We start from the raw sequence: 48,552 nt of genomic DNA on the forward strand, positions 1-48,552 counted from the left end.
AAATTTAGTATAGCATGAAATATTTTAAGTTTTCATTGAAAAATGTTGACTAACTATTAGCTGGTTTAGTTCCATAATAAAAAGCTGCCATAAAGACAGCTCCGATCTTCAGCTAACGCACCCGTTAGTTCAACTAATTTACTTATCCTTATTATGCAGTTCAAATGACTCTTCAAAGCCATCCCATTTTACATTTACCTTTATAACTTCATCTTTACCTACCATTGCTCCATTTACTGAACTTCCACTAGTTTTAAATACTTTTTCACTAGGTGGATCAGGGTAGGCCTCTCTTTTATTTCCGCTACTAATGGTTGTTTCATAAGAATATTCTAGGTTTTTCATCGAAGATAACTCTTCCAAAGATCCTTTGTATTTTAATGTAAGTACATAGTTATCTTTGCTAGAATGAGTTGTTTGTTTGCCAATTCTCCCCCATATTTCGGTTGCTTTATAAGAATATACAGCCTCCCAATGTTCGCTTTCTCCTGTAAATTGATAATTATGTTCAGTCTTTTCCTCCGAATTAGTATCTTTTTTAGTGGTTTCCAAGTTAGTATTATCCGAATTAAAATCTTTGTTAGTGCTGTTGGAACCACAAGCTGTTAAAACCATCATTAAAAATAATACAGTAAAAATTTCCTTCAACTTAACTCCTCCTCAATGATAAAATTGCATTTCTTTTCAATTTTACCATTTAAAGGTTTTTGATTGAGTTTCGATTGAAAATCTTTTATTCCACTAACCTGCCCCGTTAGTGCCATAAGAAAAAGGCTGCCTCAGCAACCTGCCTTATTGAAGTAAAGCACCCGTTAGTTCAACAACGAAAGTTATAAATAGCTTTCAGGATAGTACAATTTTTTTGACTTGTTCTTTCGTGGATAAATTAGAGTCATTTGTACCAACTAAAAAAGAATGTCCGTGTATAATCACTTCTGTTAGAGTATCGCCTGGACCTAATTCGAATAGAGGGCACTGTGCCGGAATTTTACCCTTTAATGTTTCTCTATCAATATTTTTAAATCTTATTTCCTTTGACGAATTAGTAATAAAAAAGTCTTCCAAGGTTAATTTCCACCCAACATCGTCTAGTATATGTTTTAGTTCATCTATCGAATGAACCTCTTCAATTTGGTATCTATACACTTTATCATCGTTATCTAAATCATCCATTTCCCTTACAAAGTTATGGATAACCTTAAGTGGAAAACGATTGTAGTTTTTCCAGAATTCAATTAAAGTTGTTTCATATTCACCGTCAACACTATACATATACTCCGGTTCTGTTATACAATCACAAACCCAAAAATCTATGCGGTTATTTTCAAACACCGTTCGGTCATCTATATCAACCATATTACTTTCTCCCCTCTAGTGATGTTACTCAACTTCTTATTTTATTTTCATTATTCCTTTTTCTTATTCAACTAACCTGCCCCGTTTGTTCATTAAAAACGTTCATTACAGGAATACTGGTCCTAGTTCAATAAAAAGGCTACCGGTTTGGGCAGCCAGTTCTTAAGTGTAATCAAGCAAACGTTTCTTTTATTCCAATCTAAAAGTTCGGTTTGAAGGTAATTTCTACAATCATTAAAAACCTTTCTCTATCATCATCTAAAAATAACCGTATAGAAGATTCATCCTCTTTATCAGTAAGTATTTCGATTTTACTTACCGTTTGAAAGTTATATCTTCCAATAACCATACTTCCCTCTTGTACTAATAACTCAAATTGATTATAAAACGGGCAAACGATAACCTCATATTTATACTTTTTAACCTTGAACCTAAAGGTTGATTCATTATATTCGAACAGTTCATCATCATCTTTCTTTACTGGAAGACATTCAAATAGAGAAATGAAATCAATTTCAGAAGGATAAAACTTCATAATACAACCTTCTTTCATAAGGAAATGCACATACATTACTTACCTTCTGCAAAGGAAAATGAAAATCCTTCTTCAACTAACCTGCCCCTTTAGTTCCATAAGAAAAAGCTGCCTTAATGACAGCTCTGATCTTCAGCTAACGCATCCGTTAGTAGAATAAGGAGTTACCTTTTATTCCTCGTTTAATTGCTTTAACCACTCTATAAACCAATCTTGAGGTAACTTTACTTTTGAGAGGTCTAAATTCTGCAATTCTTTTAAAGAGTAAGTATTTACCAAAAATAATTCCCATTGACATTCAATATCTCGTGCAATCCCAAAAGCTTTTTCATAAAATTCATTAGATACTTCAGCTTCAGCTTCCTCTTCCTCAAAAGCCATTGTGAGGTTATCACACCACTTAATAAACTCAAATTGTGAAAATCTGTTTTCTTTTCTACAGACGGTATTTAACAAGTTCTTTAAGTTTTCGGACGAGAATGAAAAATTTATAGTGGTTTCATTCCAGTTCCAATTCATATAAACATCCCCTATTATCAACTGTAATTACTTACTATCCTCATCACCTTCTACTCTCTAATTTAACATTTTCTTATAGAACTAACCTGCCCCGATAGTTAATTAAGGGGTCTTTTTACAATCAAAAGGCCACCATTTGGCGGCCTTCTAAAAGAACTAAAAACAGTTAAAAGGCTTTAAAAAGAATGGAGTTTGCCCAGTATGCCACTAGAATGATAATAATTGTAGTAACAATAATAAGCATTTTTTTACTGTGATTTCCAACTTCTTTCTTTTCCCTTATTTCCTCTCTGTATTTCATTTGTACCTTTTTCTTTTTATCATCTAATTTCATAGCAGGTAGACCCCTTAATGAAAATAATTTAAGTCCATTTTACCATAAAAAACCATATTATTTCTTCAACTATCCTGCCCATTTAGTTCCATAAAGGAAAAACTGCTGCCTTAAAGGCAGCTCCGACCTCATAATTCACCCAATCATAATTACAATTAAGACAGTGTAGAACTATATGCTTTTTTTTGTACTCTTTTGATTCTTTTATATATAACTCATAATCTTGAGGGAACATATCTGCTAATGTACGAAATACAAAATTACTATCGCACTTACGTCCGTTCCAATATTCTTTACCACCTTTATATTCAATCATATTTTACACTTCCTCCTACTATTAGTTCCATAAAGAAAAGGCTTCCTTATAGACAGGTCCGATCTTAAGCTAACGCACCTGATTGTTGAATAGTAAAATCTATTCAAATAATGGAACTTTTGGGTCTATCCCATAACAATGAACAAGCATAGAGTGTAATTGCCCTCTGTGATGATAAACGTGAGCTACAATCTCTAACAACCATTCATAACGTGAGTATGTAACACCCCAATAAGAAGTAATTTCCTCTTGAAGTTCGACTTCTGTAAAATTCATAAATTTATCTTCTAAAAATTGATGGTTTTTTATCAAGGCTTCTTTCATCTCATATTGGCTTTTATATGAAACACTTGAATAAAACTTATTCATCTTGTCTTGGGATTCCCCGTCCGATATAAGCGAATCAGCTTCACAAATAATAGCAATGTGTTCTAATAGCTCTCCTATGGAATGCTTATTGGGTGTAGGTCTTTTTTGTAAGTCATTTTCTTCTAACTTTTCTATCATCTCAACAATTGTCTTTATAGCCACTTTAATTTGATTCAATGCACTCTTACAATACGTATTCATCTTATCCTCCTTTACTCTAAAATAATAATATAGTTTCGTATTTTATTTTAACTTTTTCCTCTATTCAACTATCCTGTCCCGTAGTTCTATAAGAAAAAACCAAAATCAGTAATGATTTCGGTTTTTCATGTTTATAAACGGTTTAACTTTTCTGATTGGATGTTGTCAGGCAAGGATTTTCTACTATTGCTGTACTGATTTTTAAAAGGTTTTCTATATTTATAGCTGTACTCCATAGTAACAAAGGGATAATTTTTTAAAAAAGAAAACCTTCTTATAAGTACTATCGTCTATATATCTAGGGAAGGAAGTGTGAACTGTTTTGGAGGAGTTTGTGTTTAAATGGTCTCAATTGAAAGATGACGAATCCTTACTGGATGAAATCATGTCCCTTTATGGCCAGGATATTCTGCAATTGGTCTATTCCTATGTAAAAGATGCAGTTGTGGCAGAGGACCTGACACAGGAGATTTTCATCAAATGCTATAAGGCGCTGCCCACGTATAACCAACAATCAAATATAAGGACGTGGCTTTGGAGAATTGCTATTAACCATTGTAAGGATTATAGAAAAAGCTGGTACTTCCGAAAGGTTTCGACTGTGGAAGAGGAGCAGGAATGGACTTCTACCGATAATGTGGAAGAAGAGATCATTCAGCAGGATGAAGACAGGCAGCTTGCTGATGCAGTCATGGAACTGCCAATCCAGTATCGAGAGCTCATTTATCTCCATTATTTTCAGGAAATGAAGCTCCAGGAGATTTCTGAAATTACCGGGGTCAAACTTGGAACGGTGAAGACCCGGATGCGCCAGGCGAAAAGAAGGTTAAAAACCTATTGGGAGGAATCCACCGATGGAAGATAAATTAACACGCTTGAAATCGGCTATGAAAAAGCATACATTTCTTGATTTGAAATTCACGGAAAACCATAGAAACTCCATCCATACTGCTATCGAAAAGCAGGATGTAAGTAGGGAAGACATCTTGATTGGTATTTTCAGATCATTGGATAAGGAGAAAAGTGGTTATCAAATTAATGAATCTCTTTACCAGAGAGGCATCCGGAAATTTGAAAATAACGAAGGCTCCTTGTATGCTGCCTTGCATGAGCTTGAAAAGGAAGGCTGGCTCCAGTCTTTTTGGGAAACGGAAGAAAGGAAGCTCTATTCCTTGGATGAACGTGCGAAAAAGTGGCTAAAGAAAAAGGAATCTAAAAGTGGTTCCGCCTCTGCTAGTTGGCGGACAGCGTTTGAAGGAGGAAGAACCGATTGAGAAGCAATCATTTTTTAGATGAGGTTTCATCATATATCCGATCAAAAGAAGCAAAAAAATATATAGAAGCTGAATTAAAAGCCCATCTGCATCAAGCTAAAACTGAACTGGTCAAAAAAGGATATAAAGAGGATGAAGCAGAGGAACTGGCTGTCCGGAATATGGGAAGTCCCTCTGACATTGGGCGGAAGATGGACAAGCTGCACAGGCCGAAGATTGATTGGAAGCTAATGAGCATGTTTCTGTTCATGTCAGCTACGGGCCTGTTTTTGTTTTGGTTCTTATTTAAGGATGGTAATTCATTTTCAGTGATGAAGCAGGTATATTCTGTCACAGGAAGTGTAATTTTGGCCTGTGTCATTCTTTTTTTCGATTATCGGAAATTTCAGAGATGGGGCTGGGTTTTCTTTACGATGGGATGTCTGATTCTTTTTCAGTTCCAATTTTCCAATGTATTAGTGAACGGCAGTCCTCGAATTAATATTATGGGTTTAATGTCGGTCGATTCTATTGTGGTTCTGCCACTTTTTCTGCTTGCCTGGGCCGGAATGCTGCAATCAAAAAAGATGAATGTTTATTTGGCTGCCATTTTATACATTTGTTCTGCCTTTTTGTTTATGGTTACAGCCAACTTGCAGGCGGTGGCGCTTTACTCATTGATGGTTGCTGTAATGGTCTGGAAGAGCAGCCTAAATAAAAGGAAAATCCTTATCATTGCAGCGGTCCTGCTTACTACATGTGTTTCACTTCTGCTTATATCCTTGAAAAATATAAGGGCCTATCAATTTGAAAGACTTTTTGCGTTCGTTACGCCTGAAGAATTCAGTGAGACATCGGGGTATATGTATTTGAAACTGGAAAGGCTAATTGAGGATGCCGGATGGTTTGGCCATTTTGGTTCCCTCGGGAAGATTGATTTTTCAAATGAAATGATGACGGATTTTATCTTTGTAACGATTACCTATACGCTTGGCTGGGCCGGGGCCTTGCTCATTGGTCTGCTGTTTTTATGGATGATCTGGCGAATTTCCCGTATATTCCAAACTGTGAAAGACCCATTTGGGAAAATGCTTGTTTCCGGCAGTTTTGCCATATTCACTGCACAGGTAACTGTCAGCATCGGAATGTCTCTCGGCTTATTACCAATAATAAGCGTATCCCTGCCATTTATGAGTTATGGTGCTTTATCAGCGATGATTAACGCCTGCTTGTTTGGCCTGGTTTTAAGTGTGTATCACAAAAAAAATATTATACTGATGAAGAAAATATGAGAGTATGTTACTGTAGCTCATACTCTCTTTTCTGAAGAAACTAGGAATGGGTAAAGGCATGAAACTTTGAAAGATGCAATAAATCATGAGGATAATTATCAGTTGGAAAATCCCCTAAAAGTTGAATATATAGGAACTGTTAAATGATCAGTAAGTCGATTTATCAAAATATAGAAATATAGAACTAATTAAGATCTATTTGTATTTTTGGAATCAAGATTGATCAAAATTTTCTCCTGAACCCCCATATTAGCGTAAATAAAAAGAATCCATTTTGAAAAAAGATTGATCGAGATGGATTCTTTTCTTGTGATTCAGTATACAGTTATTATAAAATCGTTGATTTTTTTTGTAATCCTTAATGAACCAACGCTCCCGTTACTTTAAGTACAATGTTTCACAAACCTTCTCAATAACCACTTCATTTATTACATGAATGCTGCTCGTCTATATGAGAGCAAGAGATGACTCTTCCACAAATTCTGTTTATTCTCTTGCTCCAGCTTATATAGATCTTGATGATTTCTCTCAAAAGAATGCAAGACTTCGCTTCTCTTTCTCTCCTCAACCACCAACAAAGAATGATACGGAGTCTTACTCGGAATATTTGAATGCCCTTCATGAATTTGATCGAAGAAACAAGTATATCGAAAGACTTCATGTAACAATAATAATACAATAAAAAACAATATGAATTTATTGTAAAACGATAAATCATATGATAAAATCATGTTGTCATTTAATAAGTGAGGTGTTTTAAATGAATGTTAAACGAGGTTCAACCACTTTCTTAAAGGTAATTATTTTTCTGGTTGGAATTGCAGTTCTTGCATTGTGCATATTTTTGGTGCCTAAGATCGGGAATTTTGCTGGGGAATTGTATCCAGATATTGCTTATATGAAATCTCTCGTTTTAATCGATATGTACGTGGCAGCGATTCCTTTTTATTTCGCTCTTTATCAAGCTTTTAAACTTTTAAGTTATATTGATAAGAACCAAGCGTTCTCGGAATTATCGGTAAAGGCTTTAAAAAATATTAAACATTGTGCCATCACGATCAGTACCTTGTACCTGTTAGGTATGCCACTCTACTATCTCATGGCGAAAAGAGTTGACCCTCCAAGTTTCATTCCAATCGGATTGGTCATTATTTTCGCCTCAATGGTGATCGCCATTTTTGCTGCTGTTCTCCAAAGACTTTTACAAGAAGCTATTAATATAAAATCAGAAAATGATTTAACGATCTGAGGTGAATATCATGGCGATTATCATCAATATTGATGTGATGTTGGCAAAAAGGAAAATGAGCGTAACAGTACTTTCGGAGAGGGTTGGAATTACTATGGCGAATCTTTCCATTCTGAAAAATGGAAAAGCAAAAGCGGTTCGTTTTTCAACATTAGAAGCGATCTGTAAGACTTTGGATTGTCAGCCAGGTGATATTTTGGAGTACAAGGGCGACGAAGACACTCAATAAAAACAGACAACAACTTTCTTCAACCAACGGGTTTAGATGGTGAAATTAAGATGAAGGGATAGCCATTAAGCTATCCCTTCTCTGCGTTTATTATTGATATTTAATTAGAGAATTGCATTGATATTAGTGACAAAAAATGTGATGTGATTTGCATTGTTTGCACCCCAAAAGGGTACCCTTTAGCCGCAGCCATCCCTTCTTTAATATAAGGACCCGTTAATTTAGATAAGATGAAAAACAAAAAGGCTTATATTCCAAAGTGTATCATGTTTTTATTTTCCTCTTTAGCCTGAAATATTTTAGAAGCTAACTCATTAAGTTCAGCAGATTTTTTATACATCGTTGAAGATGTAATCACATCATAAAACATTGATAAAGAATCAGGTTGAATAATTGTAATTCCCCAGTAAGCTAACCCAAACTCTGGTTCAAACGAATGAAAGTAGGTTCTCATAATAGATAAATGCTCATTTATATGATTAATAATTTCATCATCAACAGAAATACATTTATATTTTTGTGGTTCATAACCAATATTTCTTTTCAGATTTTCGATATTATCAATTATTCCAAAATCATGAACAGGCATTATTATCGTCCTCCTGATACATAGTATAATGCTTATTGCACTAAACTGCCCCGATAGTTCCATACAAAAAGGCTGCCGCAGCAACCTCCTAAAAAAGAATAGAAATGTAATAAATTACGTTTCTACATACAACACATGTTGAACAAGTTGGTAGAATAGAGAAGAAATAGACTGATTTTATATGATGGATATTTTATAATGGCAAATCAAAATTCATGGAATTTTTGATTTGCTATTTCATTTTCAACAAGTAGCCCAGCCAATATAACTCGTAAACCATATAAAAATTGTTGCTCAAAATCCAGACTCATTTCATATTGTTCTCCAAAAATTAATCCAAACTGTTTAGCTTCTTCTGAAGAAATATGTTTTGCGCGAATTTCATCGGCAACAAATGATAAAACATAATTATTTATAATATTTGCAGCACTTAGGCAGTTTTTATCAGAAACTCCGTACTTGGTTAATGTAGATAAAATAAATTTTATAGCTTTTATTCTGCTTGGCGTACTCGGAAAAGATAATGCAAATATGTCTACCGCATCTCTGGTTTTTAATAAAACTCTACGAATTTCCAAAGCAAAGGTTGTTAATGCTTCTTTTGCATCATCTAATGTTTCAGGTAATGCTATTTCTTGGTTAATGTGTTCTGCTATCATTTCATATAAATCCTGTTTATCTTTAATGTGCCAATATAAGGATGCTGCCTTAATATTTAATTCCTTAGCTAAAGCACGCATTGATAAATTGCTTATTCCATCACGATTAAGTATATCAAGTGATGCTTTTATAATTGCTTCTTTTGTTATAGCCATAAAATCACTCCAAAAAAATATTTCAAAAAAAGCATTGACACTAACACTGTTAGATTATACACTAACGTTGTTAGATAGCTAACATCGTTAGGCATTTGTAATTATAGGTAATTATATTAAGAAAATCAATATATAGGAGAATTTTTATTTATGATGAAAAATATGAGAAAAAATAAAGATGTTGGTATATATGGCTTAACAGCAAAGTGGTATGATAAAAATTCTCGCAAAAGCAGAATGGCTGAAATGCAAAGTTATGCTCATGAAGTTGCATCTCATGTTAGCAAAAATGCAAATATATTGGAAGTCGCACCCGGTCCGGGTTATTTGTCTATTGAACTTGCTAAGAAAGGTTTTAATTTAACAGGAGTGGAGATAAGCCCTGATTTTATTGAAATCGAAAAAAATAATGCAAAAGAAGCAAATGTTTCTGTTAATTTTAAAGAAGGTAATGCTTCAAACCTCCCTTGTGAAGATAACTTTTTCGATTTTATTGTATGCAGTGCTGCATTTAAGAATTTCAAAGATCCTGTAAAGGCACTATGTGAAATGTATAGAGTGCTAAAACAAGGCGGAACATCTCTAATAATCGATATGAATTACGAGGCAACATCTGATGATATTGACAATGAAGTAAGAAAATTAGGAATGAAGGGGTTTGACAAGTATTTTGTAAAATTTGCTTTCAAAACATTTTTGAAAAAAGGCGCTTACACAAAAGAAGATTTTGAGACATTTTTAAAAGAAATACCTTTTAAAAACTACAAAATTAAAAAAGATGGCATCAGTTTATATGTTTATCTTTATAAATAAAGTAGTTTTCTTTTCCAAAGGCATTGAGGTAGATCTTCATCCGGGTTTCGATATCGATCAGCGCCCACAATCCAAATTTCTTTACAACGATTTCGAGTACGAAGCGATTGGATCACTGCAATTTCATAATTGATTCGATTCACTCTCATTTTCTTGTTCAACTAAACTGTCCCTTTAGTTCCATTACAAAAAGGTTGCCGCAGCAACCCTTTGTTAAACTAACGCACCCGTTAGTGGAATACCAAAAACTACCTAACATATTGAAGAATTAACTGATATAATGCTATGCAAAGTCCTAAAATACACGCTTTCATTTTAGATGGATGGTTTCTTTTACTGCGAAACAAGTAAGAGAAAACTAATATAAAACCCAACGGAATCCATAGCTGAAAGACACCTTCTTTTGTACTGCGAGAAAAAATTGGAGCAATGTAAGTGCTTATCAGAAAGTAAAAGAAAATCGTAAATCGTCGTGTTTCTAATTGCTTGCTCCACCTTACTAAAAAGAAAATAATAATTATTGCGATAATCGTAATGTGTAAAGGGGGTAGCACAATAGCACCGTTCCCAAATTTGAATTCCAATCTGAATTACCCTCCTTTTTTTATAGTGTATCACCATTTATAGGGAAATTTGGAACGTTTTTATTTGAAGTCATATCTTCCTCCGTAAATATCATTTAACCATATTCCTTATTCCACTATCCTGCCCCGATTCGTTGCATAAAGAAAAAGCTACTACCAGCAACAATTCATATCAAATTAAATTATTTTTTAATCAGTGATTTTAACAATAATCCTCCCTAAGTGATCTTTAAAAATGACATTCGATTGTTTATAGCAGAAATTATTTCATTATTCAGGTTCCCTTTAATATGGATAATGGCAATCGCTTATACAACTATTGTAGTGAAGTTAAAAGGAGAAGTTCGATTACAGCGAGACAAAGTAATTGACGAACCATATACTAATCCAGAAGAAATTTCAAATCCAATTTATATAAGGAATTGAGAACATATCGATATTCGTTTTATGAAATCCACACAAAAAAAGTAGTAGATATACATCTGCTACTTTTTTTGTGTTTCTTATTTTACAATGAAGCTTTTAAGATAGATAAGATATCTGCTTTATTTAACTTTTTAAAGTTGCCAAATCCTCCATGCTCCATTTCACGAGCAGCTATTTCTGCAATTTCGTCTAGTCTCTCTTCTCCGATATCATAATCAGATAAGCGAGACGGTGCACCTAGGCTTGACCAGAAAGTACGTAACTTATCGATTCCTTCTAAAGCAATTTCTTTGTCGCTTTTGCCTGCTGTTTCAATATCAAACATGCTCAGCATTAGACGCTTCATACGAATTACGTCCTGATCGAGAACGTGTCTCATCCAATTTGGGAATAAAATTGCTAAGCCGCCCGCATGAGGAATATCATATACTGCTGATACAGCATGTTCAATTGTATGGGAAGCCCAATCGCCAAAGTAACCCATTTGAAGTGTTCCGTTTAATGCGATTGTTCCTGAATATAAGATGGTTTCACGATGTTCGTAACTTTGCAAATCCTCTAGTAATTTCGGCGCTGTTTCAATCACCGTTTGTAATACTGAATAACACATACGGTCTTGTAGAGGTGTGTTTTTCACGCTATGGAAGTATTGTTCAAATACGTGACTCATCATGTCTACCATGCCGTAAATTGTTTGATCTCTAGGAACAGACATCGTATTTACAGGGTCTAAAATAGAAAATGAAGGGTGTGTTACAGAGCTCCCCCAAACATATTTTTCATTTGTTTCCCAATTAGTAATAACAGAATCAGGATTCATTTCAGAACCCGTTGCTGCTAATGTTAATACTGTTCCGAACGGCAGTGCTTTTGTAGCTGTTACTTTTTTGTTGATGATATCCCAAACATCTCCCTCATACTGAGCTCCAGCAGCAATAGCTTTTGTACAATCAATAACACTTCCTCCGCCAACAGCTAACAAGAAATCAATTTTTTCATTTCGACAGATATCAATACCTTTTCTTACCGTAGATAATCTAGGATTCGGTTCTACTCCAGCTAACTCTTGCACGTTTACTTTTAAATCTTTTAATAACGTAAGAACTTGATTATATAACCCGTTTCGTTTAATGCTTCCTCCACCGTAAACGAGCAAAATATTCTTTCCGTATTTAGGGATTTCTTCTGATAACGCTTGAAGCTGATCTTTTCCGAAGATTAATTTTGTGGGGTTATGATACGTGAAGTTCTCCATAATATCTGTATGCCTCCTAGTTGAATTTCATTAAGTTGTCGCAATACGCAAACAAGAGTGTAAGTATAATAGTAAAATAAAATAAAAACAAGAGAAAAGTACTCAAAACGCGTACTTCACTTTATTGATTTATTATAAAAATAGAGAAAAGAAATAAAGAACGTTCGTAAAGTATTTTTAAACGTTAACGAACGAGAGAGAGCAATTTAGTCTATCTCCTCTACGTTAAGGAATCGACTTATTTTCCTTCTTTTTAATGAACTAACGCACCTGTTAGCCATCCATGCAGCACCTTTTTATCGTAATAGTATCAGTATGTTCATGATTAAGAGATTAATTGTAATTATAATGGATTTTTGCATCAGAACCTTATAAACGGGTTTCTAGTATATAGACATAGAAAAACCCCGAATAAGGGACCTTTTTCGAAGTCTCCATTATTTGGGGTATAGTTCATGAAAGGGTGGTTTTTTATTTAGATACAGGTATGACTGCACCTTTATATTTTTCAGTAATGAAATCTTGTATTTCTTTAGAGTGAAGTACTTCAACTAACGCCTTTACTGTCTCTTTATTTTCATCACCCTTACGTACAGTGATAATGTTTCCATATGGATTATCTTCACCCGATTCAACAGCGATTGGGTCTTTAAGCGGGTCTAGCCCTGCATCTAACGCATAGTTAGCATTAATAACAACCGCATCACCTTCGTTGTTATTATAAATTTGAGGTAATAGGCCACCTTCTATATCTGCATTAAAAGTTAAGTTTTTAGGATTTTCTACAATATCATTAATAGTAGCTTCTGTTTTATTGAGGCCTTCTTTTAGCTTAATAACGCCTTCTTTTTCAAAAATAGATAGAATACGACCTTGTTCAGCTACAGCATTACGCATAATAACTGTACCGTTTTTTGGAAGATCTTTTAAGCTATCATACTTTTTAGAGTAAATACCGATTGGCTCAATATGAATAGCACCCGCATTTACAAAGTCATAGTCTGGATTTTCTTTTAGCACTGATTTAAGATATGGAACGTGTTGGAAATAATTTGCATCAATCTCTTCATCAGCTAACGCTGTGTTCGGTATAATATAATCTTGGAATGTTTTAATTTCTAAATCAATTCCCTTTTCCTTTAATAATGGCTTTGCCTCTTCTAAAATTTCAGCATGAGGAATGTTTGATGCACCCACAAGGATTTTCTTTTCTTTGTCTGAAGAATCTGATCCGCCATTAGATGTACCGCAAGCTGCTAGACCTAATAATAAAGCTGAGGAAACTGCTAAAGTTGATATCCATTTTTTCATAATTCATTTCTCCCTTATTGTCTATCTATTTTTGATGTAAAAAATATATCACCTATAAATTGTATGATAAAAACAATGAATAAAATTAATACAGTTGCTACCAATGTAACATCATTATTATTGCGCTGAAAAACTTTCAAGATATAACAAATTACCTAACCATCTGCACCAATTTCCCAAGCAATAGCTGTATAACCAACTAGAGCAATTGTTGTAACTGTAAGACCTGAAATTAATGGTGGCAGCAGAGCACTTATTATGTTAGTTTGTCCGAAGTTATTATACCGGGTAAAGGAAAGTTTTTTTTTCTCAAAAAAACCTTTCTACACATGAGTAGAAAGGTTGGCTAAACAATCCTTTCTCTCATCTTCCAAAGCACATTGCTTTGCAGGAATTGGCACCATTTCAGTTAATTAACTGACGGTTGCCGGGCTTCACAGGGCACAGTCCCTCCACCTCTCTTGATAAGAGTCAAACATTATATTCAATTAAAAGTAAGATTTTTAAATTCAGGTGAATATGGTATGGGAGTGATCTTATCATGACCAAATGGTAGTGTCAATAAAAAATTGTTTAATTAATTTGAATTGATGGATGATTGCATTAAATGCTTTACTCCGTACCCTTTGCGATTGCTTGCTCCTGCTCCTCAATTAAATCATCGATATGCTCGAATCCAACGTTTAAGCGTATAAGAAAGATTAACTCTAGGGATTGTTCAAAAGGTCCTCCTGAACCCCCATATTAGCGTAAATAAAAAGAATCTATTTTGAAAAAAGATGTTCAAAATGGATTCTTTTCTAGTGATTTAGTATACAGTTATTATAAAATTGATTATTTTTAGTGATCCTTAATCAACTAACGCACCCGTTAGCCATCCATGAATCGCAAAAATCGGCGATTCACCACAAAGAATGAAAATGGTTAGGAAGTATCAATACTGATACTGACCTTAATCCAGTCACCCCTAATCTATAAGCTAATTTATTAACGCTCTCCTCTTTTTTTATACGATTGAGCAGGGTCTTCTTAAGTATTGTCATTTTTCATTTTTAAAGAAACTTATTTTCATGGTAGTTCATTAAGAAAAGCGATTCTTGATTAAACAAGAAGCTCATATTAGCCGGTATTGTGGAGGCAATTAACTTATTCTTGCTGGTAATGTTAAATATCGTAGAAGAGTGAGAATACTTTGGATCAACAATTGTTTGATTAAAGTTATTCGTTAGCTCAAAGAAAGATCTGTGTAAACATCTCTCGATCCTCAACTAACGTCACCTTTTTGAAGAAAAAATGGATTACTCTTCTCTTGCCTATTTATAATGAATAATATTTCAAGAATACCAATAAAAAGCATAATCAGTCATAACTGAAGAATCACCCAACTGATGTAACATAGCTGAAATATTCCCTCTATGATAGGTTCCATGATTCACAACGTGTAAGACCATTTCAGATATACTTGTTTCTCTTAATCCTGCCCATGGATTATCCAACATTATTCTCTTTTCCATATCTTCCTGTCTGTTCAAAAAGGTTTTAAACCGTGATGTTAAAGTGTGAAATTCCGTTTCTAAGTCTTCAATGGGCAGTTTCTCAATCTTTTCTTGAATTTGAAATGAAGATTGCATTGCTTCATTCATACTCTGACCCTCGAGGGTATTAAGCCATCCATATTCCACCAAATAGAGATGAGATAAAACCTTTGAAACAGAAGAAAAGACACTTTTCATTTCCTTTTGATATTTCTCAGGAGAAAGTGTCTTAAGATGATCAATAATCCGTTGATTTGCCCATACATGATAGTTATATAGATTTTCTACATGGTTTGCTATACAATCGCCTCCTTATCATCACGTTTTTTAATATTCTATATGAGAATGAATTATTCCTTTAAATATTATTACTTATCTGATGAGATCTTCAACTAAATGGCCCAATTGTTGAACAAAGGTCAAAGCAATCTTCAACTACCCTGCCCCTTTAGTTCCATAAAGAAAAAGCTATCTTAAAGACGGCTCTGGTCTACAGCTAACGTTAGAACCATCAAATCCTCATCAAAATAGTGCCCATTATACTTTAAGGCATTTCGTTCTGTACCATAGACCTCAAATCCCAAAGACTTATATAGTTTCTTTGCGGAGTCATTATCAGATACAACAGTTAAATTTATTTGTTCCAATCCCTCAGAATTCTTCGCCCTACTTATAAGTTCATTCATTAATGCTTTTCCTAAACCCTGACCTCGATTGCCTGGAGCTATGTACATTCCAAAAACATTCCCTTTATGTCTGGTTTTGAGGTTATTTTCACGTATAAAAGTAACAATTCCAACTAAAGATTTTCTATTATCAAAAGCACCTACAATGTACTTGTCCCTTATTGGTTTTATTCGCTCCTTTACCGTTTCTAATGAAAATCCCACCTCTCTCTCATATGTTGAACCAAATGCTTCTGGGTTAATTTTCAATGCATTCAATCGCACTTCCTGGTATAAATGGGCATCGGCCTCTTTTAAAATACGAATATTCATTAGCTACTCCCTCCGTTTATTTTGCATGAAATTTTGTATAGAAGAGTTTTTCTTAAGTTTGTATAAAGCATTCTATTTATCTCTACTAATATCCTTCTTGAGCCAACCTGTCCCTTTAGTTCCATAAGAAAGAGCTGCCTTAAAGACAACTCTGATTTTCAGCTAACGCACCCTATAGTTTAAGTAGAAACCCTCTCATTCTCTTATGTGTATCATAAAAAAGGATGGAACCAATGCGATCCCATCCTAAAAATCTTTATTGTTTGTGTTGCTTTTCCTCTTGCTGTTTATGCTTCTCTTCCTCTTGTTTATGTTTCTTTTCCTCTTGTTGTTTATGCTTCTCTTCCCCTTGTTTGTGTTGCTTTTCCTCTCGTTGTTTAGGCTTCTCTTTCTCTTGTTTATGTTTTTCATCCTCTTTTTTTTCACCAATATCCAATGGTTTTACTTTATTATTTTTTGTAACTGGTGGAGCTTCTTCAGGATTTGCACCTTTAATGAACAGTTCATTATTCACCCGGTATACATCACTAGGCTGCTTGAAGCTACTTTGGTCTGTTCCAAACGCTTCCAGCATGACCTTAAACATTTGGTGCGAGATTTTAGTTGTATTTCCATCCATATAATTACCTGGACCATTTTTAGTATATCCAGTCCAAACCGCCATAGTGTATTGCGGTGTATAACCAGCGAACCAACTATCATTTACCGAACCGGCTGGATATCCATATTGTGCTCTGGTTTTACTGTCAAAATTGGTTGTGCCAGTTTTTCCAGCCACATCTAGTCCAAGGACATTTGCTGTTTTTCCTGTACCAGATTTTACGACTGTCCGTAACATATCCGTCACCAAATAAGCTGTGTAATCATGCATAACACGTTTTGGCTTTGGAGCTAAATTAACAACTCTGCCATCAGGATAGACAACTTTACGAACAAAATGTGGTGTATTGTATTCACCGTTATTTCCAAAAGCACTATATGCCCCTGCCAACTCTAATGGATTAACCGTATTACTTCCAATCGCATATGATTCGTACACCTTATTATTATTAAAAGTAATACCAAGATTTTCTGCAAAGTTTTGTGCTCTATCCATCCCTACTTCTTGAAGGGTAAGGAGTGCTGGAATATTGTATGACCATTGAAGTGCTGTTCTAATCGACAACATTCCGTGGTATTGATGATCCCAGTTAGAAATAGATTGACCATTTGAGTAGGTTATCTCATGATCATTAATTTGGTGTGCTGTAGACCATTTTGAATTTTCAATAGCCGGACCATAATCAAAGACTGGCTTGAAAGTAGATCCTGGTTGACGTTTAATATCAACCGCAAAGTTGTTGCCTCGAAAGGAAGCTTTATATTGGTTTCGACCGCTTCCAATAGCTCGAACTTCTCCTGTTTTTGTATCTGAAAATACGAAGGCTCCTTGAAAATTGTCATTTGGATAAGAAATAATCGTATCGGTGTTCATTATTTTGTCCGCAAAGGTCTGAGCTTTTGGATCTAGCGTCGTATAAATAGATAATCCATCCGAACTGATATCTACATTTTTCAGCTTTCTTTCAACTTCTTTTACAACAGCGTCCAAAAACGCCTCGTACGGCATTCCTTTCTGTTTCGTTTTTGGAACAAGTCCTGCTGTAACTGGAACCTTCTTTGCATCCTCCAATTGCTGTTTCGTAATATACCCTTGTTTATACATAGCTTCTAAAACAATATTACGACGATTTGTTGCAGCTTTCACATGTTCGGGTTCAGTGGGATCGTAATAACTTGGACTCTGTGGGAGTCCCGCCAGCATTGCGGCCTCCGGAAGCGTTAATTTATTTAGATGATCAGCATCGATTCCGTAGTAATTTTTGGCGGCAGCTGCTACACCATATGCCCCGTCTCCAAGGTAGATCTTATTTAAATACATCATTAAGATTTGATGTTTGGAATACTTTTGCTCAAGCTGATAGGCCAAGGTCCATTCCTGTACCTTTCGCTTTATTGTTTTCTGAGGTGACAAAAAGGAGTTTTTAATGACCTGCTGTGTAATCGTACTTCCGCCTTGAGATCCGAAATCCCCTTTTAGGTTCTTGAAGATTGCTCTCGCAGTTCCTTTTATATCAATGCCATTGTGTTCATAAAAATGTGCATCCTCCGTGGCAATGAAAGCATGTTCCAACATTTTTGGAACTTGAGAATACTCAATTTTTGTCCGCTTTTCTTTACCATATTCGTAAATGAAATTCCCGTTTTTATCGTATAATTTGGTAGAAAGCGGATCGACTAGTTTTGAAGCATCTATTTTAGGTGCATCCTTAATCATTGCTGCAACCGTAACTGCCCCTATTCCACTTGAAACCACAACTAACAGTAAGCACCAAAGTAAAACTTTTTTCAAGAAAGACCTTCTTTTAGGGGAGTTTTCACCCTTTTTTTGATCTTGTTTAGTTCTTTCTACTTGTTTTCGTTCCTGACGAGAACGATACGTTTCTGACATTCATCTTCTCTCCCATATTCAAGTTACTCAACAAAATTCAAGAAAACTATGCAAAGAAATAACCTTTTATTTACTCACTAATCTTGATGATCAGTATGGTATTTAAAACAATGCATTTCATGCAAAACCTGTATATAACGAATTAAGGAAGAATTTATCCTATACTCTCCTTGGTCGGTTTTCGCAATAAAGTAATCACTTCGTACTATCTTATCTAATGCATCTTGTAGAACGTCTTCCTTCTTTACATCTGGCCCTCTTAATATTTTTTCTCGTTTAATATCATCATCCAAGGTATAACAAACAATAAATTTCTTCAAATTAAATCCCCCTTTCAACAACAACTTCTGATTGTCTTAAGTAGGGAAACACGTCTACTTATTTGAAGCGAATAGTCTTAAAATTTATATACTGAATAAGAATGCAATTATCGACCAGCTTTGTCTTTCAAAGAAGTTATATATGAAGCAAATACCCATGTTGATAAAATGATGGATAGCATTCCCACTATTTTTGAAAATGCCTTTGTGTACCATCTATAAATATTTCATAAATACCATAGATACAGCCTAAAAAGATAGATATCAAAGCGTGTATAGAAAATTTCATTTTTTTCAGCCCATTACACAGTCCATTTATATTAATTCGAAAGGAACCTTAGTATTAAGGGGGCAAAAATATTAAATCCTCAATTCCCCCCTCTATATAAAGACCAAATCTGCACTTTAGTCAATAAAAAAACCACCAATTATGGCAGCTGGATCTTCGACTTTTGTTCCCGTTTAAGCACATTCTCTTTTTCTATATATTATGTTCGTTTTACGTAATAACCTGGATAACTTACCTATCTATAAGCCATAAAAAGAATTATCAAGGAGACACACTAAGGATCTTGGTGTTTGTCTGAATCCATTCCTTGAAGCTTTTCAGGGATGGATTTTTTTTTACTTTTCTTAGCTGAATAATATATCTTAAGAGCGACTTAAAAGAGAGCTGGATTTTCACCCCGTCTTATTGCACTAACCTGCCCCAATAGTGCCATAAGAAAAAGGCAGTCTCAGCAACCTGCCTTTTTGTAGAGTTGACACAAACTGTGAAGTAAAGGTGATGGAGAAAGGGTGAAATAAAAATGAAAAAGAAAGAGTATTATATCACTCTTCCTTTATTTTATACTTATCTAACTTTAATGAAATGTCTCTAAGTAAATTGTTTCTTTCCTTTTGAGTTTTGATAAAGCTGCACCATTTAAAACCATTTGGGTGTGGTGGGTTGACTGTTTCATTCATATCAGTTGTATAAAGGGGTATCGCCAACATTTCGGAAATTTTGTACGCTAAGCAAATTCAAACATAAAAAAGTCGAATTCCCTGTACGTTAAGGAACCGACTTTTTTATTTGACTTCTTCAAGTAAAGCACCCGATAGTTTAAGAAGAAATCTTTAAAGTTGGAGGTCTAAATCATTTAAAGTCCCATTCAATATTTATCTGATTTTCTCCGCCAACTCTAAAATAATTCCCTCTGGACCACGAACGTAGCATAACTTATAACTTTCTTCATATTGCTGTATCTCACTAAAGATTTCCGTGCCTTTCTTTTTCAATTTTGCAACAATAGCTTCAATATCTTCAACAGCAAAGCAAATATGTCGGATACCCAGCGTATTTGCCAAAGGTTGCTGAATATCTTTTTCATCTGACGGCGTATAAAATTTGACTAGCTCTATCCATGCCTGACCATCTGGCATCCCCAATCCTACACATGCCGTTTTAACATCATTAAGCCCAACTATTCTGTCCAACTGTTCTCCATCCAATTCCCATTCCGCTTGTACTTCAAGTCCTAAATCAAGAAAAAACGCTTTAGCCTCTGAAAGATCATTTACGTTTATACTCACATGATCTATTCTATTGATCTTCATATCTCATACCTCCTATATTCCTGTTATTTTCAATACCGGTATTCGTGTAAAGTTTGTTTGAAATTCTAATTCGCTTAAAACAGAAAATATCCTTCTTCAACAAACCTCCCTCAATAAAGAAAGAGCTGCCTTTAAAACAGCTCCGATCTTCAGCTAACGCACCCGTTAGTTGATTAAAGAATTTGTTAAAATGACTCCCCAATTGATAGAAAACTCTAACTTTCTTTTTTTGGATACAAGGTATAACTAAAACTTATGATAAAATCAATAACCAAGATCAATGTCCATAATTTTAAAGTATTAAGCAATGCTTGAGTCTGAGAAGGATTATTAATCGAAAAAATCATCACTGCTAAAAGAGCTCCTCCTATTAACCAAGAAACAACATGCCGGAACCAACCTATACGCTCCTGTCTAGCATGCTCCCTTCCGAATTTTTTCTTTTTTATAGGTTTTTCACCATTTCCATATTTATAAGCGAAATGCGCATCCGCCCATTTGATTATTTGATGCCCAAACGCTACACTTACCCCTATATAAATGGCAGAAAGTCCATGTACGGTTGTTGCCATAGCCCCATTTTTTAAATCTAAAACAGTAGCAATGAGTAAAATGATATCGACGATTGGCGTACAAATAAGCAACAATGTACCAAGCTTCTTTTTCTTTAAAATATATCTAGCTAATAATCCTGCTAAAACAAACACCCAAAATCCAATCTCACAGAAAATAATTAACCAACCAATCAATTCAACACCCCTTTATTTAATACAACTGTATTATTATAACAATTATTTCCAAAATAGGTGTGAATTCTTAATGAACTAAACTGCCCCTTTAGTTCCATAAGAAAAAGGCTGCCGTAGGCAACCCATGTTATTTAACTAAAGCACCGATTTATGCTAGTTTAATTTATCTTTTTTTTATCCTTACTGTATACATTAATTTTGTATGAATCATTTTTAACCAATTGTTGCATTTCTTTAGAATTCAATATTCTTTATGACCCTTCTCTATCTGTTCCCCATGTTCAATTGAACTAGTATCCGAACTTGTTAAAGAAGTCCATATATCAATCCTCACCTTAAAAAATAAGGTTCTTGTGAATCTCTACAACATTAGTTAGTTCATAAAAACTAATCCATAGAACGTAGGGAATGATTCTACATTGAAATCATTGTGCTTTTCCAAGTTCATTGCCTTCACCACTTTTGTGCTTATTTCTCTTCTTTATTTTTACGTGATAATAAATATAACAGGCTACCATGAAAGGTATACTACAGTATAGCCCTAGTCTTTGATTTGGAATAAAAATAAGGCTAATTAACACAATTCCGTATGACACGAATCCCAAGATCGGAACGAGTGGATAAAGAGGTGTTCTAAATTTTAAATCATTTACATTTCCACCTTCTGCTATAAACCGTTTTCTAAAAAAGAACTGTGATGCACAAATAGACATCCAAACGACAATGGTAATCACACCAGAAATAGAAATTAGCCATACATAGACCGTTTCTGCAGCCACGACACTAGTAAGAAGTGAGAGGGCCGATATAGATATCGTGATAATCAGTGCATTCAACGGAATACCCCTTGAAGATAATTTACCTACCAAAGATGGGGCCATGTCAGTTTTAGAAAGTGACCAGAGCATTCTTGATGCTGCATACAGTCCTGAATTGGCTACAGAAAGAACAGCTGTAAGGATAACAAAATTCATTATATCTGAAGCATATGGAATTCCAATCATGTCAAATACGGTAACAAACGGACTTTCAACTAATCCGGCCGTTTTCCACGGTATTAGTGCAACAAGGACAAACATCGCCAATACAAAGAAAAACATGGTACGCCAAATGATATTTCTAATGGATCGAGGGAGTGTCTTATCTGGATTTTCACTTTCTCCTGCAGCGATTCCAATGAGCTCAGTTCCCTGGAAAGAATAGTTCACAGTAACCATTGTTAAAAATATGGCGAGAATACCATTTGGGAAGAGACCACCGTCACCAGTAAAATTCGAGAAAAATGGAGCAGATTCATCACCTTTTAGGTTAAGGAAGCCAAACATGGCTGCACCACCAAGGATAATAAAGAGAACAATAGCTGTCACTTTAATGCTAGAAAACCAAAATTCTGTTTCTGCAAAACTACGAGTAGACAACGCATTCAGTGAGAATACGAGAATACCGAATACCAAACACCAAATCCAAACAGGCACTTCCGGAAACCAACGCTGCATAAGAATACCTGCAGATGTAAATTCTAATCCAATCGTATTCGCCCAACTTAACCAGTAAAGCCAGCCAATCGTAAATCCGGTTGAAGGACTAATATATTTCGTAGCATATGCTTGAAAAGATCCTGAATTTGGCATAGCTACTGTTAATTCACCGAGACAAAGCATAACTAAATACATAAGAATCCCACCTAGTACATAAGCAAGAACGGCTCCTCCGGGTCCTGCCTGACTAATTGTAAATCCTGATCCGAGAAATAATCCAGTTCCTATTACACCACCAAGTGCAATCATGAACAAATGTCTACTTTTCATCGTGCGCTTTAATTCATCGTTCCCCTTATGCATCCCCATTTTTTACCACTCCTTCTTGATGATTAATACATCGAAATCATTGCAAATATTAGGATAACTCAAACTTTTTCATGAGCTGGACCGTTTTTTATCTAATTAGTAATCGAGTAATAGTAACTGAAAGCATGTCTCTTAAAATATTAAATGCATTGTCGATATCTAGTCGTTCTGTCCATTTATGGGCATCCCTACCTATAGGCCCGAGGTTTAGCACAGGGATGTTTAGTTCCTCTAGTACATTTAAAGGAATGCTATATCCTTTACCCCAAAGAGGCATATTGGAAGTCAGGCATCCTAAGCTTGAGGTGGGTGTCTGTAAACCTGTGTAGCTTAAGTCAGATACACCTGCAAAGTAATTTTGTTTTTTAAGCTCTATATTATACTTATCTTTAGCATAACCCATCATTTCTTGGACTACCCACTGAATACGCGGGTGTTTTCGAGAGCTTACCGATGGATAATAAGGAGGCGCAAAAAACATAACAATCATTGGTGAAAGTTCTTTACATAAAATAGTGAACTCATCCACCAAATGAATAGACACATCGCGATCATCCTTGTTACCTCGATTGTTTATCACGTTTGCCTGAATACGCTCTACTTCTTCTTTACCATAGGTTTTTAAAGCGTACTGTAGTAATTCATCAAAGTTTAACACTTTTACATTTATTTCTTTTGCGATAGAATCTTCGAGTGTAGAAAAGCGAATGGCCTTTTTTCGATAGCCTTGTTCAATGCTTCTTGCCACTTTTTCTGCGCTTAGTCTCAGCTGGTTCACTATTGTATCCATCGACTGTTCCATCATAAACATATTAAACAGGGTCACAGCTCGATGGGGGATTTGTACATTGTATTCCTTTTTTAGATCCTTCTGCATGAGATTAGTAGGAGGGGGCGTGACTTCCCTTTCAACTGCTTCACAGAATTCTGTATTTAACTCTAACTCACATGTCAATTGAGAAGCCATATAATTGGCGTTTAAGCCCGAAAAAGGCTCACCAACGTGGGTTTCCTTCCCATAACAGAGGAATCCAGGTAAAACCTTTCCTATAGAACCTGAATAGATATACTTATTCTCATCCCCAGGATATCTTGAAAACATAGGCTCTGAATTTAAACACGCTATATATTCAAGATCATGCTGCTTTGACAGCTCTGATAAGATAGGTGCAGCATTCCGCATGCCAACGGAATTCACTTCTTCATCACAAACACTTAAAAGAAGTAGATTTCCATCAAATGCATCCGTACATGCTTCTTCGATAAGGGACATATGAAGCGCTAGTCCACACTTCATATCCATCGTTCCCCTACCAAATAGCCAATTTCCTTGTTCTAAATCTTTTTGAACATTTTCAGGCATGCTGTGCTTGTTTTTATAAAATAATGAAGTTAGTTTTTTCGGGTTAAAGGCAAATTCCTTCCAATTACCATAATCCTCTACTCCAACGACATCAAAATGACTTACGAGGATAATTGTCTTTTTTTCGTTCGCTCCCTTTTTTACGAGAGCCGTAACAAATTTCCGATTGTCTTCTGTCTGATGCAGAGTTAAGTACTCTGCATTTTGTTGAAAATAAGGAAGCTCACGTAGCTTTTTTTCAACATACTCGGCGACGGTAATCTCAGCATTGCTATGGGTTACACTAGGAATTTGGACGAGTTCACACAGTAGGTCCAATAATTGATTTTTCATTTGCCATCTACCTTCTAGTGTTGTGGTTTTCTGTTGAAGTATTTTCATTTGATATCTCCATTCAGTTTTTTATTAGAAAATAAAGATTGTTTTTGTACTTGTATACAATCAATCTCGCGATTGTGCCTAATATGTAAAATTAGAAGGCTCAATCAAAGGATAAGGGTGATTAAGTAAAGAATGTATTCTTGCTTTACAAATACTAGATAGCTACTATATGTTGTACGTATTTCTAATCTTCAGAAAAACATCTTTATTTTTTTGGAGTAGTACCAAATCTCCTAGATACATTTTTTATATGATTCGTCATGCATTCAGCAGCTTCTTCCGGGTCTCTTCTTTCAAATGCCTCTATAATTTGCAGATGTTCTTTTAATGCTTCTGATGAGCTCGATTGTATTGTATTCGTTAGAATGACATACCTTTGTAGCTGGGTGCAAAGAGAGCTTACGAATTCTTTCAATTTGTTGTTATTTGTGAACTCAGAAAGATAGCAATGAAATTGGGTGTCTAAACTAATGAAATGGCTAAAATCTTTTTCCTCTATGCTTTGGCGCTGCTGCTCACAAAGATCTTTTAAAAATAATAATTGCTCACTATCCATGCTTACACAGGCAAGCTGAGCAGCAAGAGGTTCAAGTGATTCTCTTAGAACTTGGTATTCTTGTACTTCCCCGACGGAAATCGTACGAACCCGTGTATGCTTTGAAGTTTCCATTTCAACTAGCCCTTCAAATTCTAGCTTTTTTAGCGCTGTACGGATAGGAGTTCGACTTATCCCCAATTGTTCGGCAATTTGCTCTTCTACTAAGTATTCCAAAGGCTTTATTTCATTATTTATAATTGCAGTTTTAAGCATATTATACGCTTGATCAGATAACGAACCTGCAGACTTTAATTTTCGCATAATAAACTCCCTTTAAAAGTAATCGCTGTAGAATCTATACATTGTATACAATACAATGTATCTAAATTATAAGCAATGAAATTAAGGTTGTAAATATGTTAAAACTGATGAAAAGTACTAATGATTACGTTTGAGTCAAGAAGAATACATGGAAACCGGATCTCTTCTCCAAGCATAGACTGCACTAATTGATCTTTTGTCCCTCACTTATCATTAACAATTATCATAAGTAGTACTCCTTTTTTCTTCTTTTCATTCAAGAAATTTTTTCCTCATTCATCATATTTATCGAACTCCGTGTCACAATACTAACTAGTGTCATGGAGATAATATTTATTAAGAATGCTATTACTCCAACATTTAGATCTTGTATGACTGGTGACATAGTAGGGAAAAGTGTAGCCATTGTTGTATGTGTTAAAGTTGTATAAATACTGATTCCCACCCCAAAACAAATTCCTACAATGGCACCTTGTTTCGTTATAAAATTATTTTTAAATAAACTAGCCAAGAAAGATGGGAATAACTGTGTAACGAGACTATAACCTGCAAGGAAAAATACATTTAGGGAACTGTTGTCTCCAAGGGCATAGACTAAGCAAATTAATGAAATAACAGGGACCAAATATTTAGCCATTTTGTTCTTACGTTCTTCCCTTGCATTTCTCACAATTAAGGGATAGATATTTTTTGCCAATGTAGTTGAGATATTCATTAACAAAAGGGAACCTAACACAAGAGTCGATAATAATCCCACTCCTCCAATAATACCTATGAACCAAGGATCAAAAGTTTTAGTAGATAGACGAAGGAGGGCTAGATCGCCATCTGCACCTTGTAATCCAGGAACCTGAAGAATAGCAGTAAATCCAACCAAATAAACGAAAACAAACATCAAGGTATACAAAGGCATTATGATTGAATTTTTCCGAAGGGCTTTTGGACCTTTTGCCGAAAATGACGCAGTGAAAATATAAGGCCACATGTAAAAACCTAAACCAGTTAACAAGGTAGTTGAAATAAACCAACTTATGCTCAGTCCGTGCTCAGGTAGTATGACAAAATTAGGTCTTTGTGTATTAAGGGCTTCAAACATCGGTTGAATCCCACCATAATAGTGAAAGGGCAAGTAAACGCCTAGAAAGAGTAACACTACAAAAATTAGTATATCTTTTACAGCTGCTGTCCATGCCGATCCGTGAATACCTGATACTAAAACGTATACAGTTAGGGCTATGACAGAAACGCATATGGCCAATGTAGGTGATATAAGTCCAAATGAAGTTTCTGATACGATGATGCCTAACCCTTTAAATTGAATAATCAGCATCGCAAACATAGCTAGGGATCCAACGAGAGACACAAGCGCTCCCAGTATAGGGCTCTGATATTTATAAGCAAAAAACTCAGATTGTGAAACTAATTTATGCTTATTGGCATACCGCCAAAGAGGAGGAAGAAGCCAATAGGAAATAACATAAGCAAGAGCTGTATAAGCCAAGAAATAATAGATTGGTCCACCTTTTGAATACGCCCATCCACTAGCACCAAGCAGGGTAAAAGTTGAATAGGCTTCACCAGCCATTAATAAGAAAACAAACACTGTCCCAAACTCTCTTCCACCAACAGCCCATTGCTCCATATTCATGTCTTTACCTTTTTTCGCTCTTATACTAAGTAGCATTGCGCCGATAAAGAAAAATAAAATGATGAACATAGGAATATACATTACGCATCTTCCTCCTTATTAATAGGATCTAGCTTGTATATTACAGCCATCACTGCAGAACTCAACACTATCCAAAGTACAATCCAAAAAAGTAAGAATGGCATTCCCAGTATATAAGGTGTTACTCGATTAAAGAAAATAGCACCACCGAGCATCCCAATGAAAGGAATAAGAACCAAATAATAGATTGGTTTCAATTTGAGCCCTCCGTTGTCTGAATTTTATTATATATCTCACCGATATTTAACATTCAAAATAACTAACAGTTATTCTAAACGCAGGTTACAGTTTGACTTTTCACAAATTCCTCAATACGATTTAACCCTTTTTCCAAAACCTCCATAGAGTAGGCATAGGAAATTCTAATATAACCTTCTCCAAATATTGAAAAGGAATCACCAGGGACAACAGCCACCCCTTGAGTTTCCAATAACCTTATAGCAAACTCATAAGATTTCATTCCCGTTTTTTTTATAGAAGGAAATAGGTAGAATGCCCCTTCGGGTTTTACTATTTCCATCCCCATTGAAACCAGACGATTAAATGCATAATCTCTCCGTTTTCCATATTCTTCCATCATCTCTAATGGATCATCAATGCCGGTAGTTAAAGCCGTAATGGCTGCTTTCTGACTAATTGAACTGGCACAAACACTGTTATATGCATGCACTTTTAACATTTCATTGGACAAATAGGAAGGTGCAAAGGTAAATCCTATTCTCCAGCCAGTCATAGAGTGTGATTTAGCCAGACCATTTATAATTATCGTTTTCTCTTTCATTCCGGGAAGCGCAGCAATGGAAATATGGTGACTGTCGAAAGTGAGTTCACTGTAGATTTCATCAGAAATGATAAAAATTTGTTTGTCTCTAAGTAAATTAGCAATTTCTATCAGTTCATCTTTCTTTAATATGGTTCCCATTGGGTTAGATGGGTACGAAAGTACAATACACCGAGTCTTTTCTGTTATTCTGCAGCGAATCATATTAGCATTGATTTTAAAATTATTTGAGCTAGTATCCACAAATACTGGAATGGCACCACAAAGTTTTATTAATGGTTCATAACCAGGATAAATGGGTCCAGGTAGAATCACTTCACTGCCCTCATCTAAGATGGTACGAAAAGCAATATCAATTCCTTCACTTGCTCCATTGGTAACAATAATTTCATCTAAAGGATTATAAGAGAGTTGATATTTTTTATTTATGTAGCTACTTGCCGCCTTCCTGAGCTCTAGGAACCCTGAATTATGGGAATAAGATGTATAATTTTCATCAATGGCAAATTTTCCAGAATCTTTAATATGTTTAGGAGTAAAAAAATCTGGCTGTCCTACAGTTAAATCTACGACGTCTTTATATTCTTGTACCTTATAGGAAAATGTACGTATCCCAGTCATTTCAATTTCCTTTACACGCTTGTTTATAAATTCTATCATCCAATTTACCCCTTTATACTTGTACTCTAAAAATCCTAAAACTGCAATCAAGTTTGACGATATTTTACCTAAGATGTTTAATGGAGACTCACTTAATAGAAAATATTTTAGATATATCACCTCCCTTAGGGATATTGAAAATTTAAAAGACTTTAACAAAATAAAACAGTAAAGTGTACGATTTATGCTTTCCTTTACATTTTAATTTTTATCCTTGATTGTATTTGTATACAATTAAAGATAAAAATTAAATGTGATACTAAGTATATTAAATCATGTTTATATTGTATTTGTATTTGTATACAATCAATAATAAAATTAAATATGATACTTAGTATATTTAACTGAGTTTGTCTTCTATGATGTAAGAATTCTTAACAAGGTTTATTGTTAACGCTTACTTCACGTTTTATTTTAGCATTCTTTTGATAAAAAGTGAATAATCTATCTGAAAAATCAAAATGGTTCTAGCCGATACGAACTTGTTCAACTATGCGATAGCATTCCTGTAGGGCGCTAATTTTAACTTTGAAAAAATTAGAGCCCCTCGGTAAGATTAAAGTATAGTCACCACTCTAAAAACTCATCTTTAGGAGGAAGCTCTTCTAAAATTTTTAAAAAAGCTGCCTTAAAGACAGCTCTGATTTTCAGCTAACGCACCCGTTAGTTCATTAAGGAATGATTCAATATTCAACTATATTTAGCCATTGACCATCAGGACCAATGGTTATGTGAGGGATTTTATTTGATTCAAATATGTTGTAAATATCAATGTTTTTCTTGTTTAAGATATTTAAATTTTGAGATACATCAACCTCTGAAAACACTAACAAATCCATTGTTGTAGACCGTAAGTAAAATTCGTATATATATTGTTTCTTACTATCCTTTACATATCCTAAAAACCCTATTGTTTTTGGAAAAATGCGTGTTAGAGGGAACGGAAGTTTATTAATTATAATAAAATCATTTGAAAGTTCGTTAAATAGTTCTTCTTCCCATTCAGGAATAACGGCATAGATATAACAGTCTTGCTTATAAATGCCATTGATTATATCAACAAACTCCTGTTCATCTATTTCTTCGTCAAGCAATATTTCCCTTACCTTCGGAACACTTTTCAACCAAAACACCCCTTTGTCTAGATTATACAATTTGACTTGGGTGTTTTCCTTCTTCAACTAAACTGCCCCGTTAGTGCCATAAGAAAAAAGCTGCCTTAGAGACAGCTCCGATCTTCAGCTAACGCACCCGTTAGTTTAAGTACAAAATTCCACATACATTTTCAGTTAAATTAACCCCATACTTTTTCTATGCAAAAGCTATACCGTATTCACTGTTTTTTTAGTAAAGATCAGCAAAAAAAAGAATTATTCATCTCCATTACCCATTGCTATACCAAGGCCTACTAAGCTTCCTGGACTTCTTTTTTTAAAAGCTTTTGTACGCTGCTTAAGCCTGGTGCATTAGAAGTTTATTAAAAAGTAAAATCAACTTTAGTACTTTATAAATAAGCGTGAAATAAAATAGTTACAATAATAAGTAATTCTAGACCAATAAAAGAGAGAGCTATTTTGAAATACTAGCTCTCTGCAATTTATTATGTTTATATAATTAAATGGATAGTACTCCGAACAATACACCAACAATTATCATAACTAATGCTGTACCTACCGCATACTTGGCTGTAAAGCGAATATGATCACCTATTTCTATACCAAGAAGCCCCATTAATATATAGATAGAACCTTGGAGTGGACTTAACAAGTGCAAGGGTTGTCCTAATAAAGAAGCTTGTCCAACTTCCATCGGATGGATACCGAAGTTGGCAGCTGTTTCTGCCATAATCGGAATAATCCCGAAATAAAAGGGAGCATTCGCCATGAAAAATGTAAATGGCATGCTTATAAGTGCAACAATAACTGTTAATTTTGGTCCGAGAGAGTCTGGAATAACTGCTATTAGGGTATCTGCCATCGCGCTAACCATGCCAGTACCATCTATAATCCCAGTAAATACACCTGCTGCAAATATCATGGAGACAACAGTTAATATATTACCTGCATGTGCGTGTAAGCGATCCTTCTGGTCCTGCAAGTTTGGATAATTTACAATCATAACGATGGCAAAGCCGAGCATGAATAACGCAGGCAACGGTAGGAAGCCCGTAAGTAAAGCTGCCAATACTAAAATCGTAAGGCCTAGGTTAAACCAAAATAATTTAGGTCGTTTTATTGATGAGTCCATTCCTACCTCAACTGCAGCAGCAATTTCTTCTTCGTTAAAAGCTTCAATATTGATAACTCCTAATCTCTTACGCTCACGTCGACCCAAGAAGTAAGCCACTCCTAAAATCCATAACACACCCGCAATCATAGAAGGAATGATTGGCAAAAGCAAGTCTATTATATCCACTTTTACCGCCGCCGTAGCTTGGGCAGCTGGTCCCCCCCACGGTAACAAGTTCATAACCCCCATCGCCAATGCAGGAATGCAGGCCAAAATGAGTTTATTCATACCCAGTTTATTATATAAAGGAAGAAAAGCTGTTACTACAATAAGGTAGGTAATAGTACCATCACCATCTAAAGCAACTACCAATGATAAAATTGCAGTGCCCAGTACAATTTTTAATGGGTCACCGCCTACCATTTTTAAAATTCTTGATACTAGTGGATCAAATAATCCTGTATCAATTAATACACCAAAATAAAGAATGGCAAAAATAATCATAATAGCAGTAGGAGCTATAGTCTCGAGACCTTTTAACATCATCGGTCCTAAATCCGTAAACCCTGCAATTAGCGCAAAAACGATTGGAACAACCGTCAGTGCACTGAACGCTGATAAGCGCTTACTCATGATTAAATACATAAATACCACAATCATGGCAAATCCCAGAAATGTTAACATAGTATGCCCCCTCTTTATCTTCCCTGAATTTTTAGAATACATGTTGAATACGTTATTTCGAATCATATATGAAAATTTTCTATAGTATAAGTTAGCACTGCTTAATGACTATTAACATCATTTCATTGTAAGGGTTTACAAAATTGACATTATTGAATTCCCCTATAATTGTTGCTATGAACCATATCTTGAAGTACTAGTAATTATACATCCAATTGATCATTAGATCCGTTAAGATAATATTACCAATACGCTGGTATCTTGCTCTTTTAATAGTCTCATCTGATTTTTACAGTTTTAAATTATTCACTTAATTACACCTCTTTTTCATTTTAAATTTTTTTATGAATCACCACTTTAATTAAAGAGTGCTCATTACATGTAAGAAATTTTTCTAATAGTTAAAGTAACATAAAGATCATTTATTACCTTTAAACAAAAAAACTCAAAAAGATAACGTTTTCAAAAACCTTTAATTTTAAAAATAAAGCAATATTCGGTGATTCTTAGATTCCAATAGTCATTCAGCATATTATAATAATTACTTTTACTGAAATATTCAGACATGTACTGGTGAATATTTTTAACAAAACCAGAAATTGGAGAAAACTAACTATATCCCTAAGAATTATTGTCCTTTTTGTAGTAATATTTTTTACCTTTATAGTTTATGTTGTAATATTTTTAACTATTAAAAGCATACTATCATGGATGCTTATTAAAAGTAAACCTTTTTTTATCAAGCAGGAAGTAGATGATGGTGAGTAGGATATCTGGTTAAGAAGAAATAAAAAGGTGATAGGAACAAGGATTTAATTGAATCCTTGCTCCTATCACCTTTTAAATTTAATCACTATAGTGATAATTCATTTTGGTAAGAATTGAATTAATTTCATCAAGACGATTTTTGGTTTTTTCAGGATAATTGATGGCTATGGCGCTTACAAGATAATCTGCTACAAGCATAGATGCTATTGGTGAATTATGAAAAGCGATACTACTAGAATTACATGGCAAGACTAAATCTGAATACTTAACTAGAGGAGAAGAATAACTATCAGTAATAGAAATAATTTGTGCGTTATTGTCTTTAGCTGCCATCGCGAATTCAACAATTCTTCTAGCGTATCTTGGAAAAGAGGTTGCGATGACTAAATCCTTCGAAGTAAAATTAATTCCTTTATCAACCCAATCGCTTAAATCAGCAACAATCAATTCACAGTTTCCAAGTAGACGATTAAGTCCAAAAGTTAAATGTTGTGCCACTGGTAATCCACTTCTCACACTGGTACAAAATATTCGATCTGCAGACACAATCATTTCCACCGTTTTATTTAAACTCTCCGTGGAAATCATCTCTACTGTAGATTGAATATTATTGAGTTGACTTTCTGCAGAGCGAATCCACAAATCACTTTCATTTAAATCTTTTAAATTTGCCTCTAATCTAATTTGAGGAGCTGCTCTATTACGTAAAAGTTCCTGAAGTCCTTTTTGAAATTCAGTATATCCCGAATAATTCAGACTAAAAGTCAATCTCATAATGGTGGTAGTACTAGTTCCTACAATTCCAGCCAACTGATCTACGGTTAAAAAAGCGACATCCACAGGATTTTTAATAATATAGTCCGCAACTCTTTGTTGTGTTTCTGTTAATTCTGATATCTTGTTTTTTAATTTTAATATTGGGTTTTCCATAAGATTCGCTCCAATTGAACATATTATAGTGTAAATTTTATATTTTTTTATTCTAATAAAGTATTTATTACGATATTTAATTGAATTTTATCATTTTTATTTATTAATGTAAAAAAGAGTCCCTTAATAAGAGTATTAATAATTTCCTTACCTGAAACTTCTAGAACGTATGCATGATTATTTCATAAGTAGTAAATAAAATTAATTTCTATTAGCACTTCGGAATAAATGAGCTAATAAAGGTGATTGAACCTTTCAAGTTAACAATCTAATTCGCTTTCTTTGTTCTTTAGCCCTTTTTCTTCTTAAAATTCAGTTTCTTTTCAATGTCATAAAAAAAAGGGTTTACTTTAATAAATAACGCTGTTAGTATACATTTAAGTTATTAGTAATAAATATTACCCCCAAACTAGTTTTAGTAATATTTATTACTTTAAAACTGAAGTTAAGAAAAATAGTGGATTTTCCAATGACCTACAAATCTTTTTTTGTCAATAAACTTAGAAAAATAACGTGACAAAGTGTTGAAGAGACAGGAAATACACTAAAAATTATGTAATTTTTGAAAGCGTTATCTTAGTTGATTGTACAGCAAAGATAACAAGTTACATTTAGTAGCTAATTGTTTAGTTAATGGAAACATAAAAAAGTAAAAAGGAGTGTATGTCATTGAGTAACTTAGCACCGTTATTGTCGGAAGAAATTATCGAAAGAGCAAAACGTCTTAACACTACACTTATATCAGATGCGATGGGATGTACAGGTTCTATGGATTATAAAATAAAGCCTGTAGCACCAGGTATGAAAGTAGTTGGTACTGCTTTAACTGTAAGCTTAAGACCTGGAGATAATTTGTTCCTTCATCAAGCTATCTATGATGGGAAAGAAGGTTATGTATTAGTTGCGGATGGAAAAGGACATACTTCAAACGCCTACCTTGGAGAATTGATGGCAGGAGCTGCGAAAGCCATTGGACTTGAAGGAGTCATCATTGATGGATTAGTACGTGATAAAGAAACACTTAGCGAATTAAAATTTCCTATTTTTGCAAAAGGGTTTATTCCAAACGGTCCTCTTAAAGATGGTCCTGGTGAGCTTCATAAACCTATTTCTTGTGGAGGGGTATCCGTAATTCCAGGGGATTTGATCATTGGTGATGATGATGGTGTTATTGTGGTTCCAAGAGACAAGATTGAAGTGGCTCTTTCTAAGGCAGAGAAAAAACTAGATTATGAGAAAACGCGCATAGAGACCATTACAGCTTATGAAACAACCCGCAAGCAAGGCAAACCAGAAGGAAGCATTGAACCTCCTTGGTTGAGAGAACAAATAAAAGCGTATGGACTATAAAAAGAAGGGAGAACTTTAGAATGAAATTAGGTTTTATTGGATTTGGAGAAGCAGCCTTTGAATTATCCGTCGGATTAAAACAAGAAGGTTTAGAAAAGATCCTGGCTCATGATGTCATGTTAGACCATCCTACTTTCGGTCCGCAAATAAAAGAACGGGCTATACAAGCGCAAGTGGAGCTTCGTTCTAATCCCGAGGGCGTATTAAATGAAGTTGATGTAGTCATGGTAGCAGTACCAGCAGATAAAGCTTATGGGGTTAGCGAAGTGTTAAAACTTCATCTGAAGAAAGATTGTATTTACGTTGATGTATCGGCTTCGACTCCTGTAGTAAAACAAAATATTAACAAAAACATTCAAGAAAAGAATGCATTTTTTGTCGACGCAGCAATGTTAGGGCCCTTACCAGTTTATAAACATAAAGTTCCTATTTCAGCAAGTGGCAACGGAGTGGATCGGCTTATCGCATTAATGACTCCATACGGCATGGATATAACTAAGGTGAGTGAGAATCCTGGCGACGCTTCTGCTATAAAACTAGTCCGTAGTATTTATATGAAAGGAGTAGCCGCCCTTTATCTAGAGTTGTTAGAGGCCGCCCATGAATTTAATATAGAAGAATTGGTTTTAGATTCGATAAGTGAAACGATGGATAGCAAGAGCTTTAAAGAAACCATGAATCGATTAGTAACGGGAACGTCTATTCATGCATTAAGAAGATCAATTGAACTAGATGGTTCTATCCAAATGTTAGAAGCTTCTAATCTTAATTCAGTCATGTCTAAGGCAGCAAAAAACAAATTAGAAAGATTAGCTACATTCAATTTGAAAGAGAAGTTTAAAGGTCAAAAACCGGATTATTGGTTAGAAGTCATTAAAGCATGCAAAGAAGAGAATACAATTTTAAGTAGTTAAATGAAATAAGCTATATTACTATTATGGGGTACCACCATTGTTACATGGTCCTTTGTGCTTCGAATCAAAAACACCGCCCCTTGGATTTTACATTATCTACCTAAGAGAATATTGATTTTTAGTGTGACAATTTTTTGTGATGGTAAATTTGTTTATTTCTCCAATGCTATTGCACAAAACAGAGCAACCCTTCGAGGATGGAGATTTTATAACTGAACTTCAATTTTCAAGACCCAAATTATAAAAACCTTAATAAATAAAGGAGAGCACATATTAACCATTTATAATATGTACTCTCCTTTTTTCTTTTAGTGAGCTAACTCACCCGTTTGTTTAAGTACATTCCTTCACAAAACTTGTCATTTGCCATTTCTATTATCACAGGAATGCTGCCTCTATTAGCTCAACCAACAGGACTTCAATCCCTCTTGAAACAGTCCCCCTTTAGCTTAGAAGGATAAAATAATGTTGACGTTGAATATACATTAAATAATCAATTACTGTTTTAAATCAACAAAATTAGAGGAGTTATTCTAATGAATAATATTTTTGAGGTCTTGTTTACAGAAGAAATTTTAAAACGTATCGACAACTTAAGCGCAAATTCAAAACCATCATGGGAAAAAATGGATGTAGCACAAATGTTAGCTCATTGCTCATCCTTCCAAGACATTGCTATGGGCTATTCTATGCCTCCAAGAGGTTGGTTAGGGCTATTAATAGGTCGGTTTGCAAAAACCATGTTTTATAATGACAAGCCCCTACCGCATAATATGTCTACTATTCCAACCATTTTAATAACCGATAAAAAAGATTTTGAAATAGAAAGAGAAAGATTGAAAGAAAAAATTACAACCTTCCAAAAGAATGGACCAGAGGCTTGTACAAGTCACCCACATCCTTTTTTCGGAAGACTTTCTTCCGAGCAATGGGGACATGGAATTTATAAGCATCTTGACCATCATTTAAAACAGTTTGGGGTTTAGTAACGGTAATTTAATTATGGACGAAAATCAACAATCCGGTAAAATTGGATTGGATAGTAAGGTTTGAGCTTTAACCATTACTGGTTTCCTTAATGAACTAACCTGCCCCTTTAGTTCCATAAGAAAAAGCTGTCTTTAAGACAGCTCTGATCTTCAGCTAAAGCACCCGTTAGTTCATTAAGAAAAGCGATTGTTATTAAAGAATCGCGCCCGTTTGTTGAACAACATATTCAATTTCTACTAAAGAATTAACCTAATTATGATAGGCTTCTCTGTTACTGGTCTAAATGCGGTTTTATTCTTATGAATCATAACAATATTAAATAAATCATCTAAAATGAATGTACGATCTTGTCTTACTTATTTATTTTCCAATTTAATGTGAGGAGCTCCTACTTACTATAAATTGCGAAGCATTTCCTTTATTTCATCACGTTTTTGAATAGTTGTATCGTTTTCACTTGGAAAAATTGCTGTGGCACCACCGTCATTTTCAACATCAACTAGTAAATCGTCTAAAAAATTCGAAAGTGGCATGTTGAACGCTTCGTATGACTCATCTAAATTGGCAGCCTTCATTTCAGCAAAGCTTCGGCTTGGCCAAACAGGTAGTAAAAATGGATAGTCTCCATCATCCTCTAATAGCAATAAGTCGCCATTTTTTTCGCGTAGTAACCACACCTGTTCATCCGTTGCAACCATACCATAAAAATATGCAAGTCGCTTTTCAGCAGGACGGTTTAAAATAAATCGTTTAATTAATTTCATATAGGCCATTCCTTTACGATAATTATTAAAAAATATACCAAATAAAATAGAGAGTTACTACATTTCCAAGCATCGTTAATTGCATGATACATTCTGACTTATACAAGGAAAGCCATAATTCACCTCTACACTCTACTTTTCTCTAAATTATACCAGTTCTTATGCAACTAACCTGCCCCGTTAGTGCCATAAGAAAAAGCTGCCTTAAAGACAGCTCCGATTTTCAGCTAACGCACCCGTTTGTTTAAGTACAATCCTTCACAAACTCTTATCGGCAAATGAAGAATCTCCCCTATTGTATTTCAGTAACTTCTGAACAAACTTCATTTTCGAAAGTCCGAACCCTATCAAAGCACCCAACATATTAAGGATGAAATCATCAATATCAAAACTTCCTCTTCTTATAACTATTTGTATGACTTCAATAACGAATAACAATATAATCATAGCAATTGAAAATATACTTACTTTTTTTATTCTTTTTATAAAGTAAGGCAGATAGATACCCATTGGCAAAAACATAATCAAGTTACCAACTAGGTTTTTTATAGGTATATCCATATTCATGCTTCCGCTAAAAATTGCATTTGTGTATGTACTTATCGTTTTAAATGGAACGAAATTTGATGAACTCTTTATATATTCCAACAAAGTCAAATCTCCCCATACATTACCTCTTGTACCCAAGAATAATAGAACTAACAATGCAAATAAATAAAAAATAAAACTGATGCTTAAAACAATCTTTATAAATCTTTTCATATTCCTCTCCCGTTTTTAATTTTTGTATTTTCTATAAGTCTTTGAATATTATACCATTTTTAACTAAACTGCCCCGTTAGTTCCATAAGAAAAAGCTGCCTTAGAGACAGCTCTGATCTTCAGCTAACGCATCGTTCATTAGGGATAAAACCTCATCCTCCTGTTAAAATCTCTATAAAAATAATGGTAAAAACAAAAGCTATCAAAGAAAGTAAAACTCTATTAAATAAATGAATAGGCATTAGACGTTCCTTTAGCTTAAAGTATCCATTTAACACGACGATTAGTATAGCAAAATGAATAATCATTGCTATTAAATCAGTGTAAGTAAAGGGCTTGCTTATGTAACTATCTGAGTAAAACCCTGTTAGGATTATTACAGTAAAAAGAATAAATTGGATTCCAAAATATTTAATAAGATTCAATCTGCATAAGCTCCTTCTCAATTTCACATTGTGTTTCACCATTATTGTAGCTGTAAGAAATAACTTTGGGAAACAGTACATATCGAGAAAACTTCTTTAACTAACCTGCCCCGTTAGTTCCATAAGGAAAGAGCTGCCTTTAAAGACAGCTCCAATCTTCAGCTAACGCACCCGTTAGTTGATTAACAACATAGTATAAGCATTATTAGTTGGCTAAATTTTGAGTGGGGCTTTAACAGACCCTCACACCTTCAACTGCTAACATATACATCGTTAAAGATTCAGCATCACGCATCATCCATTCACGATAATCGTTTTCAGCACTCACATAATCCTGCTCACAAATAAAACCGTCTCTCGCCATTTGAACTCCTCTGCTTGATGCAGTATCAGCCCATATCCCAATGCGAGTTTGAAAATCAGGGCCCCTTCTATTTGTTACCTCATGAAGGGGGGTTATAGTAATATCTTCTATACCAACTTTTCGAAAAAGTCCAGGAAGGTTATCGGCAATTGTATTATCCATACCTGCTTCCGCACGCCATTTCAAATAGGCAGCGTAAAAGTTGAGCATACTTGAAGGTGGCAGGGGATTCCATGAAATCTTTTCATGGTTATAATCCGCAATTAAAATGCGACCTCCAATTTTTGCAGCAGATGTCATCATTTTCAATCCTTTTAATGGGTCGGATAACCATATTAAAACCCGTGAACAGGTAACAATGTCAAATTGTTGTTCATAAGGAAGATTATAAATGTCACCTGTTTCAAATGATAATCCTGGTATTTCGCCATATGATTGACGTGCTTTTTGAATTAAGGTTGGATTACTGTCAATTCCTACTACACGTCCATTTGGACCCACAGCTTCTGCTATGCCTCTAGTAATTGCCCCTGTACCACATCCAATATCAAGAATTGCCATGCCTTCCGTAATAATTTCTGCAAGCCTTTTGTGTGAGTTTGTTAACGTTCTGGAATCTAATACATTTGTTAACTTTCCAGATAATTCAGCACGATTTCGAGCCATTTTTGTATCCAAACGTGATTCCCCTCCCCTGTGTTTATTGCAATTTTCAATAAATTCATTTTACCATTTAAGGTTTTATTGTTCTTTATTCCAAAAAATAATTAATAAGGTTCCTCATTAAAATCTAAGTAAATTCAATAACGGTTCCCTTCAAGGAAACTTCCCTTTGTTGTTGAACTAAACTGCCCCGTTAGTGCCATAAGAAAAAGGCTGCTTCAGCAACCTTCCTTATTGAAGTAAAGCACCCGATAGTTTAAGTATAATCATTCACAATCTCTATTAACTTCTCTAAAATTTTTAAGTTATGTACAAAAACTATACTTTGACATCGCATAAAGTATGGAGATTATTTCAAGTAAAATAAAACTGCCAAGTTGATTTTTAAACTCACTTATTTATTGAGTTCATTAGTTGGAAGAAGTATTCAGGTTTGTGAGTCTTATTTAGGTTATACCACGAATGTAATGTATCTGGTGCAAATACATCTAATTTTTTCAGTACTTCCTTCGCAAATTCCAAAGGAGCTACTCCTGATGCAGTAACCAAATTTTCACCAGTTACTACAGGCTCCATCTCATAAAAATTTTCCCCTTTATAATTAGGACAGACCATTTTAATATACTCTAAGCTATTGCTTGTATGCTTTCTAGAATCTAGATACCCCATATTCGCTAGTCCCTCAGTTGCACCACAAATAGCAGCAACAATAGTGCCAAGCTTTAAAGCCTCGCCAATTTTTTTCAAGATAGGTTGATGAATTGCTTCTCCCCAAGTATTCCCTCCAGGTAGAATTACAAGATCTTTACTATCAAAGTTACATTCATCAAGGGAAATATCTGGTTTTATATTCAGTCCCCCCATCGTAGTAATAATTTCTTTGTTCGCTCCTACTGTAATTACTTTTAAAGGTGCAAAATCTTTTTTGAAATATCTTCCTGAATTTAGTTCAGCAATTAAATATCCATATTCCCAGTCTGACATTGTATTAAATACATATAGATAAACTTTTTTTATTTTCATCCACTAACACTCCAATCATAATTTTCTAGTTTTATTTTTCCACATCAAAAGCTACTCCACCAAAAAAGAACGTACGTTCCTTTTAATGTGATTATATACCACAATTAACCAATAGTCTATTTCTTATGGAACTATACTGCCCCGTTAGTGCCATAAGAAAAGGAGCTGATGATCAGCTCCTGGTAATGAAGTAAAGGACTGTTAGCTTAATATGAATTATTTACTTAGTTGTTCATTATAAATACTAATTGAATGTACCTTCTCTTTTAATAAGTTATCTATTATTTGCTTTAGTACCCTGGGTTCACGTAGTTCTTCATTATCAAATTTCACAAGGTCATTCACCTTAATCCATCTACTGTCTAAAATTTCATCTTCTTCAAGATTTAATGAACCACCATTAACCTCACCAGTAAAATGAAATAGAATAACTTGATTGTTTGTACTACTGATAAAATTATATACACCCGTTGTACCATTAAGTTTTACATCAAAGCCTGTTTCCTCTTTTACCTCCCTACGAGCTGAATAGAGAATGTCTTCACCATATTCAATGCGTCCACTTGGAAAGTTCCACTTATCAATAGCAGTTGGTTCATTTTCTCTAATTATTAAGACTTCATCATCTCTGAATATTGATACACTAACTACTAAAACTATCCCATTATGAGCCATCCTTTTCTCCTCAAGTATTTAATTTTATATTTATTACTACCTTTTTCTCTAATTAACACCTGATTACCTTCTACTACCACTAACCTGCCCCTTTAGTTCCATAAGAAACTTCTATGGCGGCGCTCCTCGCCGCCACCATCTACTACGAAAATCCAAACTCAAAAATAGAGTCTAACCCATAAACCCCTTGACGATAATGGATGATAACAATACAACCAGGCTGAACTTTTTTTGGTGGATCTTAAGGAAGATACCCTGTATAAGAAACTGGTTGTGACAGTATGGAAGAACCATTTAGTGTACTGCTAGTACGTATACAAAAATTTTTGCAACAAATCTACTGTCATATGTATTGTTAATCTTTTATTGAGGTGATTCTCCTATGGAAGCAATGATTGAACGGTGTGCTGGCCTAGATGTACACCAAGAAACAGTGGTAGCCTGTGTATTATTTGGTCCATTAGATAAAAAGCCAAAAACCTCTATTGAAACGTTTTCAACTACAACTACGGGACTCTTGGCTTTAAGTGATTGGCTAGCTACCCTTCAGGTATCCGATGTTGTGATGGAAAGTACCGGAGTCTACTGGAAACCAATATGGAATATACTCGAAGGATCTTTTCACCTTGTTCTTGCCAATGCCAGGCATGTCAAAAATGTTCCAGGGCGTAAAACTGATGTGAAAGATGCCGAATGGCTTGCCAAGCTTCTAAGATGCGGACTTATTGAAAGCAATTTTGTCCCACCAGAGGATATTCGTGATTTACGAGATCTTACTCGTTATCGAAAAAAATTGATTCATCATCGCACCTCAGAGCAGAATCGCATTCACAAAATTCTTCAAGATGCTAATATCAAGCTAACATCCGTGCTATCAGACATTTTTGGTGTATCGGGACGCCGTATCCTTGAAGCGATTCTAAACGGTGAAAAAATAGAGACCGATGGTCTTCGAAAAATGGTGGATTGGCGAACAAAAGCAAGTATTACTGACATTGCCAATGCAATTAATGGTCGTATTCGCCGTCATCACCGTGATATGTTGCGTTACCATTGGGATCATATGAGTTATTTAGAAAAAGCCATAAAAGAATTGGAAAAACAAATCGATCAACTCCTGTCCCCATATCGTAAGGAAGTAGAATTATTGGATGGTATACCTGGTGTGAACAAAGCTGCCGCAGCTACTTTTATTGCAGAGATGGGCGTTGATATGTCCGTATTTAAGTCGGCTAAACATCTTGCCTCTTGGGCTGGTGTGAGTCCCGGAAATTACGAAAGTGCTGGTAAAAAAAAACGAGTAAAACCACACAAGGAAATAAAGCATTAAAAACGATGGCCGTAGAGTGTGTATTAGCGACATCAAGGCAAAATAATCGAATTGCTTCACATCGAAAAAGGATTACCAAACGGCAGGGAAAAATGAAGGGACGAATCGCTTCTGCCCATTTACTATTAACGATTGCTTACAACATCTTAAAAACAGGAGAACCCTATCATGAACTAGGTTCAAATTACCTTGAAGAAAAACAAATGAACAAAGAATTAAAAATGATCGAATACCTAAAAAAGAAAGGCTATACAATCGCTCCATCTGAACAACAAACTGCATAACCAGTTAAAATAACGACATGATACATTTACGTCCTTCAAAAAATTAGAATATGGTGGGCTTATTTTGTATGGCCTTTCACGTATATATTTTCATACAAAAAGCTGCCTTAAAGACAGCTCCGATCTTCAGCTAACGCACCCGTTAGTTTAAGTACATTGTTTCACATTCTACAGGATGTAAAGCCTCCTAGTCCTTTTATTTAAAAAAACGACCTCCATCACTTAGGAAAGGTCGTTTTTTGATTAAACTTAATATCCTGTTTTAGAGCTAACAATTTCGCTCAAAGCCTCGTTTATGAACTGCACCCCAATTGTTAGATCATCAGCAGTAGCAGGTCTTCAATGTGATATTCAATTTGAAAACCTTCTTTCAATAATCATTGTCGATATGCGGAATCACTATTTATCGTTTCAACAACCGTCATTAGTTTTTTCATGCCTGTTTGCAGCTGAATTTCGTTTGCATACGAAAAGCTCAGTCTAATCCACGATCTAAGGGCTTGATCTGGATCACATATAGATCCCGGCACGAAGGAAATGGACTGTTCCAAACAGGCATCAAGGAGCTTTTCAACTGAAATTTGTTCTGGAAGTTCCACCCACAAGTTTAATCCTCCTGATGGATCTGTCCATTTCCATGAAGTTGCAGCCAGTTCATTTCTCATTACTTCTTTCCTTAAAAATAGAGCTGTTCGCAATTTCTCCAAGTGAATCTGCATTCGTTCTGAGAAAAAATAGTGCAGGAACATTTTTTGATTAATAAGGGCCGTCCCGTTGTCAGCGAGTGACTTCGAAGTAATCAAGTGGCTCATTAGCGGATGACGGCAAGCTACAGCTGCAACACGCAATCCAGGCGAAACGTATTTACTAAAGCTGCGGATATAGATAACATAGCCATCGGTATCATACGAATAAATCGGGAATGGAGGAGCCTTATCAAAATAAATATCCCTGAAAGGATCATCTTCAACGATGACACATTGATACTTTTCTGCAAGTTCCACCAGCTGTTTTCTTTGCAGAGCAGAAATGGTGCAGCCTGTTGGATTATTGAAGGTTGGATTTGTATAGAAAAACCGCGGTTTATCTTTTTTTAAGATATGTTCTAGCTGATTCAGATCGTAACCGCCCTGCCCAATCTCAATCCCAATAATACGCGCACCATATTGCCTGAAAATATCAATAGCTGAGCTGTATGTAGGCCTCTCAACTAATACTGTATCATTCGCCCTGAGCAGAACCTTTGCCACGAGATCAATGGCCTGTTGAGCACCTGAAGTAATTAACAGCTCATCAATCGGTGCAAAAAAATGGTGCGTCTTGTAAAAGTAGTCTGAAAGGGCTGTCCTCAATTCCTCATCCCCTTGAACAGTCGAATAGGTGCCAAGCACTTTGGGATAGAGGGTAAAAACCTTTTTGACATATTCAGATAAATAAGAATTCGGCAGGAGATTCGGATCAATAATGGCTTGAGAGAATTGATAGTCAACAGCCACCTGATGGATTGATGATGACAACAGGTGGCTATAAGGATAGTCAGCGATTTCTAGCAGCTGAGATTCATTCAAAGAAAAAGATGGATCTTCAGACTTAACAAAGTACCCTGATTTTTCCTTTGCGTATATCTTTTTATGTTCTTTTAATAATTGATAAGCTCTTAGAACAGTCAACCGATTTACTTTCAGTTCCTCCGCCATTCTTCTTACAGAAGGCAGTTTCTCATGTTCCTTCCATTCTTTACGATCAATTTTGGCAAGAACCAAATCGTAAATCTGCTTATAAAGCTCTGAGGATTTTATCTTCACATGAATTCCCCCCAATATCAGTTTAGCACCAAGGTTTGCGATCTGTTCTACCTACAATGAATCTGTTCTATTTCCCGTCCTATATGATGAGTAGCAAGGAGGGATTTACATGATTATCTTTAACTATATTTGTATGTGCTTGATTTTTGGGACAACATTCCTGGCAATAAAAATAGGAGTAGACGAAGGGCTTCCTCCCTTTTTTTCAGCAGGGATCCGATTTTTCATGGCGGGCATCCTTCTATTTTTAATGATGTCGCTGCGAAAAAAAGCAAATCTGGCTGTTCTTTTTTCTAAAGAATCATTCATCACAGGAAGTACGTTAACATTCGGAACGTTTGCTACGCTATATTGGGCGGAACAGTACGTTGCTTCCGGAGTTAGTGCTGTCCTGTCTGCAACGGGACCAATTATGATTTTGCTGATTCAAACAATGTTCTTGCACGTTAAGTTATCTATAAGAACGTTTGTAGGATGTGCAATCAGCTTGATTGGAGTGGCTATGCTCCTTATGCCGAATCTGACTGTTTCCTACGATTCAATATGGCTGATCGCCTGCTTCCTTATTCTGCTTGGTGAAATGGGTTATGCAGCAGGAACGATCTATTCCAAAAAGGTGTCAGAGCGTTTTTCAGGCACCTCACCTATTATGCTGAATGCTGCTCAAATGATTTACGGCGGTGCATTGCTTCTGCTGCTATCTTTGGCATCTGAGCAGATAAACATAGGAGACCTTGCAAATAAGAATGCAATAGGATCGATTGTGTACTTGACCGTTTTTGGCTCTATGATTGCCCAATCCATATACTATTGGCTTGTTTCAAAAACGGACCCGATATTTCCGTCCACATGGCTCTACATCTCCCCCATCATTGCCTTAGGACTTGGGAAGGTCTTGTATCATGAAAATATAACATGGCTCATGTTTTTCGGGGGAATCACAATCATTGCAGGTTTAATTGTGATTAATTCTAAGGCCTTAATCACCCATTTTGCAAATAAGGGCCGTACTGATTCCGTTAAGAGTGAAAGTAACCGCGCTAATAAGGCTTAATGTTCAAGTCTCACATTTAAAAAGCGTTAGAATCCTATTCATTCTAACGCTCTTTTTAAATGTATTTATTTGTTAGCCTTCCTCTCCAATTCAAGCAGCAAGGCTTTCCTTTGAATTCCCCCGTCATATCTCCAAGATCTCCATTAGCAGAAATAACTCTATGAAGAGAATAAGAGTGGATTCCTGATTCGCTCCATTTGCTCGGGCAACTGCCCGAAACCTAGTGGATGCATAAAAAAGAGGGGAAATACCATCTCTTCAACCAACGAGGTCGTTTATTAAATAGTGCCTCCCTCTTGTACATCTTTTTAAAATTTTTGTTATATCTCCTACAGAGCTTAAAAGTATCCTCTCAAAAAAATTTTCCTTCTTCAACTAAATTCCAGTTACATAAATTATAAAATAGCTTTACTCCGTATTCCACAATATGGCCAAATTGTTGAACAAGGATCAAACAGCACTCTTGAAATCCCTCAGTATGATAGCTATATCTCTCGAATGCTCACTTATTCGCAGGATTTCATAACCCTTGAAAAAATATTAACGGTTAAAAGCAATGAGCTCAGATCATTTTGGCTTCATGGAGGCATAGTTAAATAAAGGAGTAATAGAAAGCTCCATATTCCACCATATAATGCATGAAATCTCCACTCCGCCTCTGGAGGCTTTCCCTCCCATGTCTCAACGGGTCATCAAAAATATGTCCTCTTATTCCTGCGTCATGCCTATCCAAGGGGTGGATGCCAGTTATGCTAACCTAATGGGTCGGTGCCCTTTTGTTCAAGAAATCTGGTACTCCGTGCATCGTGCTATTGGAAATCTTCTTATGTTTTCTTACACATACTACTTCTTGTGATTTAATAACAAAAAAAGGATAGCTAGGCATACCGCACTTGGTCATATATGAACGTGGACCATTGAATATTATTAGAGCCTTAACATATGAAGCAAGAACTCAGATTTTAGAAGAGCCGATTTTCGCAGAAAGTCGGCTTTTTCTCTAACTTTGTGAAGTATTGTACTTAAACTAACCTGCCCCGTTAGTTCATTAAGAAAAGCGATTCTTATTAAAGAATCGCGCCCTCTTGTTGAACACTAACTTCACCGCTACATCTGTGATATACCGATTATGAATAAAGCGAAAACAAAGCTAATAAAAGTAAAACCAGCAAGGGGAACCGCAAAGGCTTTGTTGTTCTTAAACTCAAATATTGTAAATAAGGCACCTAAAGCACAAACAATAAACCATATTGGGATAAAAATTAAGTCTGCAACATTAACAGGAAGCAATGTATAAAAACCTGTAATGTATAATATCCAATTGATAATTAATAGACCGAATATACAATAAGACCACTTATAAGGAGATGAACCTTTCCATATTTTCTAACCATTAGTAATGGAAAAACGAAGATAATAACTAATATAGCTCCAAAAAGTCCAATTAAAATCGAAGTTAACCCCAAAAAAACACTCCTTTCACATTGAATGATTCAATTACTCTGTCTCTTTAACGAAATGGTGCCATCCTTTATTTTAGATAGGCATCAGCCCATAAAGAAGCACCCACTTAATTAATTTATTTATTGTTATTATAAAACAACTATTTATTGTTTTACAATAAATAGTTGTTTTATTTTGATATATTTGTATCGTTAAACTAATATCCTCTTCTCATTTAATGAATAAAAAAGCACCTCTAAATAGATAGAGATACTTTAAAAAATATAGTTAATCTTAAACAAACCTACTTCATTAAATACAATCCTCCATAATTTGGCCCTTAATGGAAAAACATGACTGACGTTTAAACAACTTTATTATGTTTTAAACTTAATGTCCCTTAACAGTATTCTTTATGGAACTGATAACGGTAGCTGGGGTAGAACGTTCCTGCCCGTGGGGCTTGGACCCCGTCAACTAAACAGTTCACCCCCTACTTGTGGAAACATGATTAGGCTGGTTGGGACTACGATCTCGTATAACAAGCGAAGCTATTATACTACAAGAAGGATTTAGGGGTACCGGCAATATTCTTTAGGAGGAGATAATAAATGAATCCAGTAGTTGGTCTGGATGTAGCCAAAGGTGAAAGTCAGGTTCAAGCATTCTTGGAGAAGAAGAAGCCTTATCAAGGCAGTTTTAAAGTTACGCATACCATTGAAGGACTAGAAACACTCTTTCACTTTCTGAGAGAAATAGAAAATACAACAGGGATCAAACCTCCGATTGTATTGGAATCTACGGGGCATTATCATACGCCCGTTGTACAGTATTTTGAGGAGAGAGGTTACTTATTAATTATCGTTAACCCACTCATTTCTTATCGTGCGAAGAGCTCTAGTTTACGCAAAGTAAAGACAGATATAATCGATGCACGTCACCTCTGCGAGCTGTACTATAAAGAGGATTTAGAGCCTTATAAAAAACGAGGGATACAACTCTTAAATCTTCGTAATCTTTCAAGACAACACGCAAATATAACGGGTATCTATGTTCAAACAAAACTACAGTTTCAGGCTGTTCTTGATCAAGTATTTCCTGAATATAGAGGGGTTTTTGGAGATTTGTATTCGGTTGTTTCTTTGCTTACTCTATTAGAATTCCCTACTTCTGAAGACATATTAGCAGTCGATGAAGAAACTGTAGCAAATAGGATTAATGAACTTTGTCCAAGTCGTTCTAGAAAGTGGGCGAATACACAGGCAGAGAAACTTATGGCTGCCTCAGCTCGAAATCCTTTTCAGAGAACCTTATATCAGAGTCACATTTTAAGCCTA

General features: G+C 35.1%; 46 protein-coding genes, 1 pseudogene and 1 riboswitch. Of the genes and pseudogenes, 14 read left to right on the plus strand and 33 right to left on the minus strand.

Going from position 1 to position 48,552, the window contains the following annotated elements:
* Positions 1–138: 138 nt before the first annotated feature.
* From ACFX4I_RS22375 to ACFX4I_RS22405, 7 genes are all read right to left on the minus strand, one after another.
* Positions 139–648, minus strand: a complete 510-nt coding sequence (locus ACFX4I_RS22375; protein WP_377423073.1) for a hypothetical protein — start codon at positions 646–648, stop codon at positions 139–141.
* 195 nt (positions 649–843) lie between these two features.
* The gene (locus ACFX4I_RS22380) at positions 844–1,356 is read right to left on the minus strand and encodes a hypothetical protein (RefSeq protein ID WP_377423076.1); all 513 of its coding nucleotides are present in this window, start codon (positions 1,354–1,356) and stop codon (positions 844–846) included.
* 199 nt (positions 1,357–1,555) lie between these two features.
* Positions 1,556–1,891, minus strand: coding sequence for a hypothetical protein (locus ACFX4I_RS22385; RefSeq protein ID WP_377423077.1), 336 nt, complete (start codon positions 1,889–1,891; stop codon positions 1,556–1,558).
* 171 nt (positions 1,892–2,062) lie between these two features.
* Positions 2,063–2,410, minus strand: a complete 348-nt coding sequence (locus tag ACFX4I_RS22390) for a hypothetical protein (protein WP_377423079.1) — start codon at positions 2,408–2,410, stop codon at positions 2,063–2,065.
* Between the two features lie 166 nt (positions 2,411–2,576).
* Positions 2,577–2,744, minus strand: coding sequence for a hypothetical protein (locus tag ACFX4I_RS22395; protein ID WP_377423081.1), 168 nt, complete (start codon positions 2,742–2,744; stop codon positions 2,577–2,579).
* A gap of 82 nt (positions 2,745–2,826) precedes the next feature.
* On the minus strand, positions 2,827–3,060 hold the full coding sequence (locus ACFX4I_RS22400; protein WP_377423083.1) for a hypothetical protein: 234 nt from the start codon (positions 3,058–3,060) through the stop codon (positions 2,827–2,829).
* Positions 3,061–3,159: 99 nt separating this feature from the next.
* Positions 3,160–3,630: a DinB family protein gene (locus ACFX4I_RS22405; RefSeq protein ID WP_377423085.1), complete on the minus strand. Its 471-nt coding sequence runs from the start codon at positions 3,628–3,630 to the stop codon at positions 3,160–3,162.
* A 322-nt stretch (positions 3,631–3,952) separates the two neighbouring features.
* Between ACFX4I_RS22405 and ACFX4I_RS22410 the strand changes: the two genes are divergently transcribed.
* From ACFX4I_RS22410 to ACFX4I_RS22430, 5 genes are all read left to right on the plus strand, one after another.
* Positions 3,953–4,495, plus strand: coding sequence for a sigma-70 family RNA polymerase sigma factor (locus tag ACFX4I_RS22410; RefSeq protein ID WP_377423087.1), 543 nt, complete (start codon positions 3,953–3,955; stop codon positions 4,493–4,495).
* Entirely contained in the window at positions 4,485–4,904 is a 420-nt protein-coding gene (locus tag ACFX4I_RS22415; protein WP_230303644.1) for a PadR family transcriptional regulator, read from the plus strand. The genes ACFX4I_RS22410 and ACFX4I_RS22415 overlap by 11 nt, the downstream gene beginning before the upstream one ends.
* Positions 4,901–6,175, plus strand: a complete 1,275-nt coding sequence (locus tag ACFX4I_RS22420) for an FtsW/RodA/SpoVE family cell cycle protein (protein ID WP_377423090.1) — start codon at positions 4,901–4,903, stop codon at positions 6,173–6,175. The genes ACFX4I_RS22415 and ACFX4I_RS22420 overlap by 4 nt, the downstream gene beginning before the upstream one ends.
* 760 nt (positions 6,176–6,935) lie before the next feature.
* Positions 6,936–7,424 carry a DUF2975 domain-containing protein gene (locus ACFX4I_RS22425; protein ID WP_377423092.1) on the plus strand — a complete coding sequence of 163 codons (489 nt, stop codon included), beginning with the start codon at positions 6,936–6,938 and terminating at the stop codon, positions 7,422–7,424.
* 10 nt (positions 7,425–7,434) lie between these two features.
* A complete protein-coding gene (locus tag ACFX4I_RS22430; protein WP_061465081.1) occupies positions 7,435–7,653 on the plus strand; it encodes a helix-turn-helix domain-containing protein in 219 nt (72 codons plus the stop codon).
* 247 nt (positions 7,654–7,900) lie between these two features.
* On the opposite strand, the gene ACFX4I_RS22435 is transcribed toward ACFX4I_RS22430, so the two are convergent.
* Both ACFX4I_RS22435 and ACFX4I_RS22440 read right to left on the minus strand, forming a co-directional pair.
* Positions 7,901–8,242: a short-chain dehydrogenase gene (locus tag ACFX4I_RS22435; protein WP_377423094.1), complete on the minus strand. Its 342-nt coding sequence runs from the start codon at positions 8,240–8,242 to the stop codon at positions 7,901–7,903.
* Positions 8,243–8,448: 206 nt separating this feature from the next.
* Entirely contained in the window at positions 8,449–9,057 is a 609-nt protein-coding gene (locus tag ACFX4I_RS22440; protein ID WP_377423096.1) for a TetR/AcrR family transcriptional regulator C-terminal domain-containing protein, read from the minus strand.
* Positions 9,058–9,207: 150 nt separating this feature from the next.
* Here ACFX4I_RS22440 and ACFX4I_RS22445 point away from each other — a divergent pair, with 150 nt between their 5' ends.
* Positions 9,208–9,870 carry a class I SAM-dependent methyltransferase gene (locus tag ACFX4I_RS22445; RefSeq protein WP_377423098.1) on the plus strand — a complete coding sequence of 221 codons (663 nt, stop codon included), beginning with the start codon at positions 9,208–9,210 and terminating at the stop codon, positions 9,868–9,870.
* Between the two features lie 1,092 nt (positions 9,871–10,962).
* On the opposite strand, the gene ACFX4I_RS22450 is transcribed toward ACFX4I_RS22445, so the two are convergent.
* The 18 genes and pseudogenes from ACFX4I_RS22450 to ACFX4I_RS22535 all read right to left on the minus strand — a co-directional run bounded on the left by ACFX4I_RS22450 (position 10,963) and on the right by ACFX4I_RS22535 (position 33,369).
* Positions 10,963–12,135, minus strand: coding sequence for an iron-containing alcohol dehydrogenase (locus ACFX4I_RS22450; protein ID WP_377423100.1), 1,173 nt, complete (start codon positions 12,133–12,135; stop codon positions 10,963–10,965).
* Between the two features lie 471 nt (positions 12,136–12,606).
* The gene (locus tag ACFX4I_RS22455) at positions 12,607–13,446 is read right to left on the minus strand and encodes a MetQ/NlpA family ABC transporter substrate-binding protein (protein ID WP_214796060.1); all 840 of its coding nucleotides are present in this window, start codon (positions 13,444–13,446) and stop codon (positions 12,607–12,609) included.
* A gap of 14 nt (positions 13,447–13,460) precedes the next feature.
* Positions 13,461–13,691: pseudogene (locus ACFX4I_RS22460) on the minus strand (ABC transporter permease); the annotation flags it as partial.
* Positions 13,692–13,806: 115 nt separating this feature from the next.
* Positions 13,807–13,917: riboswitch (SAM riboswitch) on the minus strand.
* Between the two features lie 863 nt (positions 13,918–14,780).
* On the minus strand, positions 14,781–15,281 hold the full coding sequence (locus ACFX4I_RS22465; RefSeq protein WP_057219622.1) for a DinB family protein: 501 nt from the start codon (positions 15,279–15,281) through the stop codon (positions 14,781–14,783).
* A gap of 173 nt (positions 15,282–15,454) precedes the next feature.
* Positions 15,455–15,979, minus strand: a complete 525-nt coding sequence (locus ACFX4I_RS22470) for a GNAT family N-acetyltransferase (protein WP_377423102.1) — start codon at positions 15,977–15,979, stop codon at positions 15,455–15,457.
* Between the two features lie 256 nt (positions 15,980–16,235).
* Positions 16,236–18,470 carry a transglycosylase domain-containing protein gene (locus ACFX4I_RS22475; RefSeq protein WP_377423104.1) on the minus strand — a complete coding sequence of 745 codons (2,235 nt, stop codon included), beginning with the start codon at positions 18,468–18,470 and terminating at the stop codon, positions 16,236–16,238.
* A 77-nt stretch (positions 18,471–18,547) separates the two neighbouring features.
* Complete coding sequence (locus ACFX4I_RS22480; protein ID WP_377423106.1) at positions 18,548–18,790, minus strand: hypothetical protein; 243 nt, start codon at positions 18,788–18,790, stop codon at positions 18,548–18,550.
* Between the two features lie 1,161 nt (positions 18,791–19,951).
* Positions 19,952–20,389, minus strand: a complete 438-nt coding sequence (locus tag ACFX4I_RS22485; protein ID WP_061461207.1) for a VOC family protein — start codon at positions 20,387–20,389, stop codon at positions 19,952–19,954.
* Between the two features lie 215 nt (positions 20,390–20,604).
* Positions 20,605–21,138, minus strand: coding sequence for a hypothetical protein (locus ACFX4I_RS22490; protein WP_377423107.1), 534 nt, complete (start codon positions 21,136–21,138; stop codon positions 20,605–20,607).
* Positions 21,139–21,563: 425 nt separating this feature from the next.
* A complete protein-coding gene (locus ACFX4I_RS22495) occupies positions 21,564–22,985 on the minus strand; it encodes an amino acid permease (protein ID WP_377423110.1) in 1,422 nt (473 codons plus the stop codon).
* Positions 22,986–23,073: 88 nt separating this feature from the next.
* Positions 23,074–24,729, minus strand: coding sequence for a M20/M25/M40 family metallo-hydrolase (locus ACFX4I_RS22500; RefSeq protein ID WP_377423112.1), 1,656 nt, complete (start codon positions 24,727–24,729; stop codon positions 23,074–23,076).
* A gap of 205 nt (positions 24,730–24,934) precedes the next feature.
* Entirely contained in the window at positions 24,935–25,588 is a 654-nt protein-coding gene (locus ACFX4I_RS22505) for a GntR family transcriptional regulator (protein WP_377423114.1), read from the minus strand.
* A 256-nt stretch (positions 25,589–25,844) separates the two neighbouring features.
* Positions 25,845–27,317, minus strand: a complete 1,473-nt coding sequence (locus ACFX4I_RS22510; protein ID WP_377423116.1) for a sodium:solute symporter family protein — start codon at positions 27,315–27,317, stop codon at positions 25,845–25,847.
* Positions 27,317–27,514, minus strand: coding sequence for a DUF3311 domain-containing protein (locus ACFX4I_RS22515; protein WP_377423119.1), 198 nt, complete (start codon positions 27,512–27,514; stop codon positions 27,317–27,319). The genes ACFX4I_RS22510 and ACFX4I_RS22515 overlap by 1 nt, the downstream gene beginning before the upstream one ends.
* Positions 27,515–27,588: 74 nt before the next feature.
* The gene (locus tag ACFX4I_RS22520) at positions 27,589–28,758 is read right to left on the minus strand and encodes an aminotransferase A (RefSeq protein ID WP_377423121.1); all 1,170 of its coding nucleotides are present in this window, start codon (positions 28,756–28,758) and stop codon (positions 27,589–27,591) included.
* A 683-nt stretch (positions 28,759–29,441) separates the two neighbouring features.
* On the minus strand, positions 29,442–29,882 hold the full coding sequence (locus tag ACFX4I_RS22525; RefSeq protein ID WP_377423124.1) for a hypothetical protein: 441 nt from the start codon (positions 29,880–29,882) through the stop codon (positions 29,442–29,444).
* Positions 29,883–30,372: 490 nt separating this feature from the next.
* Positions 30,373–31,671 carry a CitMHS family transporter gene (locus ACFX4I_RS22530; RefSeq protein ID WP_239859457.1) on the minus strand — a complete coding sequence of 433 codons (1,299 nt, stop codon included), beginning with the start codon at positions 31,669–31,671 and terminating at the stop codon, positions 30,373–30,375.
* Between the two features lie 846 nt (positions 31,672–32,517).
* Positions 32,518–33,369, minus strand: coding sequence for a MurR/RpiR family transcriptional regulator (locus ACFX4I_RS22535; RefSeq protein WP_076370312.1), 852 nt, complete (start codon positions 33,367–33,369; stop codon positions 32,518–32,520).
* A 669-nt stretch (positions 33,370–34,038) separates the two neighbouring features.
* Here ACFX4I_RS22535 and ACFX4I_RS22540 point away from each other — a divergent pair.
* The 3 genes from ACFX4I_RS22540 (at position 34,039) to ACFX4I_RS22550 (ending at position 36,619) form a co-directional block, all read left to right on the plus strand.
* Positions 34,039–34,719, plus strand: coding sequence for an RraA family protein (locus ACFX4I_RS22540; RefSeq protein ID WP_081395730.1), 681 nt, complete (start codon positions 34,039–34,041; stop codon positions 34,717–34,719).
* Between the two features lie 20 nt (positions 34,720–34,739).
* On the plus strand, positions 34,740–35,633 hold the full coding sequence (locus tag ACFX4I_RS22545) for a prephenate dehydrogenase/arogenate dehydrogenase family protein (RefSeq protein ID WP_377423127.1): 894 nt from the start codon (positions 34,740–34,742) through the stop codon (positions 35,631–35,633).
* Between the two features lie 536 nt (positions 35,634–36,169).
* Positions 36,170–36,619, plus strand: a complete 450-nt coding sequence (locus ACFX4I_RS22550) for a DUF1569 domain-containing protein (protein WP_377423129.1) — start codon at positions 36,170–36,172, stop codon at positions 36,617–36,619.
* Positions 36,620–37,018: 399 nt separating this feature from the next.
* Here the strand turns inward: ACFX4I_RS22550 and ACFX4I_RS22555 are convergent, their stop codons facing one another.
* The 5 genes from ACFX4I_RS22555 to ACFX4I_RS22575 all read right to left on the minus strand — a co-directional run bounded on the left by ACFX4I_RS22555 (position 37,019) and on the right by ACFX4I_RS22575 (position 41,299).
* Positions 37,019–37,387 carry a DUF2750 domain-containing protein gene (locus tag ACFX4I_RS22555; RefSeq protein ID WP_377423131.1) on the minus strand — a complete coding sequence of 123 codons (369 nt, stop codon included), beginning with the start codon at positions 37,385–37,387 and terminating at the stop codon, positions 37,019–37,021.
* Between the two features lie 258 nt (positions 37,388–37,645).
* Positions 37,646–38,149 (minus strand): VanZ family protein, encoded by a 504-nt coding sequence (locus ACFX4I_RS22560; RefSeq protein ID WP_377423134.1) that lies wholly within the window; start codon positions 38,147–38,149, stop codon positions 37,646–37,648.
* Between the two features lie 657 nt (positions 38,150–38,806).
* Entirely contained in the window at positions 38,807–39,616 is an 810-nt protein-coding gene (locus ACFX4I_RS22565; RefSeq protein ID WP_377423136.1) for a class I SAM-dependent methyltransferase, read from the minus strand.
* 375 nt (positions 39,617–39,991) lie between these two features.
* Positions 39,992–40,624: a type 1 glutamine amidotransferase family protein gene (locus tag ACFX4I_RS22570; protein WP_230304196.1), complete on the minus strand. Its 633-nt coding sequence runs from the start codon at positions 40,622–40,624 to the stop codon at positions 39,992–39,994.
* A 216-nt stretch (positions 40,625–40,840) separates the two neighbouring features.
* Entirely contained in the window at positions 40,841–41,299 is a 459-nt protein-coding gene (locus ACFX4I_RS22575) for an NUDIX hydrolase (protein ID WP_230304341.1), read from the minus strand.
* A 382-nt stretch (positions 41,300–41,681) separates the two neighbouring features.
* Between ACFX4I_RS22575 and ACFX4I_RS22580 the strand changes: the two genes are divergently transcribed.
* Both ACFX4I_RS22580 and ACFX4I_RS22585 read left to right on the plus strand, forming a co-directional pair.
* The gene (locus tag ACFX4I_RS22580; protein ID WP_377423138.1) at positions 41,682–42,629 is read left to right on the plus strand and encodes an IS110 family RNA-guided transposase; all 948 of its coding nucleotides are present in this window, start codon (positions 41,682–41,684) and stop codon (positions 42,627–42,629) included.
* 5 nt (positions 42,630–42,634) lie between these two features.
* Positions 42,635–42,913 (plus strand): hypothetical protein, encoded by a 279-nt coding sequence (locus ACFX4I_RS22585; RefSeq protein WP_048883312.1) that lies wholly within the window; start codon positions 42,635–42,637, stop codon positions 42,911–42,913.
* A gap of 377 nt (positions 42,914–43,290) precedes the next feature.
* Here ACFX4I_RS22585 and ACFX4I_RS22590 read toward each other — a convergent pair whose 3' ends face one another.
* Complete coding sequence (locus ACFX4I_RS22590) at positions 43,291–44,724, minus strand: aminotransferase-like domain-containing protein (RefSeq protein WP_377423146.1); 1,434 nt, start codon at positions 44,722–44,724, stop codon at positions 43,291–43,293.
* 103 nt (positions 44,725–44,827) lie between these two features.
* Here ACFX4I_RS22590 and ACFX4I_RS22595 point away from each other — a divergent pair, with 103 nt between their 5' ends.
* From ACFX4I_RS22595 to ACFX4I_RS22605, 3 genes are all read left to right on the plus strand, one after another.
* On the plus strand, positions 44,828–45,772 hold the full coding sequence (locus tag ACFX4I_RS22595; RefSeq protein ID WP_230302363.1) for a DMT family transporter: 945 nt from the start codon (positions 44,828–44,830) through the stop codon (positions 45,770–45,772).
* A 1,129-nt stretch (positions 45,773–46,901) separates the two neighbouring features.
* Complete coding sequence (locus ACFX4I_RS22600; RefSeq protein ID WP_377423141.1) at positions 46,902–47,069, plus strand: hypothetical protein; 168 nt, start codon at positions 46,902–46,904, stop codon at positions 47,067–47,069.
* Positions 47,070–47,826: 757 nt separating this feature from the next.
* A partial coding sequence (locus tag ACFX4I_RS22605) for an IS110 family transposase (protein ID WP_377423142.1) occupies positions 47,827–48,552 on the plus strand: 726 nt, incomplete at its 3' end.

It is taken from the genome of Peribacillus sp. YIM B13472 (genome assembly GCF_042788005.1).
GTDB lineage: Bacteria > Bacillota > Bacilli > Bacillales > DSM-1321 > Peribacillus > Peribacillus simplex_E.

Bases quoted from the DNA above. Each gene is read 5' to 3' on its own strand.
- ACFX4I_RS22400 (WP_377423083.1), bottom strand. From the start codon at position 3,060: ATGATTGAATATAAAGGTGGTAAAGAATATTGGAACGGACGTAAGTGC.
- ACFX4I_RS22530 (WP_239859457.1), bottom strand. From the start codon at position 31,671: ATGTTAACATTTCTGGGATTTGCCATGATTGTGGTATTTATGTATTTA.
- ACFX4I_RS22450 (WP_377423100.1), bottom strand. From the start codon at position 12,135: ATGGAGAACTTCACGTATCATAACCCCACAAAATTAATCTTCGGAAAA.
- ACFX4I_RS22570 (WP_230304196.1), bottom strand. From the start codon at position 40,624: ATGAAAATAAAAAAAGTTTATCTATATGTATTTAATACAATGTCAGAC.
- ACFX4I_RS22390 (WP_377423079.1), bottom strand. From the start codon at position 2,410: ATGAATTGGAACTGGAATGAAACCACTATAAATTTTTCATTCTCGTCC.
- ACFX4I_RS22415 (WP_230303644.1), top strand. From the start codon at position 4,485: ATGGAAGATAAATTAACACGCTTGAAATCGGCTATGAAAAAGCATACA.
- ACFX4I_RS22560 (WP_377423134.1), bottom strand. From the start codon at position 38,149: ATGAAAAGATTTATAAAGATTGTTTTAAGCATCAGTTTTATTTTTTAT.
- ACFX4I_RS22545 (WP_377423127.1), top strand. From the start codon at position 34,740: ATGAAATTAGGTTTTATTGGATTTGGAGAAGCAGCCTTTGAATTATCC.
- ACFX4I_RS22405 (WP_377423085.1), bottom strand. From the start codon at position 3,630: ATGAATACGTATTGTAAGAGTGCATTGAATCAAATTAAAGTGGCTATA.
- ACFX4I_RS22435 (WP_377423094.1), bottom strand. From the start codon at position 8,242: ATGCCTGTTCATGATTTTGGAATAATTGATAATATCGAAAATCTGAAA.
- ACFX4I_RS22495 (WP_377423110.1), bottom strand. From the start codon at position 22,985: ATGGGGATGCATAAGGGGAACGATGAATTAAAGCGCACGATGAAAAGT.
- ACFX4I_RS22385 (WP_377423077.1), bottom strand. From the start codon at position 1,891: ATGAAGTTTTATCCTTCTGAAATTGATTTCATTTCTCTATTTGAATGT.
- ACFX4I_RS22470 (WP_377423102.1), bottom strand. From the start codon at position 15,979: ATGAATATTCGTATTTTAAAAGAGGCCGATGCCCATTTATACCAGGAA.
- ACFX4I_RS22500 (WP_377423112.1), bottom strand. From the start codon at position 24,729: ATGAAAATACTTCAACAGAAAACCACAACACTAGAAGGTAGATGGCAA.
- ACFX4I_RS22425 (WP_377423092.1), top strand. From the start codon at position 6,936: ATGAATGTTAAACGAGGTTCAACCACTTTCTTAAAGGTAATTATTTTT.
- ACFX4I_RS22475 (WP_377423104.1), bottom strand. From the start codon at position 18,470: ATGTCAGAAACGTATCGTTCTCGTCAGGAACGAAAACAAGTAGAAAGA.
- ACFX4I_RS22505 (WP_377423114.1), bottom strand. From the start codon at position 25,588: ATGCGAAAATTAAAGTCTGCAGGTTCGTTATCTGATCAAGCGTATAAT.
- ACFX4I_RS22510 (WP_377423116.1), bottom strand. From the start codon at position 27,317: ATGTATATTCCTATGTTCATCATTTTATTTTTCTTTATCGGCGCAATG.
- ACFX4I_RS22455 (WP_214796060.1), bottom strand. From the start codon at position 13,446: ATGAAAAAATGGATATCAACTTTAGCAGTTTCCTCAGCTTTATTATTA.
- ACFX4I_RS22600 (WP_377423141.1), top strand. From the start codon at position 46,902: ATGAATAAAGCGAAAACAAAGCTAATAAAAGTAAAACCAGCAAGGGGA.
- ACFX4I_RS22380 (WP_377423076.1), bottom strand. From the start codon at position 1,356: ATGGTTGATATAGATGACCGAACGGTGTTTGAAAATAACCGCATAGAT.
- ACFX4I_RS22550 (WP_377423129.1), top strand. From the start codon at position 36,170: ATGAATAATATTTTTGAGGTCTTGTTTACAGAAGAAATTTTAAAACGT.
- ACFX4I_RS22485 (WP_061461207.1), bottom strand. From the start codon at position 20,389: ATGAAGATCAATAGAATAGATCATGTGAGTATAAACGTAAATGATCTT.
- ACFX4I_RS22440 (WP_377423096.1), bottom strand. From the start codon at position 9,057: ATGGCTATAACAAAAGAAGCAATTATAAAAGCATCACTTGATATACTT.
- ACFX4I_RS22395 (WP_377423081.1), bottom strand. From the start codon at position 2,744: ATGAAATTAGATGATAAAAAGAAAAAGGTACAAATGAAATACAGAGAG.
- ACFX4I_RS22430 (WP_061465081.1), top strand. From the start codon at position 7,435: ATGGCGATTATCATCAATATTGATGTGATGTTGGCAAAAAGGAAAATG.
- ACFX4I_RS22575 (WP_230304341.1), bottom strand. From the start codon at position 41,299: ATGGCTCATAATGGGATAGTTTTAGTAGTTAGTGTATCAATATTCAGA.
- ACFX4I_RS22445 (WP_377423098.1), top strand. From the start codon at position 9,208: ATGATGAAAAATATGAGAAAAAATAAAGATGTTGGTATATATGGCTTA.
- ACFX4I_RS22580 (WP_377423138.1), top strand. From the start codon at position 41,682: ATGGAAGCAATGATTGAACGGTGTGCTGGCCTAGATGTACACCAAGAA.
- ACFX4I_RS22595 (WP_230302363.1), top strand. From the start codon at position 44,828: ATGATTATCTTTAACTATATTTGTATGTGCTTGATTTTTGGGACAACA.
- ACFX4I_RS22555 (WP_377423131.1), bottom strand. From the start codon at position 37,387: ATGAAATTAATTAAACGATTTATTTTAAACCGTCCTGCTGAAAAGCGA.
- ACFX4I_RS22535 (WP_076370312.1), bottom strand. From the start codon at position 33,369: ATGGAAAACCCAATATTAAAATTAAAAAACAAGATATCAGAATTAACA.
- ACFX4I_RS22585 (WP_048883312.1), top strand. From the start codon at position 42,635: ATGGCCGTAGAGTGTGTATTAGCGACATCAAGGCAAAATAATCGAATT.
- ACFX4I_RS22520 (WP_377423121.1), bottom strand. From the start codon at position 28,758: ATGATAGAATTTATAAACAAGCGTGTAAAGGAAATTGAAATGACTGGG.